Origin of the sequence: Streptomyces kronopolitis (assembly GCF_014646275.1) — a bacterium.
Classification (GTDB): domain Bacteria; phylum Actinomycetota; class Actinomycetes; order Streptomycetales; family Streptomycetaceae; genus Streptomyces; species Streptomyces kronopolitis.
This window is the reverse complement of sequence record NZ_BMND01000007.1, coordinates 1-56,342: the sequence shown is the minus strand read 5'-3', so window position 1 is coordinate 56,342 and position 56,342 is coordinate 1. Positions and strand designations below refer to the sequence as shown.

At 71.9% G+C, this 56,342-nt stretch carries 51 protein-coding genes and 1 pseudogene (1 of these 52 running past the window's edge); 23 read left to right on the top strand and 29 right to left on the bottom strand.

Features of this window, described 5'->3' with window-relative positions; translation table 11 throughout:
• A protein-coding gene (locus tag IEY78_RS10815; RefSeq protein ID WP_189097439.1) for an NlpC/P60 family protein crosses the window boundary here: on the top strand, nt 1-644 show its 3' portion. It extends 418 nt beyond the left edge of the window; only the last 644 of its 1,062 coding nucleotides appear in the window; its start codon lies beyond the left edge, outside the window; its stop codon occupies nt 642-644.
• Nucleotides 645-745: 101 nt separating this feature from the next.
• Nucleotides 746-1,357, top strand: coding sequence for a hypothetical protein (locus IEY78_RS10810; protein ID WP_189097438.1), 612 nt, complete (start codon nt 746-748; stop codon nt 1,355-1,357).
• Between the two features lie 85 nt (nt 1,358-1,442).
• On the opposite strand, the gene IEY78_RS10805 is transcribed toward IEY78_RS10810, so the two are convergent.
• From IEY78_RS10805 to IEY78_RS10795, 3 genes are all read right to left on the bottom strand, one after another.
• Complete coding sequence (locus IEY78_RS10805) at nt 1,443-2,261, bottom strand: isoprenyl transferase (RefSeq protein ID WP_189097437.1); 819 nt, start codon at nt 2,259-2,261, stop codon at nt 1,443-1,445.
• Nucleotides 2,262-2,368: 107 nt separating this feature from the next.
• Nucleotides 2,369-3,115: a DNA repair protein RecO gene (gene recO, locus IEY78_RS10800; RefSeq protein WP_189097436.1), complete on the bottom strand. Its 747-nt coding sequence runs from the start codon at nt 3,113-3,115 to the stop codon at nt 2,369-2,371.
• Between the two features lie 62 nt (nt 3,116-3,177).
• A complete protein-coding gene (locus tag IEY78_RS10795) occupies nt 3,178-3,390 on the bottom strand; it encodes a hypothetical protein (RefSeq protein WP_189097586.1) in 213 nt (70 codons plus the stop codon).
• Between the two features lie 119 nt (nt 3,391-3,509).
• Between IEY78_RS10795 and IEY78_RS10790 the strand changes: the two genes are divergently transcribed.
• The 8 genes from IEY78_RS10790 (at nt 3,510) to IEY78_RS10755 (ending at nt 10,228) form a co-directional block, all read left to right on the top strand.
• Nucleotides 3,510-4,343 carry a helix-turn-helix domain-containing protein gene (locus IEY78_RS10790; RefSeq protein WP_189097435.1) on the top strand — a complete coding sequence of 278 codons (834 nt, stop codon included), beginning with the start codon at nt 3,510-3,512 and terminating at the stop codon, nt 4,341-4,343.
• A complete protein-coding gene (locus IEY78_RS10785; RefSeq protein WP_189097434.1) occupies nt 4,325-4,615 on the top strand; it encodes a DUF397 domain-containing protein in 291 nt (96 codons plus the stop codon). Before IEY78_RS10790 ends, IEY78_RS10785 begins: the two co-directional genes overlap by 19 nt.
• Nucleotides 4,616-4,849: 234 nt before the next feature.
• Nucleotides 4,850-6,307 carry an ATP-binding protein gene (locus IEY78_RS10780; RefSeq protein ID WP_189097433.1) on the top strand — a complete coding sequence of 486 codons (1,458 nt, stop codon included), beginning with the start codon at nt 4,850-4,852 and terminating at the stop codon, nt 6,305-6,307.
• Nucleotides 6,304-6,732, top strand: a complete 429-nt coding sequence (locus tag IEY78_RS10775) for a roadblock/LC7 domain-containing protein (RefSeq protein ID WP_189097432.1) — start codon at nt 6,304-6,306, stop codon at nt 6,730-6,732. Before IEY78_RS10780 ends, IEY78_RS10775 begins: the two co-directional genes overlap by 4 nt.
• Nucleotides 6,729-7,091 (top strand): DUF742 domain-containing protein, encoded by a 363-nt coding sequence (locus IEY78_RS10770; protein ID WP_189097431.1) that lies wholly within the window; start codon nt 6,729-6,731, stop codon nt 7,089-7,091. The genes IEY78_RS10775 and IEY78_RS10770 overlap by 4 nt, the downstream gene beginning before the upstream one ends.
• A 28-nt stretch (nt 7,092-7,119) precedes the next feature.
• Nucleotides 7,120-7,698: a GTP-binding protein gene (locus IEY78_RS10765; RefSeq protein WP_189097585.1), complete on the top strand. Its 579-nt coding sequence runs from the start codon at nt 7,120-7,122 to the stop codon at nt 7,696-7,698.
• Nucleotides 7,695-9,077, top strand: a complete 1,383-nt coding sequence (locus IEY78_RS10760) for a cytochrome P450 family protein (protein WP_189097430.1) — start codon at nt 7,695-7,697, stop codon at nt 9,075-9,077. Before IEY78_RS10765 ends, IEY78_RS10760 begins: the two co-directional genes overlap by 4 nt.
• A complete protein-coding gene (locus IEY78_RS10755) occupies nt 8,993-10,228 on the top strand; it encodes a cytochrome P450 family protein (RefSeq protein ID WP_189097429.1) in 1,236 nt (411 codons plus the stop codon). Before IEY78_RS10760 ends, IEY78_RS10755 begins: the two co-directional genes overlap by 85 nt.
• A gap of 153 nt (nt 10,229-10,381) precedes the next feature.
• Here the strand turns inward: IEY78_RS10755 and IEY78_RS10750 are convergent, their stop codons facing one another.
• The 3 genes from IEY78_RS10750 to leuA all read right to left on the bottom strand — a co-directional run bounded on the left by IEY78_RS10750 (nt 10,382) and on the right by leuA (nt 14,421).
• The gene (locus tag IEY78_RS10750) at nt 10,382-11,089 is read right to left on the bottom strand and encodes a TerB family tellurite resistance protein (RefSeq protein ID WP_189097584.1); all 708 of its coding nucleotides are present in this window, start codon (nt 11,087-11,089) and stop codon (nt 10,382-10,384) included.
• A gap of 294 nt (nt 11,090-11,383) precedes the next feature.
• Entirely contained in the window at nt 11,384-12,427 is a 1,044-nt protein-coding gene (locus tag IEY78_RS10745; protein WP_229699848.1) for an SGNH/GDSL hydrolase family protein, read from the bottom strand.
• A gap of 215 nt (nt 12,428-12,642) precedes the next feature.
• Nucleotides 12,643-14,421 (bottom strand): 2-isopropylmalate synthase, encoded by a 1,779-nt coding sequence (gene leuA / locus IEY78_RS10740; RefSeq protein ID WP_189097428.1) that lies wholly within the window; start codon nt 14,419-14,421, stop codon nt 12,643-12,645.
• 324 nt (nt 14,422-14,745) lie between these two features.
• On the opposite strand from leuA, the gene IEY78_RS10735 reads away from it, so the two are divergent.
• From IEY78_RS10735 to IEY78_RS10720, 4 genes are all read left to right on the top strand, one after another.
• A complete protein-coding gene (locus IEY78_RS10735) occupies nt 14,746-15,831 on the top strand; it encodes a M4 family metallopeptidase (RefSeq protein WP_189097427.1) in 1,086 nt (361 codons plus the stop codon).
• Nucleotides 15,832-15,944: 113 nt separating this feature from the next.
• Complete coding sequence (locus IEY78_RS10730; protein ID WP_189097426.1) at nt 15,945-16,211, top strand: protealysin inhibitor emfourin; 267 nt, start codon at nt 15,945-15,947, stop codon at nt 16,209-16,211.
• 189 nt (nt 16,212-16,400) lie between these two features.
• Nucleotides 16,401-17,768: a GH1 family beta-glucosidase gene (locus IEY78_RS10725; RefSeq protein WP_189097582.1), complete on the top strand. Its 1,368-nt coding sequence runs from the start codon at nt 16,401-16,403 to the stop codon at nt 17,766-17,768.
• 180 nt (nt 17,769-17,948) lie between these two features.
• A complete protein-coding gene (locus IEY78_RS10720; protein WP_189097425.1) occupies nt 17,949-18,653 on the top strand; it encodes a hypothetical protein in 705 nt (234 codons plus the stop codon).
• 108 nt (nt 18,654-18,761) lie between these two features.
• Here IEY78_RS10720 and era read toward each other — a convergent pair whose 3' ends face one another.
• The 6 genes from era to IEY78_RS10690 form a co-directional block, all read right to left on the bottom strand.
• A complete protein-coding gene (era, locus tag IEY78_RS10715) occupies nt 18,762-19,709 on the bottom strand; it encodes a GTPase Era (protein WP_373294109.1) in 948 nt (315 codons plus the stop codon).
• A gap of 107 nt (nt 19,710-19,816) precedes the next feature.
• On the bottom strand, nt 19,817-20,182 hold the full coding sequence (locus tag IEY78_RS10710; RefSeq protein WP_189097423.1) for a cytidine deaminase-like protein: 366 nt from the start codon (nt 20,180-20,182) through the stop codon (nt 19,817-19,819).
• Between the two features lie 534 nt (nt 20,183-20,716).
• Nucleotides 20,717-22,060, bottom strand: a complete 1,344-nt coding sequence (locus IEY78_RS10705; RefSeq protein WP_189097422.1) for a hemolysin family protein — start codon at nt 22,058-22,060, stop codon at nt 20,717-20,719.
• An 11-nt stretch (nt 22,061-22,071) separates the two neighbouring features.
• Nucleotides 22,072-22,569, bottom strand: coding sequence for an rRNA maturation RNase YbeY (gene ybeY, locus IEY78_RS10700; RefSeq protein ID WP_189097421.1), 498 nt, complete (start codon nt 22,567-22,569; stop codon nt 22,072-22,074).
• Nucleotides 22,570-22,655: 86 nt separating this feature from the next.
• Complete coding sequence (locus tag IEY78_RS10695) at nt 22,656-24,740, bottom strand: PhoH family protein (protein ID WP_189097420.1); 2,085 nt, start codon at nt 24,738-24,740, stop codon at nt 22,656-22,658.
• A gap of 188 nt (nt 24,741-24,928) precedes the next feature.
• Nucleotides 24,929-26,083 carry a carbohydrate kinase family protein gene (locus tag IEY78_RS10690; RefSeq protein ID WP_189097419.1) on the bottom strand — a complete coding sequence of 385 codons (1,155 nt, stop codon included), beginning with the start codon at nt 26,081-26,083 and terminating at the stop codon, nt 24,929-24,931.
• A 66-nt stretch (nt 26,084-26,149) separates the two neighbouring features.
• On the opposite strand from IEY78_RS10690, the gene IEY78_RS10685 reads away from it, so the two are divergent.
• The gene (locus tag IEY78_RS10685; protein WP_189097418.1) at nt 26,150-27,490 is read left to right on the top strand and encodes a family 4 glycosyl hydrolase; all 1,341 of its coding nucleotides are present in this window, start codon (nt 26,150-26,152) and stop codon (nt 27,488-27,490) included.
• Between the two features lie 130 nt (nt 27,491-27,620).
• Entirely contained in the window at nt 27,621-28,322 is a 702-nt protein-coding gene (locus tag IEY78_RS10680; protein WP_189097417.1) for a Clp protease N-terminal domain-containing protein, read from the top strand.
• A gap of 82 nt (nt 28,323-28,404) precedes the next feature.
• Here IEY78_RS10680 and IEY78_RS10675 read toward each other — a convergent pair whose 3' ends face one another.
• Nucleotides 28,405-29,034: an MBL fold metallo-hydrolase gene (locus IEY78_RS10675; RefSeq protein ID WP_189097416.1), complete on the bottom strand. Its 630-nt coding sequence runs from the start codon at nt 29,032-29,034 to the stop codon at nt 28,405-28,407.
• Entirely contained in the window at nt 29,034-30,119 is a 1,086-nt protein-coding gene (locus IEY78_RS10670) for an S-(hydroxymethyl)mycothiol dehydrogenase (protein WP_189097415.1), read from the bottom strand. The genes IEY78_RS10675 and IEY78_RS10670 overlap by 1 nt, the downstream gene beginning before the upstream one ends.
• Before the next feature lie 335 nt (nt 30,120-30,454).
• Here IEY78_RS10670 and IEY78_RS10665 point away from each other — a divergent pair, with 335 nt between their 5' ends.
• Entirely contained in the window at nt 30,455-31,270 is an 816-nt protein-coding gene (locus IEY78_RS10665) for an HAD family acid phosphatase (protein ID WP_189097414.1), read from the top strand.
• Nucleotides 31,271-31,327: 57 nt separating this feature from the next.
• On the opposite strand, the gene IEY78_RS10660 is transcribed toward IEY78_RS10665, so the two are convergent.
• Together IEY78_RS10660 and IEY78_RS10655 are read right to left on the bottom strand one after the other, a co-directional pair.
• Entirely contained in the window at nt 31,328-32,233 is a 906-nt protein-coding gene (locus tag IEY78_RS10660) for a ribonuclease Z (protein ID WP_189097413.1), read from the bottom strand.
• 10 nt (nt 32,234-32,243) lie between these two features.
• On the bottom strand, nt 32,244-32,600 hold the full coding sequence (locus IEY78_RS10655) for a histidine triad nucleotide-binding protein (protein WP_189097412.1): 357 nt from the start codon (nt 32,598-32,600) through the stop codon (nt 32,244-32,246).
• 221 nt (nt 32,601-32,821) lie between these two features.
• Here IEY78_RS10655 and IEY78_RS10650 point away from each other — a divergent pair, with 221 nt between their 5' ends.
• Entirely contained in the window at nt 32,822-33,250 is a 429-nt protein-coding gene (locus IEY78_RS10650; RefSeq protein ID WP_189097411.1) for an OsmC family protein, read from the top strand.
• 114 nt (nt 33,251-33,364) lie between these two features.
• On the opposite strand, the gene IEY78_RS10645 is transcribed toward IEY78_RS10650, so the two are convergent.
• From IEY78_RS10645 to hrcA, 4 genes are all read right to left on the bottom strand, one after another.
• Complete coding sequence (locus IEY78_RS10645) at nt 33,365-34,108, bottom strand: 16S rRNA (uracil(1498)-N(3))-methyltransferase (RefSeq protein ID WP_189097410.1); 744 nt, start codon at nt 34,106-34,108, stop codon at nt 33,365-33,367.
• On the bottom strand, nt 34,105-35,187 hold the full coding sequence (locus IEY78_RS10640; protein WP_189097409.1) for a nitronate monooxygenase: 1,083 nt from the start codon (nt 35,185-35,187) through the stop codon (nt 34,105-34,107). Before IEY78_RS10640 ends, IEY78_RS10645 begins: the two co-directional genes overlap by 4 nt.
• A gap of 95 nt (nt 35,188-35,282) precedes the next feature.
• A complete protein-coding gene (gene dnaJ, locus IEY78_RS10635) occupies nt 35,283-36,419 on the bottom strand; it encodes a molecular chaperone DnaJ (RefSeq protein ID WP_189097408.1) in 1,137 nt (378 codons plus the stop codon).
• On the bottom strand, nt 36,420-37,436 hold the full coding sequence (gene hrcA / locus IEY78_RS10630; protein ID WP_189097407.1) for a heat-inducible transcriptional repressor HrcA: 1,017 nt from the start codon (nt 37,434-37,436) through the stop codon (nt 36,420-36,422).
• A 195-nt stretch (nt 37,437-37,631) separates the two neighbouring features.
• Here hrcA and IEY78_RS10625 point away from each other — a divergent pair, with 195 nt between their 5' ends.
• Both IEY78_RS10625 and IEY78_RS10620 read left to right on the top strand, forming a co-directional pair.
• The gene (locus tag IEY78_RS10625) at nt 37,632-38,369 is read left to right on the top strand and encodes an MBL fold metallo-hydrolase (protein ID WP_189097406.1); all 738 of its coding nucleotides are present in this window, start codon (nt 37,632-37,634) and stop codon (nt 38,367-38,369) included.
• A 56-nt stretch (nt 38,370-38,425) separates the two neighbouring features.
• Nucleotides 38,426-39,259 (top strand): DUF3097 domain-containing protein, encoded by an 834-nt coding sequence (locus IEY78_RS10620; protein WP_189097405.1) that lies wholly within the window; start codon nt 38,426-38,428, stop codon nt 39,257-39,259.
• On the opposite strand, the pseudogene IEY78_RS10615 reads toward IEY78_RS10620, so the two are convergent.
• The 5 genes and pseudogenes from IEY78_RS10615 to lepA all read right to left on the bottom strand — a co-directional run bounded on the left by IEY78_RS10615 (nt 39,237) and on the right by lepA (nt 47,532).
• Nucleotides 39,237-39,546: pseudogene (locus IEY78_RS10615) on the bottom strand (hypothetical protein). The gene IEY78_RS10620 and the pseudogene IEY78_RS10615 sit on opposite strands and share 23 nt — an antisense overlap.
• A 101-nt stretch (nt 39,547-39,647) precedes the next feature.
• On the bottom strand, nt 39,648-40,880 hold the full coding sequence (hemW, locus tag IEY78_RS10610) for a radical SAM family heme chaperone HemW (RefSeq protein WP_189097404.1): 1,233 nt from the start codon (nt 40,878-40,880) through the stop codon (nt 39,648-39,650).
• Between the two features lie 44 nt (nt 40,881-40,924).
• Nucleotides 40,925-43,021 carry a SpoIIE family protein phosphatase gene (locus IEY78_RS10605; protein ID WP_189097403.1) on the bottom strand — a complete coding sequence of 699 codons (2,097 nt, stop codon included), beginning with the start codon at nt 43,019-43,021 and terminating at the stop codon, nt 40,925-40,927.
• A gap of 375 nt (nt 43,022-43,396) precedes the next feature.
• The gene (locus IEY78_RS10600; RefSeq protein WP_189097402.1) at nt 43,397-45,286 is read right to left on the bottom strand and encodes an AMP-dependent synthetase/ligase; all 1,890 of its coding nucleotides are present in this window, start codon (nt 45,284-45,286) and stop codon (nt 43,397-43,399) included.
• 371 nt (nt 45,287-45,657) lie between these two features.
• Nucleotides 45,658-47,532, bottom strand: coding sequence for a translation elongation factor 4 (gene lepA / locus IEY78_RS10595; protein ID WP_189097401.1), 1,875 nt, complete (start codon nt 47,530-47,532; stop codon nt 45,658-45,660).
• Nucleotides 47,533-48,053: 521 nt separating this feature from the next.
• Between lepA and rpsT the strand changes: the two genes are divergently transcribed.
• Entirely contained in the window at nt 48,054-48,320 is a 267-nt protein-coding gene (rpsT, locus tag IEY78_RS10590; RefSeq protein ID WP_006605677.1) for a 30S ribosomal protein S20, read from the top strand.
• Between the two features lie 691 nt (nt 48,321-49,011).
• Complete coding sequence (locus IEY78_RS10585; RefSeq protein WP_229699847.1) at nt 49,012-49,905, top strand: hypothetical protein; 894 nt, start codon at nt 49,012-49,014, stop codon at nt 49,903-49,905.
• 153 nt (nt 49,906-50,058) lie between these two features.
• On the opposite strand, the gene holA is transcribed toward IEY78_RS10585, so the two are convergent.
• The gene (holA, locus tag IEY78_RS10580) at nt 50,059-51,042 is read right to left on the bottom strand and encodes a DNA polymerase III subunit delta (protein WP_189097400.1); all 984 of its coding nucleotides are present in this window, start codon (nt 51,040-51,042) and stop codon (nt 50,059-50,061) included.
• A 185-nt stretch (nt 51,043-51,227) separates the two neighbouring features.
• Here holA and IEY78_RS10575 point away from each other — a divergent pair, with 185 nt between their 5' ends.
• On the top strand, nt 51,228-51,455 hold the full coding sequence (locus IEY78_RS10575) for a hypothetical protein (RefSeq protein ID WP_189097399.1): 228 nt from the start codon (nt 51,228-51,230) through the stop codon (nt 51,453-51,455).
• Nucleotides 51,456-51,655: 200 nt separating this feature from the next.
• Here IEY78_RS10575 and IEY78_RS10570 read toward each other — a convergent pair whose 3' ends face one another.
• From IEY78_RS10570 to IEY78_RS10560, 3 genes are all read right to left on the bottom strand, one after another.
• Complete coding sequence (locus tag IEY78_RS10570) at nt 51,656-52,453, bottom strand: arylamine N-acetyltransferase family protein (protein ID WP_189097398.1); 798 nt, start codon at nt 52,451-52,453, stop codon at nt 51,656-51,658.
• 110 nt (nt 52,454-52,563) lie between these two features.
• Nucleotides 52,564-55,155, bottom strand: coding sequence for a ComEC/Rec2 family competence protein (locus IEY78_RS10565; RefSeq protein ID WP_229699863.1), 2,592 nt, complete (start codon nt 55,153-55,155; stop codon nt 52,564-52,566).
• A gap of 500 nt (nt 55,156-55,655) precedes the next feature.
• A complete protein-coding gene (locus IEY78_RS10560) occupies nt 55,656-56,288 on the bottom strand; it encodes a ComEA family DNA-binding protein (RefSeq protein WP_189097397.1) in 633 nt (210 codons plus the stop codon).
• Between the last annotated feature and the right edge of the window lie 54 nt (nt 56,289-56,342).

Below are 56,342 nucleotides of genomic sequence, written 5' to 3'. Positions count from 1 at the left end.
GTGGCAGCACCGGCGGAGGCGGCGGTGGCAGCACCGGCGGAGGCGGCGGTAACGGCGGAGGCGGCACCGGCGGTGGCGGCGGAAGCACCGGCGCCGGCGGCCCGGCCCCCGCCCAGGGCCACGGCGACGGCAAGTGGGACACCCAGGGAAACTGGGACGCCTGGTCGCCCGGCAAGCACCACACCACGACGGGCGCGGGCGTCGAGACCGCCCCCGACACCTCCGGGCTGCCCGGTGAGCGCAAGGACATCATCGACCGCGCCCTGGAGCGGGTGAACCACCGCATCGGCTACAGCCAGTCGGCGACCACCAACGGCTACCGCGACGACTGCTCGGGCTTCGTCTCCGCCGCCTGGGGCCTGGAGCCGCCGGGCCTGAACACCTACGGCCTGATGGGCGGCAACACCGCCCACGAGATCACCAAGGACGATCTCCAGCCGGGCGACGCCCTGATCGCCGGCGACCACACCGTCCTGTTCGGCGGCTGGGCCGACAAGGAGCACACCAAGTACATCGCCCTGGAGGACAACGGCTCCCAGGGCACCGTCTCCCACATCATCCCGTACCCGTACTACTCGGGCGACGCCGCACACGAGAGGTCGATCGGCAAGCCGTACGTCCCCTACCGCCGCAACGGCCTCTGACCGTACGGCGCCCGGCCGTACGGCATTGGGCCGTACGGCCGCCGGCCCGCGCGGCCCCGCTCCGCACGGCCTCCGATCCGCACACGAGAGAGAACGCCTGCATGTTCACCCGCCGTCTGCTCACCGCGGCCGTCCTTGCCGCGTCGCTGGCCACGCTCACGTCCTGCAAGGGCGAGGACACCTCCGCCGCCCCGGACGCGCACGCGTCCGCCGCCTCGTCACCGGCGTCCACACCGACCGACGCGCCCAGCGACGCATCGACCGGGGCGCCGACCGACGCGCCGGGCGGCGACCCGTCCGCCTCGGCCTCCGCCTCCGGGCAGAAGGACCTGCCGATCGACCCGGAGCCGTCGTTCGACTGCACCCCGGCCAAGCTGGCCAAGGGGCACCGGATGGTGCAGGTCACCGGCGCACCGGCCGGCGGCGTACTGGCCGTCCGGCAGGCGCAGTTCGCCTGCGACCCCAACGGCGGCGGCTACGCGGGGACGGGGAAGGCCGGCCGGTACCGGCTGGCCCCGGGTGCCACGGCCGAGCTGACCACCGGCGCGACCGGTCACCGCGCGGTGTCCCTCGCCGCGCTCGGCGGGCACCTCACCGCCTGCATCGAGCACGACCAGGTCAAGGCGCCCCTCGCCTGCTCGGGCGACATCTACGAACTCACCCTGAACGGCTCCGGCACCGTCTCGCACCTCCGCGAGATCTGGCACTCCTGACGGGTCCGGGTACGGCGAAGGGGGCGGTGGGGCGTTCGTGCGAACGCCGCACCGCCCCCTTTCCCATGGCCCGTTCGCGCCGGACCTACGTCGCGGACTCGCCCTCCGCCACCGGCGCCGCCCCGAACCGGCGGTCCCGCTGCGCGTACTCCAGGCATGCCTGCCACAGGTTCCGCCGGTCGAAATCCGGCCAGAGGATGTCCTGGAAGACCATCTCGGCGTAAGCGCTCTGCCAGATCAGATAGTTCGAGGTCCGCTGCTCGCCCGACGGCCGCACGAAGAGGTCCACATCCGGCATGTCCGGGTAGTACATGTACTTCGCGACGGTCTTTTCGTTCACCTTCGACGGGTCCAGCTTTCCGGCCCGCACGTCCGCCGCGATGGCCGCCGCCGCATCCGCGATCTCCGCCCGCCCGCCGTAATTCACGCAGAAATACAGCGTCATCGCGTCATTGTTCTTGGTCTGCTCCTGGGCCACCTGGAGCTCCTGCACCACGGACTTCCACAGCTTCGGCATCCGCCCGACCCAGCGGATACGAATACCCAGCGCGTCCATCTCGTCACGGCGCCGGCGGATCACATCGCGGTTGAAGTTCATCAGGAACTTCACCTCGTCGGGCGACCGCTTCCAGTTCTCCGTCGAGAAGGCGTACAGCGAAAGGTTCTTCACGCCCATTTCGATGCAGCCCTTGAGCACGTCCATGACGACGCCCTCGCCGACCTTGTGGCCCTCGGTGCGCGGCAGCCCGCGCTCCTTCGCCCAGCGGCCGTTGCCGTCCATGACGACCGCCACATGGTTCGGGACGAGCTCGCCGGGGATCTTCGGCGGCCGCGCACCGGAAGGGTGCGGCTCGGGCGTCACGTACTCACGTCGATTACGGCCCAGAATCCCGCGTCGTGCCATGCGGCCCACGTCTCCTATGTGTCTTGTGCGGTCGAGCTGTCTTGAGGTTCGGGGGTGTCTTGAGGGTCGGGGGGTGTGTCGAGGTTCGGGGGGTGTGTCGCTGTGCGTTATTTCTCTACGTACCGGAGGGAACGCAGGCCCCGCTCCAGATGCCAGTGCAAATACGCCGTGACCAGTCCGCTGCCCTCGCGGGCATGGCGGGCCTCGCAGGCGTCCGCGGTCTCCCAGTCGCCGGTCAGCAGCGCGCTCAGGAGCCCAATGGCCTCAGAGGAGGGTACGACGCTCCCCGCCACCCGGCAGTCACCGCAGGTCACACCGCCCGACGCAACCGAGAAGAACCGGTTCGGACCGGGCATTCCGCACCGTGCGCAGCGGTCGAAACTCGGCGCATAACCGTTCACCGCGAGCGAGCGCAGCAGGAAGGCGTCCAGGACGAGATGCGGCGCGTGCTCGCCATTGGCCAGCGTCCGCAGCCCGCCGACCAGCAGCAGATACTGCTGCACGGCGGGCTCGCCCTCGTGGTCGGTGAACCGCTCGGCGGTCTCCAGCATCGCGGTGCCGGCCGTGTAGCGGCCGTAGTCGGTGACGATGCCGCCGCCGTACGCCGCGATCGTCTCGCTCTGCGTGCACAGCGGCAGCCCGCGCCCGATCAGCTCGCTGCCGCGCGCGTAGAACTGCACGTCGACGTGCGAAAACGGCTCCAGCCGCGCCCCGAACTTCGACTTCGTCCGCCGCACCCCCCGGGCCACGGCACGGACCCGTCCGTGGCCTCGGGTGAGCAGCGTGATGATCCGGTCCGCCTCGCCCAGCTTCTGGGTGCGCAGCACGATGCCGTCGTCGCGGAACAGACTCATGGCGTCATTCTCGCGCATCGGCGCGGCCGGATGTCCCTCAGCCCGGCCTCAGCAGCCCGGCCTCAGCCCCGGTCGCCCCGGGAGGGCTCGGCCAGCGCGGCGGTGAGCTTCCGGGCCACGTCCATCGAGCATCGCCCCAGCTCGACGAGGGGCGGGATGTACCGGTGGGCGATCGACACGGGGTCGGGACGCAGCGACGGCAGCACCACCCCGGCGCGGGCCAGCGCCTCCCGCAGCTCCGTCGTCACGTCTTCCACTTCCTTGAACTGCTGCATGAGCATCCGCACTTTCCGTGAGGGGATTTCACTGTTCGCATTCAGAGAGTGACGCTACGGAACTAGCCTGGGCAAGGGGGCCGACCCTGCAACGGGCGCGCAGAGAAGGGATGTATGTCATGGCCAACGCTTCACGCCAGGCCGCGTGGGAGTTCTGGGGCACGGAGCTCAAGCGCCGACGGGAGGACGCGGGATTGACCCAGGAGGGGCTGGGCGCCAAGGTCTTCGTCTCCGGCGGCTACATCGGCCAGTTCGAGCAGGCGATCCGCAAGCCGCAGCTGGATGTGGCAAAGCGGATCGACGAGGTCCTGCAAACCGATGGCTTTTTCGAGCGGATGTGGCGAAAGCTGATCGATGATCAGCGGTACGCCGATTACTTCGCGGCAGCGGCGGAGCTGGAGCGGCTGGCGACGAGGATCTGCGACTGTGAGCCGATGATCGTGCCTGGACTGCTGCAGACGGCGACGTACTCAAAGGCACTCATGCTCGCGGGCAACCCATACTCCCCGGACGAATGCATCGCGGAGAAGGTCCGTGCGCGCCTGGAACGGGCCATCATCCTCAAAGACGGTGCACGCCCCAGGTACTGGGCGGTACTGCACGAGGCCGTCCTGCGGGTTGCCGTAGGTGGCCCGGCCATCATGGCCGAGCAGTTGGAGCACATCACTCGGCTCGCGCGTGACCGGAAGATCCTGATGCAAGTGCTCCCGTTCGCTGCGGGCGCCTACCCGCTCATGGGAAAAATGCTGACGCTCATGGAGTTCGACGACGCCCCGCCAACCGTCTATACAGAAGGCGTGTATTCGGGGAATCTGCTGGACAATCCGGCCGTAGTGAAGCGCGTACAGGAGGGTTACGATCTCCTCAGGGCCGCCGCGCTGTCGCCGGAGGCGTCCCTGGCCCTGATCGAGTCGGCGGCGGAGGACTACAGACGATGCGCGAGTTCGAGCTGAGCACCGCCCAGTGGCGCAAGAGCAGCTACAGCGACCAGAACGGCGGTAGTTGCCTCGAAGTCGCCCACGACTTCCCCGGCGCAGCCGCCTGGCGCAAGAGCAGCTATAGCAGCGGCGCCTCCGACAACTGCCTCGAAGTCTCCGACGCCCACCCCGGCGTCGTCCCCGTCCGCGACAGCAAGTCCCCCCAGGGCCCGGCCCTGATCTTCCCGGCCGACGGCTGGACCACCTTCGTCGACGCGGTCAAAGACAGGCATTTCACGGCCGCCTGACCGGCTTTCACGAGGCGTCCACACGAGTGACACAAAGGCCCCGCCATCCCACTGGATGACGGGGCCACATCACGTTATGGTCCGGGTCATCATGGGCGGAAGGCGACCTTCCGCGCTTCTCAGTCCCCCGCGGGAAGGGCCCCTCACGGCACGTCAACTCCCCGGTAGCATCCCGTGATGATCGGCACGACGCCGTGCGGGCCGACCCCGTCAGTACCCCAATTGAGGATCTCGATGACATCCATACCGGAGGCGCTGTTGTGGTGCCTCAGCGCAGGTACGGCCGCCGCCGTGGTCCTGGCGGCGCTCTCGATCCGGGCGCGCGGACAGCGCGCGGGCCTGCGATCGCGCCTCTCCGCCGCTGAGGAACAGAACAGCGCCACGCTCCACAGCAATACGGAGCTGACGGCCCGGCTGCGCGCCACCGAGGCCGAGATCCGGCACCTGGCCGAAACCCGGCTCCCCGACCTGACGCTGGCGCTGGCGCACCCGCACGTGCCGGTGCCCGGCCTGATGGACGCCCGGTTCGCCGGGACGGACGCCGACCGGGCGCTGAGCGCCGTATTGGAGCAGGTCAGCGACGCCATCACCAAGGAGCGGGCACGGGTCGACGCCGCGGCTCAGTCGACGCTGCGCGGGGCGACCACCACCATCCAGGCGCTGCTGTACCAGCTCCAGACGGCGCTGCAGGAGATGCAGCACCGCTATGACGACCCGAGCGTCGCCCAGGACCTGCTGAACGCCGACTTCCTCAACGAGCAGGCGCTGCGGCGCGTGCAGGCCACCGGCGTCGTGTGCGGCGCCTGGCCGGGGCTGACCCGTGAGGACTCCTACCTCGCCGAACTGGTCGTCGGCGCCACCTCCCGGCTGCGCGGCTACGACCGCGTGCAGGTCAGCAACCAGCTGCGCGACCCGGTCGCCGTCGTCGCGCGGGCCGTCGAGCCGGTCGCGATCGTCGTCACCGAGCTGCTGGCGAACGCGCTGCACCACTCGCATCGTGAACTTCCGGTCACCATCACCCTTCAGCAGGGCAACCGCGGTGCGTCGGTGATCGTCGACGACTACGGCGTCGGCATGCACGACGACGAGATCAAGGCCGCGATGGAGCTGCTGGCGGGCGACGACGACCTGCTGCTGACCCAGCTCGGCGACCCGCCGCGGTCCGGCTTCGCCGCCGCCGGCCAGCTGGTGCGCCAGTACGGCTTCGGTGTGCACGTCGAGCCGTCGCCGTACGGCGGCGTGCGCGCGGTCGTGTACATCCCGGGTGACCCCCTCCTCACCGTCCTCGACGAGAGCACCCAGCCCATGTCCGTGATGGCTCCGCTGCCGCACCGTTCGGGGGTGCCGGACCGGTCCGCGTCCGTCCTGCCGACCGGCACCGCAGCTCCCGCCGCCGCGCCCGCCGCGGCCGCCCCTGCCGCGCCGGCGGCTCCGGCTCCGCAGCCGGGCGAGCGGTTCGAGGCCGCGCCGCCCGCGCAGCAGGAGGGCGAACTCCCGCGCCGGCGGCGCCGTCAGCCCGTGTCCGAAAGCGCCGCCGGCGAAGAGAGCGCCGAGCGCACCGCCTCACTCCCCCCGCGCTCCCCGGAGGAGACCGGGTCCCGCTGGGCCGCACTCCAGCGCGGCACCGAATCCGGCCGGGCAGCCGTCCAGTCAGATCCCCCTCGCAGTCCCGAAGGGAACGCACAGTCATGAACAGCCCCACCCGCCGCCGTGTCGCCGAGGACAAGTCCTGGGTGCTCACGCCCCTCCTGGAGTTGCCGCATGTTATCCACGCCGCCGTCATCTCCGGCGACGGCTTCATCGAGGGCTCGTCGCCCGGGCTGAAGCGGGACTCCGCCGAGGGTGTCGCCGCGATGATGTCCGCGCTGCAGGGCGCGGGACGTGCCGTCACCGCGGCCTTCGCCGAGAAGGACGACACCCGGCTGCGGCAGACCGTCATCGAGTCCGACGAAGGCTTCGTCTTCGCGATACCGGCCGGCGAGAACACCTGCCTGGCCGTCTTCGCAGGTCCGGAGGTGAACATGGGCGTCGTCGCCCACCACATGCAGATCCAGGTCACGACGCTGGGCAACAAGGTCATGAACAGCCCGGCCCGGGACCTCGGTAACCCGGCATGACGCCGCGCCAGAGCAGCGGCAGGCGCCTCGTACCGGCCTATCTGGCGACCGGCGGACGCGCCCGGCCGAGCCGCAACACCCTCGACCGGCTCACCCTGCTGCACGGCGTGGACATGCCGATCACCAGTGAGGTACGCCCGGAGGAGCACCGCATCCTGGAGCTGCTGCAGCCCGGGGCGCTGTCTCTGGCGGAGGTCGCCGCCCACCTTCACCTCCCCGTGAGCGTGGTGAAGGTGCTGGTGGCCGATCTCGTCGACGCCGGGCGGCTGCACGCCCGGCCCCCCATTCCCGAAGCCGAGCAATTCGACCGACAGATCCTGGAGAGGGTTCTCGATGGACTCCGCTCTCTCAAGTGCTAGCGCCGACACGGCTGCGGGCACCGGCAACATGTACCTCTCCGGCGAGCACCAGACCCTGGTCAAACTGCTGATCGCGGGGCCGTTCGGGGTCGGCAAGACCACGCTCATCCGGGCCTTGTCCGAGACCCCGCCGCTGCACACCGAGGAGGTCATGACCCAGACCGGCGTAGGGGTCGACAGCCTCGCCGGCGTCCGGGAGAAGACGACCACCACCGTCGCCATCGACTTCGGACGGCTGACGCTGCCCGGGGATCTGGTGCTGTACCTCTTCGGCACCCCCGGGCAGAAACGTTTCCGCCCGTTGTGGCAGGACATCGCCCGCGGCGCGCTGGGCGCCCTGGTCCTCGCGGACACCCGCCGGCTGGCGGACTCCTTCGAGGTGATGGACATCGTCGAGGAGGCCGGGCTGCGCTACGCGGTCGCGGTCAACACCTTCCCCGACGCGCCCCAGTACAGCCCCGAGAAGCTCCGCGAGGCCCTCGACCTGCACCCCGAGACGCCGCTGGTGATGTGCGACGCCCGCGACCGGGAACAGTCCGTCGACGCGCTGATCGCGCTCGTCGGGCACGTCCTGGCCCACACCCCCGAGGAGAACCCGAACCCGTGACTTCCCCGCACCAGCCGGGAGCCGCACCGCCACCGGGCTGCCCCGCGCACGCCGCCCCACCGCAGCAGTACGCGCCGGCGCAGCCCGACGCCCAGACGCCGGTGAAGCTCTACGGACCGGACTTCGCCGCCGACCCGCACCGCATCTACGCCCATCTGCGGCAGTACGGCGCGCTGGCACCGGTCGAGATCGCACCGGAGGTGACCGCGATGCTGGTCACCGACTACCGGGCGGCGCTCGATCTGCTGCACGACGACGCCACCTGGTCCAAGGACTCCCGGGAGTGGATGACGACCGTCCCGCCGGACTCCCCCGTCATGCCGATGCTGATGTGGCGGCCCAACATCTTCTACGCCGACGGGCCGGCGCACGTGCGCTACCGGGACGTCGTCGTCGACAGCTTCAAGCTCGTCGAGCCGCACGAGCTGCGGGCCCGGGTCCAGCGCGCCACGGACTCCCTGATCCAGCGGTTCGGCGCGCACGGCGAGGTCGATCTGATCGCCGACTACGCGCGGCTGATCCCGCTGCTGATGTTTAACAACCTCTTCGGGCTGCCGGATTCGTACAGCGACCGGCTGATCTCGGCCATCGGCGGCATGCTGGACGGCAACTCCCCCGAGGAGGCCGCCGCCGCCAACGAGGCGTACACCGGCTACATCATGGAGCTGGTGGGCGCGAAGAAGGCCCAGCGCGGACCGGACCTGACCTCCTGGTTCATGGACCACCCCCACGCGCTGAACGACGAGGAACTGATCCACAACGTCATCCTCACGATGGGCGCGGGCAACGAGCCGCTCGCCAACCTCATCGGCAACGCGCTGGCGCGGATGCTGTCCGACGACCGCTACTACAACACCCTGTCCGGCGGCGCGCTCACCGCGCACGACGCGATCAACGAGGTGCTGTGGAACGACCCGCCGCTGACCAACTACTCCGCCCACTACCCGGTCCGTGATGTGTTCTTCCACGGCACCTGGGTGCGCAAGGGGCAGCTGGTGATGGTGTCGTACGCGGCCGCCAACAGCCAGTTCGACACCACCGCGCGGACCGGTCCCGGCTCCGGGGGCGGCTCGCACCTGTCGTGGGCGGCCGGTCCGCACGCCTGCCCCGTGAAGCGGCACGCCCTGCTGATCGCCACCACGGCGATCGAGCGGCTGACCGCCTGGCTCTCCGACATCGAACTCGCCGTGGACCCCGCCACGCTGCAGTGGCGCAACGGCGCCTTCCACCGGGCCCTGGTGGCACTGCCGGCCCGCTTCACCCCCATCACTCCCGACCAGGCAGGAGCAACTCCGTGGCACAACAGGGACAGCGCCCCTACGTCATCGACCCGGTCGGCAGCGACATCCACGGGGAGGCAGCCCGCCTCCGCGCGCTAGGCCCGGTGGTCCGCACCGAGCTGCCGGGCGGCATCCAGGCCTGGACGGTCACCGGCCACACCCTGCTCAAGCAGCTGCTGACCGACGACCGGGTCTCCAAGAACCCCCGGGACCACTGGCCGGAATGGCAGCGCGAGGAGGTCCGCAACAGCTGGCTGCAGTCGTGGATCGGCGTCACCAACATGTTCACCGCGTACGGCGCGGACCACCGGCGGCTGCGCAAGCTGATCGCCCCGGCGTTCACCGCCCGCCGCACCGAGGCCATCCTCCCGCGGGTGGAGGCCATCACGCAGGGCTTACTGGCCGATCTCGCCGCCCACCCGGCGGGCGAGCCGCTGGACCTGCGGGCGCGCTTCAACCACCCGCTGCCCATGCAGGTCATCTGCGAGCTGTTCGGCTTCCCCGAGGGCGCGCCGCGCGCCGAACTCGCGCGGCTCGTCGAGGCCATCATGGACACCACGGCCACCCCGGAGCAGGCCGGCGCCACCGCCGCGGCGGTCTACGCGCTGCTCGGTGAACTGGTCGCGGCCAAGCGGGAGAACCCGGCCGACGACCTGACCAGCCTGCTGGTCTCCGCCCGGGACGACGACGGCCGGCGGATGACCGAGCGGGAGCTGCTCGACACCCTGCTGCTGGTCATCGGCGCCGGTCACGAGACCACCGTCGACCTGCTGGGCAATGCCGTCCACGCGCTGCTCACCCACCCCGAGCAGCTCGCGCTGGTGCTCTCGGGCCAGGTCTCCTGGAAGGACGTCATCGAGGAGACCCTGCGCTGGGCGCCCAGCATCGCCAGCCTGCCGCTGCGGTTCGCCGTCGAGGACATCGACATCCCGGACGGTCCCACCATCCGCAAGGGCGAGGCGATCCTCCCCGGATACGCCGCGGCCGGCCGCGATCCCGCCTTCCACGGGGAGACGGCCGCCGAGTTCGACATCCGGCGCACCGACCCCGAGCACCTCGCCTTCGGCCACGGCGTCCACCACTGCCTGGGCGCTCCGCTGGCCCGGATGGAGGCCCGGATCGCCCTGCCGGCCCTCTTCGCCCGCTTCCCCGACCTCCAGCTGGCCGTGCCGGCCGAGGAGTTGGCGGCGACGGGCGGCTTCATCTCGGGCGGCCTGCGCGCTCTGCCGGTCCGGCTGACCAAGGACTGAGCCGCCGCGGTCCGCACCGGCGGCGCGCCCACCGGTGCCCGCGAGGTGCCTACCGGGTGCCTGCCGCGCGACCCCGTCATCCGCTTCCGGGTGGCGGGGTCGTCGTGTGCACCGGCTGACGGGCAACGGCCGCCGGGCGGCTTCCGGGCGGGCTCAGGAGGGCGTGCGGGCCGCCGCGAGCAGGCGGTGGGTGTCGGCGGGGCGGAGCATCAGCGCGCTGCCGACCGTGCTGAGCACCTCGCGCTCCGCGGGCGTGTAGGCGCCGTCGGCGAGCGCGATGCGGGCGCCCTGGAGGAGCAGCGCCTCGCGGCCCGCCGGGGCGAGGTGCGGGGCCAGCGGCTCCAGCGACTCATGGAGCTCTATGGCCAGTGCGGTGCCGCACGGGTCCATGCCCTGGTGGGCGCAGTGGCCGGCCGCCGCCCCCTCGTAACTGCCGGTCACCCGGCCGGTGTCGGCGGCGAGCGCGGCGAGCAGGGTCAGCAGCTGTTCCTCGGAGCAGTCCGCGAAGCCGGCCGCCCGGACCGTGCTGACGGCGGTGTCGCGGACCGCGCGCGAGGAGGTGCCGCCCGCGGCCAGCAGCGCCAGGGTGAGCGTGTGGACGGCGTCCCTGAGCATCGCGGAGAAGCGGACGGTGGTGGGGTGGTCGAGGGCGTCCGGGCCGAAGTGGCCGCGGCAGGCGGAGCACTCCAGGACGGGTCCGGCGGCGCCGCGGGAGAGCAGCGGGACGCCGAGGAGGGTGAGGCGGCGGCGGCCGGTCCGGCGGAGGTAGTTGCGGTCCCCGCCGCAGTCCGGACAGAAGAACTCGCCGTCGGCGACGGTACGCCAGGACGTGCGCACGCCCATCACACACATCTTGTGCATCACGTCTGCCCTCCGTAACTCTCCCGTGGCCCTGCGGGCACGGGAGGTGACCCCATCGCCCTGTCGCCACATTGGACGTGATGTTAGCCACATGTGTGATGCGGCGTCAGCACCTCGTATCGGACAACTGGCCGGTTGCCGAAGGCGAACGACGGGCCCCGCCCCTGGAGGAGGGGGCGGGACGGGGCCCGTCGACGCCCCGTGGGGGCCCGGCCGCCGCCCGTCGGCCGAGGTCGGCGGGCGTGCGGGGTCAGCGGCGGTCCCGCGGCATCAGCCTTGCGGGGCCGTCAACAGTCAGGGCTGCGTACTCCTGGCGTGATGCAGGACCTTGGCCACTTCCCGGGCCTGGTTGTCCAGTCCGCGGGCGTTGGGGTGCACCAGGGTGCAGGCCTCGCCGGTGCCGGGGATGTCGTTGCACAGCTCCGTCGGCGGATCCGTCTGGTCGCCGTCACCGGTGAGGTTGTCCCGGATGCCGTACATCCACTTCGCCTCCCCGCTCTGGCAGACGCCGTGGCCCACGCTCGGCCCGTAGGTGTCGACATAGGCCGCGTTCTGGTGGCCGGCGTGGCGGTGCAGCAGCTCGTTCAGGCGCTTCTCCAGTCCGTCCAGCCAGGGCATGTCGCCCTTCTTGACGCTGCCGAGCTGGTTCCAGTGCAGGAAGCTGCAGCCGGAGTTGTCGGGGACGATGGCGGGGTAGCCGACGATCGCGACCTTGGCGTGCGGTGCGGCCGTGTGGATCGCCGTCATCATGCGGCCGAAGTCGGCGTCCAGCCGCGCGAAGCTGTCGGCCAGCCAGCCGGCCCCGGCGCCGTTGCCGGTGTAGTGGTCGGTGCAGGGCTTGGTCTTCAGGGGCTGGGTGAGGCCGAGTTCGAGGCACTTGGCCAGGATGGTGCCGAAGCCGAGGGAGTTGCCGCCGATGCCGACGCTGACGAAGTCGGTGTCCGGGGACAGCGCCTCCAGCTGCGCGGGCAGTTCGGGCCAGCCGCCCTCCGGTGGGACGGTCGGCGGGCCGAGGATCTTGTCGGACGGCTGGGGCTCCAGGATCCCGTCTACGACTTCGGCCGCTCCGCAGGTCACGTCCCGCAGCTGGTAGCCGAACCGCTCCGCCACCTGGTGGGGGTAGTTGCGGTACGAGCGGCCGCAGCCGTCGCTGTCGTCCCAGGGGCGGACGAACACGCCGGCGCTGTAGGAGTCGCCCAGCGCGACATACTCCGGGCGGTCGGCCGCCGCGGCCCGTGCTCCGGTCGCCGCCGGGGTGAGGGCCGAGGCCACGACGGCGAGCGCGGCGGCACCCGCCAGCGCCAGCCGGGAGAGTGCGGGCATGCGAAATCTGGTCATCTGCACGTCCTTGGTGTGCGCGCCGCGGCCTGTCCGACCGGCGCTCATCACCAAAAGTACCAACTCAATTACGCAGAGTTACCCTTGCGGATTTCAAACCCCACCTTCAGGTGGCGGTGCCGCACAACGGCGCGCCCCCGCGGCCCGGTCGGGGCTGCGGGGGCGCGGTGCGCAACTCGGCGATCGTGTCCGTGAGTTGAGGCCGTTGGTGCAGGTCAGCGCGAGGCGCGGTTGACCGCCGAGGCGACCGCCTTGATCGAGGCGCGGACGATGTTGGCGTCGATCCCGACGCCCCACAGCACCTTGTCGCCGATGGCGCACTCGACATACGCGGCGGCCTGGGCGCCGGCGCCCTCACTCATGGTGTGCTCGACGTAGTCCAGCACCCGCACGTCCGTGTCGATCGCGGCCAGCGAGTCGATGAACGCCGCCAGCGGGCCGTTGCCGCTACCGGTCAGCACGGTGTCCGCGCCGTTGACGACCGCCTCGACGGTCAGCGCGTCGGTGCCCTCACTCGTGGTCGAGGTCTGGGCGGAGCGCAGCGCGATCCGGCCCCAGGCGTTCTCCGGCGTGGGCAGGTACTCGTCCTGGAAGGCGGACCAGATCGCGGCGGGCGTGACCTCGCCGCCCTCGGCGTCGGTCTTCTCCTGGATGATCCGGGAGAACTCGATCTGCATCCGGCGCGGCAGGTCCAGCTTGTGGTCGTTCTTCAGGACGTAGGCGATACCGCCCTTGCCGGACTGCGAGTTGACGCGGATGACGGCCTCGTAGGAGCGGCCGACGTCCTTGGGGTCGATGGGCAGGTAGGGCACCGCCCACTCGATGTCGTCCACGGTCTTGCCGGCGGCGGTGGCCGCGGCCTCCATGGCGTCGAAGCCCTTCTTGATGGCGTCCTGGTGGGAGCCGGAGAAGGCGGTGTAGACCAGATCGCCCGCGTAGGGGTGGCGCGGGTGGATCTCCATCTGGTTGCAGTACTCGCTGGTGCGACGGATCTCGTCGATCTGCGAGAAGTCGATCTGCGGGTCGACGCCCTGGGAGAACAGGTTCATGCCCAGCGTCACCAGGTCGACATTGCCGGTACGCTCGCCCTGCCCGAACAGGCAGCCCTCGATGCGGTCCGCGCCCGCCATGATCGCCAGCTCGGCGGCGGCGACGGCGGTGCCCCGGTCGTTGTGCGGGTGGACCGACAGGCATACGTGCGCGCGCCGGGACAGGTGGCGCGACATCCACTCGAAGCGGTCGGCGTGCGTGGACGGCGTGGAACGCTCGACGGTGGCCGGCAGGTTCAGGATGATCTCGCGGCCCTCTTCGGGCTGCCAGACGTCGCAGACCGCCTCGCAGACCTCCAGCGCGAAGTCCAGCTCGGTGTCGGTGAAGATCTCCGGGCTGTACTGGTAGCCGAAGATCGTCTCGTCGCCCAGGATCTTGTCGGCGTACTCCATGACCAGCCGGGTGCCGTCCACGGCGATCTGCTTGACCTGCTCCTTCGAGCCGCGGAAGACGACCCGGCGGAAGGTGGGCGCGGTGGCGTTGTACAGGTGCACCGTGGCGCGGTGGGCGCCGCGCAGCGACTCGACGGTGCGCTCGATCAGCTCCTCGCGGGCCTGCGTCAGGACGGAGATCGTCACGTCCTCGGGGATCGCGCCCTCTTCGATGATGGAGCGGACGAAGGCGAAGTCGGTCTCGCCGGAGGACGGGAAGCCGACCTCGATCTCCTTGTAGCCCATGCGCACCAGCAGATCGAACATCTCGCGCTTGCGGGCCGGCGACATCGGGTCGATCAGCGCCTGGTTGCCGTCGCGCAGATCGGTCGACAGCCAGCGGGGCGCGGTGGTGATGCGGTTGTCCGGCCAGGTGCGGTCCGGGATGTCGACCGCTTCGTAGCCGCCGTACTTGTGGACCGGCATACCGGAGGGCCGCTGCAGCTGCGTCGCGTTCGTCACCGGGGTGCGGCGGCCGACGGCATGGTCTGCGGGGCTCGACGGGTTCGACATGGTGCGTGGGGCTCCTCGTGTTCCGCTGGTGTCCCCCTGCTCGTCAGGAGCCAGGAGGGGGCCGACGGGGCGAAAGATCGCAACACCGAACTCCGCGGGGAGGGGGTCGGCCTACGACTACAGGCCCTCGCCGCGGCAGCTAAGGAGAAGCAGCCCGAAACGCATGATGCACAGCACCCTAGCCGAGGTACGCCCGGTGTGGCGGTGGTGTATCAGTATGCGGGACGGGGCGGGCCAGATGGCTTAAATGCGACTAACCACACTTTTCCGGGAATTTCAGCCGCAGGCAGTGACAGCCGCATTACAGAGTGCCACCGTTTGCGTATGGACCTCAATGACGCGACGCCAGAACCGGCCGGCAGCGGCACTCCCGTCTTCTGCACGATCATCCCGCCGCACATCCTCGACAACCTGGCCCGGTCCGACGACCCGGACCGGCACGAGCCCGCCCGCCGCACCCTGGAGCACGACCACGCACGGCGCACCCAGCGCCGCGAGATCGCTGCCCGCGACCTCACCCCGGGTGACCCCGAAGCCGCCGCTGACAAGCCCAAGCGCACCATCTACGACGCCCGCCACCAGGAGACCCTGCCGGGCCACAAGGTGCACGCCGAGACGGACGGCCCCTCCAAGGACGCCTCCGTCAACCGCGCGCACGCCGGCCTCGGCGCCACCTTCGAGCTCTACCTCAAGGTCTACGGCCGCAAGTCCATCGACGGCGCCGGCCTGCCGCTGAACGCCACGGTCCACTACGGCCAGAAGTACGACAACGCCTTCTGGGACGGCGAGCGGATGGTGTTCGGCGACGGCGACAACGACCTGTTCAAGGACTTCACCATCCCCGTCGACGTCATCGGCCACGAGCTGACTCACGGCGTCACGCAGTACACCGCCAACCTCGACTACGAGGGCCAGCCCGGCGCCCTCAACGAGTCCGTCTCCGATGTCTTCGGCGTGCTGATCAAGCAGTACGCGCTGGGCCAGACCGCCGACAAGGCCGACTGGCTGATCGGCGCCGAGCTGCTCGGCCCGAACGTCACCGGCACGGCCCTGCGCTCGATGAAGGCCCCCGGCACCGCGTACGACGACGACGTCCTCGGCAAGGACCCGCAGCCCGCCACGATGAAGGGCTACGTCCGCACCACCGACGACAACGGCGGGGTGCACATCAACTCCGGCATCCCCAACCACGCCTTCTACCTGGCCGCCACCGCGCTCGGCGGCAAGGCCTGGGAGCGCGCCGGGCAGGTCTGGTACGACGTCCTGACCGGCGGCAAACTCACCAAGAACGCGCAGTTCGCCGACTTCGCCGCGCTCACCATCAAGGCGGCGCAGGCCCGCTTCGGCGCCGGCGCGGAACACGACGCCATGGTCAAGGCCTGGACCCAGGTCGGCGTCACCCCCAAGTAGCACGGCGCGGAACGAGGTCCGCGGGGCGGGGCGCTCGGCAGCGCCCCGCCCCGCGCACGCATACCGTGCCCCGGTGGGGTACAAGTCCGTCGTAGACGACAAAGGAGCCCGTTATGCGCATCCACGTCCATCGCACCGGCGGATTCAGCGGCATCGACCGCCGCGCCGAGATCGACACCGCTGGCCGCGACGACGCCGACGACCTGCGGTCCCTGGCCGACAAGGCCGTCGCCACCGCCCGCTCCGAGCCCCCCACCGGGGTCCCGGACGGCTTCAGCTACCGGATCACCGTCGACGGCCGCACGGTGTACTGCGCCGATCCCCGGCTCACGGACGAACAGCGGACGCTGATCAGCAAGGTCCTGAAGGAAGGCTCGTAGCGTCCGCGGGTGATCCCTGGGCCGGGCGGGTCCTGATCCGGTTGGGCCCCGTGCCACCTCGCGCGCTTCCCTGCCCCTGGCGAGCGGCGCCCGCCGCCCCCGGTTTCGCCGGGGCACCTCCCTCAACTCCCCTTCCCTGCCGCCCCCTTGACACCCTTACCGGCGGTTACCAGGATCCCGTCCATGACGATGGCGCCGGATCCTCCCCGTTCCCTGCCCCGCTTCCCCCGTGACTTCGTCTGGGGGGTCTCGACGTCCGCCGCGCAGATCGAGGGGGCGGTGGCGGAGGACGGGCGGGGGCGGTCCGCGTGGGACGCGTTCGCGGCGGAGCCCGGGCGGATCAAGGACGGGTCCGATCCGCGGGTGGCCACCGATCACTACCACCGCTACCGCGAGGACGTGGCGCTGCTCCGGGAACTCGGGGTCGGGGCGTATCGGTTCTCCGTGGCGTGGCCGCGGGTAATGCCGGACGGGAGCGGGGCGGTCAACGCGGCGGGGCTGGACTTCTACGACCGGCTGGTGGACGAGCTGCTGGCGGCGGGGATCGCGCCCGTGCCGACGCTGTTCCACTGGGACACCCCGCAGGCGCTGGAGGAGGGCGGCGGCTGGCTCGTACGGGAGACGGCCGATCGTTTCGCGGCGTACGCGGAGGTGGTGGCGGGGCGGCTCGGGGACCGGGTGGCGCGCTGGATCACCCTCAACGAGCCGGCCGAACTGACCCTGCTGGGTTACGGGTTGGGCCAGCACGCACCGGGCCGGCAGCTGCTGTTCGAGGCGCTGCCGGCGGCGCACCACCAGCTGCTGGGGCACGGGCTGGCGGTCCAGGCGCTGCGGGCCCAGAGGGCGGGGAACATCGGGATCGCCAATTCGCACGGGCCGACCTGGCCGGCGAGCCCCGCGGAGGCCGACACCGCGGCCGCCGACCTCTACGACCTGCTGCTCAACCGGCTGTTCGCGGAACCGGTGCTGCTCGGGCGGTATCCGGACGAGGTGGCCGGGCTGCTGCCGGGCCCGGTCGCCGAGGATCTGCGGATCATCTCGGAGCCGCTGGACTGGTACGGGATCAACTACTACCAGCCGACGCTGGTGGGGGCCCCGGCGGCGGAGGGGTCCGGACCGACCGCCTTCGGCGGGATCCAGCTGCCGCCCGAGCTGCCCTTCGCGCCCCGTGAGATCGAGGGGTACCCGCGGACCGACTTCGGATGGCCGGTGGTCCCGGAGGCGCTGACCGAGCTGCTGGTGTCGTTCCGGGAGCGGTACGGGGACCGGCTGCCGCCCGTCGTGATCACCGAGAACGGGTGCGCGTACGAGGGGACCGGCGACACCGAGCGGATCACGTTCCTGGACGGGCACCTGCGGGCGCTGCACGCGGCCATGGAGGCCGGGGTGGAGGTCCGCGGGTACTTCGTCTGGTCGCTGCTGGACAACTTCGAGTGGGCGGAGGGCTACGCCCGGCGGTTCGGCCTGGTGCACGTGGACTACGCGACCCTGGAGCGGACGCCCAAGGCCTCGTACCACTGGCTGCGGGACGCCCTGCGGGAGCAGGCCCGGGGATGAGTTTGTGCCGGGGTGGCCGGGTCAACGTCCCGGGGGATCAGCCAAGTTGACCCGCTTGGGCCGGAACGCTCACGATACGTTGAGAAAGCACTTAGAGGTAATAAATGTCCGTATATTTGGCTTTCCTTGTGGGTGCCGCCGAGACCCCTCGGCGGTGAAACCAGCAAGGGAGACATGTTCATGTACGGGAAGCACATCGCAACGGGCGTAGCGATAGCCGCGATCGGCGCGCTCGGCACCGCGGGATCCGCCCAGGCCGCAACGCACCAGGGACCGGCGAAGACCGACAGCGGAGCCACGGCGACGAAGACCGGCGGTACGACGGCGGCGGGCAAGGCCACCACGGCCAAGGGCGGCACCACCGCCATCACGTCGGCCAAGAGCGGCACCACCGCCTCTCCGGCCAAGGCGGGCCACGCGGTCACGCCGACCAAGTCCGCCCACACCGTCAGGGCGACCAAGTCCGGCACCACGCCGACCACGTCCGGCCATGCGACCAAGCCGACCAAGACGGGCACCACCACCAAGCCGACTCACACCGGCGGCACCACCACCGTCCCGACCCACTCCGGCCATGCCGTCAAGCCGACCGAGACCGGCACCACCACGGCAACCAAGGCGGGCACCACCGTCAAGCCGACCCACTCCGGCCATGCGACGAAGCCGACCAAGACCGGCACCGTCACCATCCCGACCCACTCCGGCCACGCCACCAAGCCGACCAAGACCGGCCATGCGGCGAAGCCGACCAAGACCGGCACCACCACGCCGACCAAGGCGGGCACCACCACCAAGCCGACCCACAGCGGCACGACCACCACGGCCGCCCCGACCAGCACCGGGGGCGCCACCGCCGTCCACACGGGCGTCAAGCAAGCCGGCTAGATCCGCTCGCTGCGTACGGTCCGCCGGGTGGGCACGGCCGACCGTACCGCGGCGCCGGGGCGCGGAAGGTGTGGAGGCCCGGAGGCCGAGGGGCGGCGGCCGAGCGGCTCAGAAGCCCAGCTTGCGCAGCTGCTTGGGGTCGCGCTGCCAGTCCTTGGCCACCTTGACGTGCAGATCGAGGAAGACCGGCGTGCCCAGCAGCGCCTCGATGTGCTTGCGGGACTTGGTGCCGACCTCCTTCAGGCGCTTGCCCTTGGGACCGATGATGATCCCCTTCTGGCTGGGGCGCTCGATGTAGACGTTGGCGTGGATGTCGAGGAGCGGCTTGTCGGCCGGGCGGTCCTCGCGCGGCAGCATCTCCTCGACGACGACGGCGATGGAGTGCGGCAGCTCGTCACGCACGCCCTCCAGCGCGGCCTCGCGGATCAGCTCGGCGACCATGACCTGCTCGGGCTCGTCGGTGAGGTCGCCCTCGGGGTAGAGCGGCGGGCTCTCGGGCAGCATCGGGACGAGCAGGTCCGCGAGGAGCGACACCTGGGTGTCCCCCACGGCGGAGACCGGGATGATCTCTGCCCATTCGATGCCCAGTTCCGTGCCGAGCTGGTCGATGGCGATCAGCTGGGCGGCCAGCGCCTTGGAGTCGACCAGGTCGGTCTTGGTGACGATGGCGACCTTGGGGGTCTTCTTGATGCCGGCCAGCTCGGCGGCGATATAGCGGTCACCGGGGCCGAGCTTCTGGTCGGCGGGCAGGCAGAAGCCGATCACATCGACCTCGGACCAGGTGGTGCGGACCACGTCGTTCAGCCGCTCGCCGAGCAGGGTGCGCGGCTTGTGCAGCCCCGGGGTGTCGACGAGGACCAGCTGGGCCTCGGGACGGTGCACGATGCCGCGCACCGTGTGCCGGGTGGTCTGCGGGCGGTTGGAGGTGATGGCCACCTTCGTGCCGACGAGAGCGTTCGTCAGGGTGGACTTGCCCGCGTTGGGGCGGCCGACGAAGCAGGCGAAGCCCGCGCGGTGCGCGGCGGAGGACTCTGTACGAACGCTCATGGCGCCCATTCTCCCCGATCCCGGGCCCGGCTCCGACCATCCGGCCCCGGGCACCGGGCGGGGCGGCCCTCCGCTGCCGGCGGACCGCCCGCCGCGGTCGCGTCCGCTCCGGCGGCTCAGGCCTGCGGCTCGCCCGCCGGGACCGTGCCGCGCAGGGTGCCGTCGGGGCCGGCGACCAGGACGGGCGTCGCGGGGCCGCCGAGGTCCCGTACGGCCGCGCGGTCCGCGTCGGCGGCGTGCTCGGCGTCGGTGACCACGGCCGCGGCCTCCAGCGACGTGGCGCCGCTGGCGACGGCCATGGCGACGGCCGTCTGCAGCGCGCTGAGCCGCAGCGACTCCAGGGCGACGGTGCCGGCGACGTAGGTGCGGCCGGTCTCGTCGCGGACGGCCGCGCCCTCGGGCACGCCGTTGCGGGCCCGCGCCGAGCGCGCGAGCGTAATGATCTTGCGGTCTTCGGGGTCCAGGGCTGCGGCATCGCTCATACCGGCGAGCATATGCGGGGCGGCGGACAGCGGGCGGCGCGGGCCCTTCCCTACTACGGTGCCCCGGCGCCGCTCAGCCGGCGGTGGAGGACATGCCCACGATCAGGGCGCTGATCTTCCAACTGCCGGCCCGCGCACGGTGGACGGGTCCATGACCGCCGCGCTGCCGGTCACCGCCGGACTGCGGACGGCCCGTGCGCCGCGTCGCGGCTGACGGAAAGGGTGGTTGCCCCGGTCCCCCGTGGCCGGGGCAACCCACTTGGCAAGATTTCTCTTACGCAATACCCAAGGCGGCACGTTCCGCGGCCGCTTGAAGATCCTTCCACGGCGCGGCACACGGAATCCAGTGTCCGGGGACATGGCTTGCAGAACATCTGCGGTGCACTGGAGATAAGGAACCGACGGGAGTCCGGCGGCGGAAATTGTTTCCGCCGCCGGAAGGAAAGGCGCCGCGGAAAGCCACCGGGGAGAAGTCCACCACGGGGACGTTCACCAGGGAGAAATCCGCCCCAGGAAGGAACACTCCCCATCCGTTCAGCCGGCGGTCCGGCCGCCCGTCCACGACTCCGGGGAGGCGCTCGCCCCTTCCGGCCGCACCGGCTCGCACAGCACCGTGATGATCTTGTTGCGCCGCCCGGAGGGCGCCTCGGCGGTCAGCCGGAGCGCCTTGAGGCCGGGGTCGGAGGCGTCGTCGGAGAGGTCGACCTCGACGGTGGCACCCGCGATCGGGACCCGGCCCAGGAGCTTGGCGAGCAGCCCGCCGACCGTCTCGACGTCCTCGTCGTCCAGTTCGGCCAGGCCGTACAGCTCGCCGAGGTCGCCGATGTCCAGCCGGGAGGTGACGCGGTAGCGGGCGTCGCCGAGTTCCTCGACGGGCGGCAGCTCACGATCGTACTCATCGGTGATCTCGCCGACGATCTCCTCGAGAATGTCCTCGATGGTGACGATGCCGGCCGTGCCGCCGTATTCGTCGATGACCACCGCGACGTGATTGCGGTCCTGCTGCATTTCGCGCAGCAGATCACCGGCGTTCTTGGTGTCGGGGACGAATACGGCGGGGCGCATGGCCGTGGAGACCAGCTCGTTCTCGGCGTCGCGGCTGATGTGGACCTTGCGGGCGAGGTCCTTGAGGTAGACGACGCCGACGATGTCGTCCTCGTTCTCGCCGGTCACCGGGATCCGCGAGAAGCCGGAGCGCAGGGCGAGGGTGAGCGCCTGGCGGATGGTCTTGAAGCGCTCGACGGCGATCAGATCCGTCCGCGGCACCATCACCTCGCGGACGAGGGTGTCGCCGAGCTGGAAGACCGAGTGCACCATCCGGCGCTCCTCGTCCTCGATCAGCGACTCCTTCTCGGCGAGGTCGACCAGCGAGCGCAGCTCGGCCTCGGAGGCGAACGGCCCCTTGCGGAAGCCCTTGCCGGGGGTGAGGGCGTTGCCGAGGAGGATCAGCAGCTGCGGGATCGGGCCCATGACGCGGGCCAGCGGCAGCAGGGCGTACGCGGCGGCGGTGGCGGTGTTCAGCGGGTGCTGGCGGCCGATGGTCCGCGGGGAGACCCCGACGGCGACATAGGAGACCAGCACCATCACGCCGATGGCGACGGCCAGCGCCTGCCAGGTCTCGTCGAAGGAGCGCAGGCAGGCGTAGGTGACCAGCACGCCCGCGGCCATCTCGCAGCCGACGCGGACCAGCAGCGCGACGTTGAGGTAGCGGGTGGGGTCGGCGGCGACGGCGGCGAGCTTGGCGCTGCCGCGGCGGCCGGAGCGGACGGCCTCCTCGGCGCGGAAGCTGGTCGTCCGGGCCAGGCCGGCCTCCGCGCAGGCGGCGAGCCAGGCGATCACGACGAGCAGGACCGCGACCGCGATCAGCTGGGTGGTCATCGGGTGTCCCGTCAGGTCACGGTGGGGGCCGGCGAGGGGCCGGTGAGGCCCTGCTCGGCGCGCCAGGCGTCGATGATCGCCGCCTGGAGGCCGAACATCTCGGCCTTCTCGTCCGGCTCCTCGTGATCGTAGCCGAGGAGGTGGAGCACGCCGTGGACGGTGAGCAGTTGGAGCTCCTCGTCCATGCTGTGCCCCGTGGGGGCCTCCTCGCCCTGCTTCTTGGCGACCTCCGGGCACAGCACGATGTCACCGAGGAGTCCCTGCGGGGGCTCCTCGTCGTCCTTGGCCGGCGGACGCAGCTCGTCCATCGGGAAGGACATCACGTCGGTGGGCCCGGGGAGGTCCATCCACTGGAGGTGGAGCTGTTCCATGGCCTCGGCGTCCACGACGATGACGGACAGCTCGGAGAGCGGGTGGATGCGCATCCTGGCGACGGCGAAGCGGGCGACGTCCAGGATGGCCTGCTCGTCGATGTCGGTGCCGGACTCGTTGTTGACGTCGATGGACATGAGGGTGGTGCTTCTCGCTTCTCGGTGCGTGCCCGGTGGTGGGTCGGTGGGGCGCGGCGCCGGCCGGGGTCACCCGGCCGGCGGGCTCACTGGCCGTTGCGGCTGTCGTACTTCTCGTAGGCGTCGACGATACGGCCGACCAGCTTGTGCCGGACCACGTCCTTACTGGTGAGCAGGGAGAAGTGCACGTCGTCGACGCCGTCCAGGATCTCCCGGACCTGGCGCAGACCGCTCTTCGTGCCGCCCGGGAGGTCGACCTGGGTGACATCGCCGGTGATGACGATCTTCGATTCGAAGCCGAGGCGGGTGAGGAACATCTTCATCTGCTCGGGGTTCGTGTTCTGCGCCTCGTCGAGGATGATGAACGCGTCGTTGAGCGTGTTGTGCGTGAGCAGATAGTCCTGGGTGACGTACAGCGAGTCCTCCGCCGCCACCTGAATGCACACCGCCTCCTCGCGACCGGCCGGCTCGATGCTGTCGATGAAGCGCATCGGACGTCCGCCGCCGCCTGCTGCGTGGTACTTCTCCCGCTTTCGAGCCAGGCGGAAAGGTTCAAGCCCTTCGGGAAGCCAGATGTCGACGATGTGGGCGTCGCGGCGGTGTTCGACCGAGCGGCCCCTCGCCCGGCCGGGAGCCCGGCCGGCCGCCACCCTGCGTCGGGTGTAGGCGACACCGCCGAGGGACTGGACCAGCGAGATGACATCGTCGCGGAGCAGGATCGACGTGGTCGAGTACTGGACTCGGCAGGTGCGGGAATCTTGCGCCACCGGGCCGCCATCGGCGTCGAGGAGCCCCTGGAGCAACGCGAGCCGGACCTCGGCGGAGTTGTGCAGGTATGCGCCGGGCACGCACTTGGTGTGCGAGCGACTGCCCAGCAGATCCAGTTCGCGCAGGACACGCGTCACCGGGTTCTCGATGGTGGCGACGTCACCCTGCTCCTTGATCCGGTTCAGGACGTGGTCGGGACCTCCCTTCCAGCGCGCATGGACACCTGGCAGCGCGGTCGTCAGCGCTTGGACGAGCTCAGGGTCTTCGCTGGAGAACGACGGGGTGGTGGAGCCCGTCAGACACCCGTCGCCGAGCAGCAGTCCCAACGCGTACGGGTCCATCGGAACCTCGCGCTCCGGGAAGCAGACCGGGGCAGTGAGGAGCGGCAGCTCATAGCGGCGGGCGTGCGCGGCGCGGAGGTTGCCGATCATCTCCTTCGTCTCCAGGACCCGCCACGGCTTGTTGCGGCGCTTGTCCGAAGCCGTCCGTACGGTCCACAGGTGTTCACCGCAGCACAGGGTCCAGGAGCCGTCCTGGGCGGTGACGCGGTAGATGTCCTTCTCGCCCTGCGGGTAGACGCCGAGAACTGGGGTCGGCTCGCCGTTGGAGCCGATCACCAGGTCGCCGACCTGGAGGTCGCCGATGGGCCGCCAGCCATCCGGCGTCAGCACATTCGTAAAGGTCGGCTGCGCCCGGCCGCGCATGTATGCCAGCGGGGCGACCTCGATCGTGCCGGCGGCCATCAGGCGCGGGATGGAGTCGGGGTCGAGCATGTCGTGCAGCGCGTCGTAGAGCGGGCGCAGATACGGGTCGATCTTCTCGTAGAGGGTGCCCGGCAGGAAGCCGAGCCGCTCGCCGGCCTCGACCGCGGGGCGGGTCAGGATGATCCGGTTGACCTGCTTGGCCTGGAGCGCCTGCACGGCCTTGGCCATGGCGAGGTAGGTCTTGCCGGTGCCGGCCGGGCCGATGCCGAAGACGACGGTGTGCGCGTCGATGGCGTCGACATACCGCTTCTGGTTCAGGGTCTTGGGGCGGATCGTGCGGCCCCGGTTGGAGAGGATGTTCTGGGTGAGCACCTCGGCGGGCGTCTCGCTGTCGGCGCCCTCGCCGTCCTCGGCCGCCCGCAGCATGGCGATGGAGCGCTCCACCGCGTCCTCCGTCATGGGCTGGCCGGTGCGGAGCACCAGCATCATCTCGTCGAAGAGGCGCTGGACGAGGGCGACCTCCCGGGCGTCACCGACCGCGCTGACCTCGTTGCCCCGGACGTGGATGTCGGTCGCCGGGAAGGCTTCTTCGATCACGCGCAGAAGAGAGTCTCCGGAGCCCAGGACCGTGACCATGGGGTGCTTGGCCGGGACGGTGAACTGGGCGTGCGCCTGCGGTTGTGTGGGTGTCTGAGTCATAAGGCGGCCCGGTGGCCTGCTCAACCCCCATCCTTTGCTCGTAAGAGGTGCCTGCCGGCACCGGCTCCTTGGGATACAAGAGTACGACGGGGCACCGACAGCCCCGAGGGCTTTTCCCGCCGGACGGAGCAGCGGGGCCCGCCGCGGGGGCGGTGCCGGGGGCGCCCGGGGCCCGCCGCGGCGGCGGGTCAGGCCGGGCGGCGGAAGCCCAGGGTCGGCAGGGCGCGGGCCAGCGGGGCGGGCCGGTAGGCCGCGGGCAGCACCTCGTCCAGGAAGGCGTACTGGCGGCACAGCACGCCCGGGGTGCCCGCGGCGCTCGCCCCGTACCCCCGCACCTGCTGCCACCAGGCGGCGATCTCGGCCCAGCCCGGCGCGGACAGCGAGCCGCCGAACTCCTGCACCGACAGCGCGGCGCTCAGCCCCGCGAAGGCGAGCCGGTCGGTGAGCGGCCAGTCGGCGAGCGTGCCGGTGACGAAGCCGGCGACGAAGACGTCCCCGGCGCCGGTCGGGTCCAGCGCCTCCACGGCGATGGCGGGGACCTCGGCGGTCTCGCCGGTCCGCCCGTCCACCGCGTAGGCGCCCTCCGCGCCCAGGGTGACCACCGCGAGCGGGACCAGGTCGGCGAGCTTGCGGGCGGCGGCGCGCGGGCAGTCCGTGCGGGTGTAGCGCATCGCCTCCTCGGCGTTGGGCAGGAACGCCTCGCAGTGTTCGAGGTCGGCGAGGTCGGCGGGGTCCCAGCGGCCGCTGTCGTCCCAGCCCACGTCAGCGAAGATGCGGCTGCCGCGGCCCGCCGCGCAGCCCAGCCAGGGCTCCCGGCGGCCCGGCACCAGCGAGGCGACGCAGGCCCGGGTCGGCGGCGGGCAGCCCGGGGCGTGCTTGCCGTCGAAGGCGAAGTCGGGCGGCGGTGCCTCGTGGCCGTGCGAGACCATCGTGCGCTCGCCCTCGTACGCCATGGAGACGGTCACCGGGGAGTGCCAGCCGGGGACCGTGCGGGACAGCGCCAGGTCGATGCCCTCGCCCTGTTCGAGCGCCTCCCAGCAGTACTCGCCGTAGTGGTCGTCGCCGAACGCCGCGGCGAGGGAGGTGCGCAGTCCGAGCCGGGCCAGCGCGGTGGCCATGTTGGCGACGCCCCCGGGGCTGGAGCCCATGCCGCGCGCCCAGGACTCGGTGCCGCGGACGGGGGCGGAATCCAGGCCGGTGAAGATGATGTCCAGGAAGACCGTGCCGGTGAGGTAGACATCGGTGTGCGGGTCGCCGTCGGCGCGCACACCGGCCAGCGGATCGAGGCTCGGTGGCACCGCGGCCGGTTCCGCGGGCGGAAGGTCATCGCGTCGGCTGCTCACCGTGCTCTCCCCTCTCGTATCTGCACGTGCCGCCAGTGTGCCTGATGCTGCGGTACGTTCCGCCCCATGAGGCTGACGATTCTCGGCGGGGGCGGCTTCCGGGTGCCGCTGGTCTACCGCGCACTGCTGGACGACCCGGCACCCGCCGTCTCCGAGGTGGTGCTGCACGACACCGACCCGCACCGGGTGGGGGTGATCGCCCAGGTGCTGGCGCGGCTGGCGCAAGGGCATCCGGCGCCGGTTCCGGTACGGGTCGCGGAGAGTCTGGACGAGGCACTGGCCGGCGCCGGCTTCGTCTTCTCGGCGATCCGGGTGGGCGGCACGGCGGGGCGGATACGGGACGAGCGGATCCCGCTGTCCGAGGGGGTGCTCGGCCAGGAGACGGTGGGCGCGGGCGGTGTCCTCTACGGGCTGCGGACGGTCCCGGTGGCGCTGCACATCGCCGAGCGGGTGGCGGCGCTCGCCCCGGGGGCGTGGGTCATCAACTTCACCAACCCCGCGGGCACGGTCACCGAGGCGATGTCCCAGGTGCTGGGCGACCGCGTCATCGGGATCTGCGATTCGCCGGTGGGACTGGTGCGCCGGGCGGCGCGGGCGGCCGGCGCGGACCCGTCGGCCCTCGCGGACCCGGCGCGGACCGGCTACGACTACGTGGGCCTCAACCACCTAGGCTGGCTGCGGTCGTTGACGCTGGACGGCGCCGAGCTGCTGCCGGGGCTGCTGGCCGACGACGCCGCGCTGGCGTCCTTCGAGGAGGGCCGGCTGTTCGGCGGGGGGTGGCTGCGGACCCTGGGCTCGCTGCCCAACGAGTATCTGCACTACTACTACTTCCGCCGCGAGACCCTCGACTCCGTACGGGACACCCAGGAGACCCGGGGCGAGTTCCTCGACCAGCAGCAGGGCGGGTTCTTCACCCGGGCCGCGGCGGCCGGCGGCCCCGACGAGGCCTACCGGCTGTGGGAGCGGACCCGGCTGGAGCGCGAGGAGACGTACATGGCGCACAGCCGGGAGGCGTCCGGTGGCTGGCAGCGCGACAGCCACGACCTGGAGGGCGGCGGCTACGACCGGGTGGCGCTGGCGCTGATGCACGCCATCCTCGGCGACAGCGGCACCCGGCTGATCCTCAACGTCCGCAACGGGACGACGGTGCCGCAGCTGGCACCGGACGCGATCGTGGAGACGGTGTGCGAGGTGACCGCGAAGGGCCCCCGGCCACTGCCCGCCGCGCCGCTGCGCGAGGACCAACTGGGGCTGATGCTCCAGCTCAAGGCGGTGGAGCGGGCGACCGTGGAGGCGGCCACCTTCAAGGACCGCGGCGCCGCGCTGCGGGCGCTGGCGCTGCATCCGCTGGTCGACTCCCCCGCGGTGGCCGCCCGCATCCTCCAGCGGGCGGCCGCGGAGGGGTGAGCAGGGCGGCGGGGTGAGCAGGGGGCGGAGTGCGCAAGGGGGCCGGGCGTCGGGACATCGGGCGGCGGGCGCGGGAGAGGATCGTCAATTTCATCTTGACGATCCCCGACCGTCAACTTATTCTTGACGCATGAGTCCACTCGACATCAGCCTCGCCGACCTGATCGCCCGGCTCGACGAGGATCTCCCCGGCGCCGGCGAACTCGCCCGCGTCACCGAAGCGCGGCTGCGCGCCCAGACCCTGTCCGACCTCGGTGACCAGCTCATCGACCACTACGTCAGCCAGGCCAAGCGGAGCGGCGCGTCCTGGACCGAGATCGGCGACGCCATCGGGGTGTCCAAGCAGGCCGCCCAGCAGCGCCACGCCCCCGGCCCCTTCGAGCGGTACACCCAACGAAACCGGCACAGCATCGTGCTGGCGCAGGAGGCCGCCCGCACGCACAAGCACGACTCCATCGGCACCGAACACCTGCTGCTCGGCCTGCTCGGCGAACCGCGCGGGGTGGCATACGGGGTGCTCGCGAAGACCGCGTCGGAGCGGCGCATACGCGACGCGATCGAGGAGGCGCTGCCGCCGGCCGGGGAGAAGGCCCTGCGGGGCCACATCGCCTTCCGGCCGGAGAGCAAGGAGGCCATCGAGCAGGCACGCCGCGCGTCCGCCGACCTCGGCCACGACTGGGTCGGCACCGAACACACCCTGCTGGGCCTGCTCCGCACCGAGGAGAGCCCGGCCGCGCGGATCCTGCGCGACCTCGGCTTCACGCCGGACGAGCTGCGCGAGACGATCCGGACCGAGATCGCCGAACGGGCCGCCGCGGGCGACGAGCGGTAGCGGAGCGCCCGTCGCCACGGCGGACCGGGGCGGCACGGGTGCGAGGCAGCCACACATGGCTGCCTCGCACCGAAACCGCTGGTCAGTGCCCCCGCTTGAGCCACTCCTCCAGGTGCGGGGCCTCGTCGCCGATCGTCGTCGGGTCGCCGTGCCCGGTGCGCACCTGCGTCCCCGGGGGCAGGGTCAGCAGCCGGTCGCGGATCGAGGCGACGATGGTCGGGAAGTCGGAGAAGGACCGGCCGGTGGCGCCGGGGCCGCCCTGGAAGAGGGTGTCTCCGGTGAAGACGGTGCCCAGCTCGGGCGCGTGGAGGCAGACCGCGCCGGGCGCGTGCCCCGGGGTGTGCAGCACGGTCAGGTCCGTCCCGGCGATGGTCAGCACCTGCCCGTCCGCCAGCTCCGCGTCCGGTGCGGTGTCCGGGTGGGCCATCTTCCACAACGGCAGATCGGCGGGGTGCAGATGGATCCGGGCGCCGGTGCGGGAGGCCAGGGCCGGGGCGGCGTCGATGTGGTCGTTGTGCCCGTGGGTGCAGATGATCGCGCGCAGCGTCCGCCCGCCGAGGGCCCGGAAGATGGCGTCGGCGTCGTGCGCCGCGTCGATGACGATCGCCTCCTCGTCGTCGCCGACGATCCAGACGTTGTTGTCGACGTCCCAGGTGCCGCCGTCGAGCGAGAAAGTGCCGGAGGTGACCAGGTGGTCGATGCGGGCCGCCATCAGAGCGCCACCACCGAACGCAGCACGTCGCCCGCCTGCATCCGCGTGAAGGCCTGCTCGACGTCCTCGATGCCGATCGTCTCGCTGACGAAGGCGCCGAGGTCGATCCGGCCCTGCTGGTGGAGGTCGATCAGCATCGGGAAGTCCCGGGAGGGCAGGCAGTCGCCGTACCAGGACGACTTGAGGGCGCCGCCACGGCCGAAGACGTCCAGCAGCGGGAGCTCCAGGGTCATGTCCGGGGTGGGGACGCCGACCAGGACGACGGTTCCGGCCAGGTCGCGGGCGTAGAAGGCCTGCCGGTAGGTCTCGGGGCGGCCCACCGCGTCGATGACGACGTCCGCGCCGAAGCCGCCGGTCAGTCCGCGGACCGCCTCGACGGGGTCGTGGGTGCGGGAGTTGACGGTGTGGGTGGCGCCCATGGAGCGCGCCGTCTCCAGCTTGCGGTCGTCGATGTCCACCGCGATGATCCGGGCCGCGCCGGCCAGCCGCGCGCCCACCACGGCCGCGTCGCCGACGCCGCCGCAGCCGATGACCGCGACCGAGTCGCCGCGCCCGACGTTTCCGGTGTTGATGGCCGCGCCGATGCCCGCCATCACCCCGCAGCCCAGCAGCCCCGCCACGGCGGGCGCGGCCTCGGGGTCGACCTTGGTGCACTGCCCCGCGGCGACCAGGGTCTTGTCGGCGAACGCGCCGATGCCCAGCGCCGGGCTCAGCTCCGTGCCGTCCTTGAGGGTCATCTTCTGCCGGGCGTTGTGGGTGTCGAAGCAGTACTGGGGGCGGCCGCGCTTGCAGGCCCGGCACTGGCCGCACACCGCCCGCCAGTTGAGGACGACGAAGTCGCCGGGCGCCACGTCGGTGACCCCGTCGCCGACCGACTCCACCACGCCGGACGCCTCGTGCCCGAGCAGGAACGGGAAGTCGTCGTTGATGCCGCCCTGCTTGTAGTGCAGATCGGTGTGGCACACCCCGCACGCCTGGATCTTCACCACGGCCTCGCCGGGGCCCGGGTCCGGGACCAGGATCGTCTCCAGCCGGACCGGCTCGTTCTTCCCCGGCGCGATCACACCGCGCACTTCCTGTGCCATCGGGACAGCCCCTTTCAAAGATCACGTACGGGACCACTGTGGCGCACCGCCACCGATCCGTGCCTCACCGTACGCGCGGCGGGCCCTCGCGCACAGGACCTCGGCCGGGTCCGTGATCAGCCGCCGACCGGGCCCTTCGCCGGCGGCGCCGCCCCCTCCGTACGCCGCGTCGCGATCCCGCCGCCCCCGGGACACCCCGCCGCCCTCAACTCCCGTTGCACTCCCAGCCTTTACCAACCGTTGAATCTTCGCGCGTAGATACCGATGTGAGGCTCTGTTAGACCTACTGGGGCCCGACCCATGGGTCCGCTCATGACAACTCTGAGGAGCCGCGCATGCCCCGCCCCACCCGTTTCCGCACCGCCCTGACCCGCAGGGCCCGCCTCGGTGCCGCGACGGTCGCCGCCCTGGTCGCCGGCACCGCCGCGTTCGGCATCGGCCAGGCCTCCGCCGAGCACTCCGTGCCGCGCACCGACAAGGAGATCCCCAACCTCACGCAGGTGCAGGACAAGATCAAGGCGTACTACGGCGACACGGTGACGGCGGACGGGCAGCACTACGCCTCCCCGCACAGCAACTACGCACGGCAGGTCCACGGCATCGAGGCCAAGGCCCGCACGTACCTCGCCAAGGCCCTCGACCGCCACGGGCGCACCGGCGGCAAGGCGAAGCCGGCCATCGTGCTCGACATCGACGACACGACCCTGCTCACCTACAACTACGAGCTGCAGGTCGGCTTCCACTTCACCCCGGAGAGCCAGGACAAGTACCTCGCGAGCACCGACATGGCCCCGGTCTTCGGGATGGACCGGCTGGTCAACTGGGCGCACGACAAGGGCGCCGAGGTCTTCTTCCTCACCGGCCGCAAGGAGGCGCAGCGCGACTGGAGCGTGCGCAACCTGAAGAACGTCGGCTACGGGGTGGCGCTGGACCGCCGGCACGTCTATCTGAAGGACACCGAGCACCCGCCGGCCTATCTGCCGTGCGGCGCCACCTGCACGACCGTCGAGTACAAGTCGGGCACCCGCAAGCACATCGAGTCCCTCGGCTACCGCATCGTGGCCAACTTCGGCGACCAGTACAGCGATCTGAACGGCGGCGCCGGGGAGCGCACCTTCAAGCTGCCGAACCCGATGTACTTCCTGCCGTGACCGGGCCTCCGGCCCGCCCGGGCGGGGCGGGCCGGAGCACCCATGGAGTCAGCGCGGTCAGCGGCGCTTGGGCAGCGGTACCCGCAAGAGGTCCTTGGCGATGGTCAGTTCGCCGGTGAAGCCCGCCGCCCGGGCCTGCCGCTCGAACTCCGCGGGGTCGGAGTAGCGCTGCGAGAAATGCGTCAGCACCAGATGCCGCACCCCGGCCCGCGCCGCCACCCCCGCGGCCTGCCCGGCGGTCAGATGGCCGTGCTCCACCGCCAGCTCGGTGTCCTCGTCGAGGAACGTCGACTCGATGACCAGCATGTCGGCCCCCTCGGCGAGCACATCGACGCCCTCGCACAGCCGGGTGTCCATGACGAAGGCGAACCGCTGCCCGCGCCGCCGCTCGCTCACTTCGTCGAGGGTGACGCCGTTCAGCTCTCCGCGCCGCAGCAGCAGCCCGACGTCCGGGCCGGCGATCCCGTGGGCCGCCAGCCGCTCCGGCAGCATCCGGCGGACGTCCGGCTCCACGAGGCGGTAGCCGTAGGACTCGACCGGATGCGAGAGGCGGTGCGCCTCCAGGACGTAGGACGGCGTGCGGTCCAGCTCGCCGTCGGCGCTCACCGGCCGCTGCTCCAGCCGGACCGTCTCCCGGTAGGCGGTGGCGTACCGCAGCCGGTCGAAGAAGCGCTCTCCGCTGGCCGGGTAGTGGGCGGTGACCGGATGCGGCACCCGGTCGAGGTTGATCCGCTGGATCACCCCGGCCAGGCCCAGTGAGTGGTCGCCGTGGAAGTGCGTGACACAGATCCGGTTCAGGTTATGGGCGGCGACCCCGGCGCGCAGCATCTGCCGCTGGGTGCCCTCCCCGGGGTCGAAGAGCAGCCCCTGACCGTCCCACCGCAGCAGATAGCCGTTGTGGTTGCGGTGCCGGGTGGGGACCTGGCTGGCGGTCCCCAGGACGACCAGTTCGCGTACGGACAAGTCGGCCCCGTCAGACCAGGCGCTGGAGGTCGCGGCCGCCCAGCAGGTGCGCGTGGGCGTGGAAGACGGTCTGGCCGGCGCCGGGGCCGGTGTTGAAGACGATGCGGTAGCCGGTCTCGTCGACCTTCTCCGCGGCGGCCACCAGGCCCGCCTGGTGCAGCACGTCGCCGGCGATGGCCGGTTCCGCGGCGGACAGCTCCAGGGCGTTCGCGTAGTGCACCTTGGGGATCACCAGGATGTGCGTCGGGGCCTGGGGGTTGATGTCGCGGAACGCGACGGTGGTCTCGGTCTCCGAGACGATGGTCGCCGGCACCTCCCCCGCCACGATCTTGCAGAACAGGCAATCGGCCTGCGGTTCTCCCGCCACCGGTGGCTCCTCCCAGCTCGTCCCCGTACACGCGGTGCGTACGGGCCTCGGATGCTACCGGGCGGCGCCCATGCGGCGCGGCAAGGGCCGGGGCCGAGGGGAGCGGGGGCGGTCCGCGCGGCACCGGAGGGCGGCGTTCCGGGCCCTCCGCGGCGCCCGGCGCGCGGCTCACTAAGCTGGGCCGGGACATCGCTTTCGCCCACAACCGGGAGTTTTGCACCATGGCAACCACGCGCACCGCCAAGACCCACTGGGAAGGCAACCTCCTGGAGGGCAAGGGCACCGTCGCCCTGGAGTCCTCCAAGGTCGGTACGTACGACGTGAACTGGCCCGCCCGCGCGGAGCAGCCGGGCGGCGTCACCAGCCCCGAGGAGCTGATCGCGGCGGCCCACTCCTCCTGCTACTCCATGGCCTTCTCGCACGGCCTGGCGGGCAAGGGCTACACCGTCGCGGCCCTCGACACCCAGGCCGACGTCACCTTCCAGCCCGGCGAGGGCATCACCGCCATCGCCCTGACCGTCAAGGCCAGCGTCCCCGGCCTGTCGGAGGAGGAGTTCCAGGCCGCGGCGCAGGACGCCAAGGCCAACTGCCCGGTGAGCCAGGCGCTGGCGGGCGTCAAGAACATCACGCTCTCGGCCGAGCTGGTCTGACCGGGTGCCGGCCGGTCCGGCACCCTTGAGGTGAACGGCGGTGCGCCGGCGGACTCATGAGGTCCGCCGGCGCACCGCTGCGCGTTCACGCCACCGGGGCCCGACGGGCCGCGATCAGCTCCAGCGCCCCGTGCGCCCCAGCAGCAGCGCCGTCGCCGCCGTGCCCGCTGTGGACGTCCGCAGCACGGTCGTGCCCAGGCGGTAGGGCCGGGCGCCGGCCTCGGCAAAGGCGGCCAGCTCCTCCGGGGAGACCCCGCCCTCCGGCCCGACGACGAGCACGATCGAGCCCCGGTCGGGGAGTTCGGCGGTGGCCAGCGGGGCGCTGCCCTCCTCGTGGAGCACGGCCGCGAAGTCCGCGTCGGCGAGCAGGGCGGCCACCTGCTTGGTGGTCAGCGGGTCGGCGACCCGGGGAAAGGTCAGCCGGCGCGACTGCTTGCCCGCCTCCCGGGCCGTGGCGCGCCACTTGCCCAGCGCCTTGGCGGCCCGCTCGCCCTTCCACTGGGTGACGCAACGGGCCGCCGGCCAGGGCACGATGGCGTCCACGCCGGTCTCGGTCATCGTCTCGACGGCCAGCTCGCCGCGGTCGCCCTTGGGGAGCGCCTGGACGACGGTGATCGTGGGCTGCGGCGCCTCCTCGGCGCGCAGCGCGGTGACCGCGACGGTGAGCCGGTCCTTGCCCTCGACGGCGGCGACCGTGCCGTGCGCGCCGGTGCCCCGGCCGTCGGTCAGGACGACCTCCTCGCCGGTCCGCAGCCGGCGCACCGACACCGCGTGCCGGCCCTCGGGGCCGTCCAGGAGCAGCGTGCCGCCGGCCCGGACGTCGGCGAGCGAGCCGACGAGGAAGACGGGCGCGGTCATGCGGCGCCACCGCCGAGGGCCAACGCCGCGCGCGCCGCGTCCAGTTCGGCGACCAGGGTCTCCACGAGGCGCCCGGCGGGCAGCTCCCGGGCCAGCCGGTGGCCCTGCCCCGCCCACAGGTTCATCCCCTGGGCGTCGCCCGCCTTGGCGGCGGCCTTGCGGACGGTGGAGGTCAGGTAGTGGACGGCCGGGTAGGCGGCCGGTGCGTACGGGCCGTGCTCGCGCATGAAGCGGTTCACCAGCCCGCGGGCCGGGCGCCCGGAGAACGCCCGGGTCAACTCGGTATGGGTGAACAGGGGGTTGGTCAGCGCCTGCTTGTGCAGCGGGTTGGCGCCCGACTCGGGGGTGGCGAGGAAGGCGGTGCCCAGCTGCGCCATGCTCGCCCCGGCGGCCAGCACCGCGGCGATCTGCGCGCCGCGCATCAGCCCGCCCGCGGCGATCACCGGGATCTGCACGGCCTCGCGGACCTGGCCGAGCAGCGACAGCAGGCCCAGCCCCGCGCCGGTCCCGTCCGCGTGCGGGTCGTCCCGGTGGGTGCCCTGGTGCCCGCCGGCCTCCACGCCCTGCACACACACCGCGTCGGCGCCGGACCACTGGGCGGCCTGCGCCTCGGCGGCGGTGGTGACCGTGACGACGGTGTACGTGCCGACCTGCGCGAAGGAGTCGAGGACGGTGCGCGAGGGGCAGCCGAAGGTGAAGGACACCACCGGCACCGGGTCCTCCCGCAGGATCGCCAGCTTGGCCTCGTAGCCGTCGTCGCTGGGGCCCTCGGTGTCGCCGAGTTCGGTCTCGTACCAGGCGGCCTCGCCCGCGAGTTGCTCGCGGTAGACCTCGACGACGGAGCCGTCGGCCAGCGACGGCTGCGGCATGAAGAGGTTGACGCCGAAGGGCCGGTCGGTCAGCGACCGCAGCTGTTTGATCTCCTGGTACATCCCGTCGGCGGTCTTGTAACCGGCGGCGAGGAAGCCGAGGCCGCCGGCGCCGCAGACGGCGGCGGCCAGTTCGGGCCCGGATCCGCCGCCCGCCATGGGGGCCTGCACGATCGGGTGGCGGCAGAGATCGGTGAGCGCGGTGGGCATGACCTCATCGTGTCACGCCCACCGCCTCGCCCCGCATCGGGGCCACGCTGTGGCGGCTGCCGGCGAACGGCCCGTCGGACCCCGGCTCACCTGGGCTATCGCCCGTTGAAGGCGTCCTTCAGACGCGAGAACAGCCCCTGCTGCCCGGGCTGAAACTGCCCCGTGGGGCGCTCCTCACCACGCAGCTTGGCGAGCCGCCGCAGCAGCTCCTCCTGCTCGGGGTCGAGCTTGGACGGCGTCTGCACCTCGACGTGGACGATGAGGTCGCCCCGGCCGCCGCCGCGCAGATGGGTCACCCCGCGCTGGTGCAGCGGGATGGACTGGCCGGACTGGGTGCCGGGCCGGACGTCGATCTCCTCGACCCCGTCCAGCGTCTCCAGCGGGCATTTGGTGCCCAGCGACGCCGCCGTCATCGGGATGGTGACCGTGCAGTGCAGATCGTCGCCGCGCCGCTGGAAGACCGCGTGCGGCAGCTCGTGGATCTCCACGTAGAGGTCGCCGGCGGGGCCGCCGCCGGGGCCGACCTCGCCCTCCCCCGCGAGCTGGATGCGGGTGCCGTTGTCGACACCGGCGGGGATCTTGACGGTCAGGGTGCGGCGGGAGCGGATCCGCCCGTCGCCGGCGCACTCGGGGCACGGCGTCGGCACGACGGTCCCGAAGCCCTGGCACTGCGGGCACGGCCGGGAGGTCATGACCTGGCCCAGGAAGGACCGGGTGACCTGCGAGACCTCACCGCGGCCGCGGCACATGTCACAGGTCTGCGCGGAGGTGCCCGGCGCTGCGCCCTCGCCGGTGCACGTCGTGCAGACGATGGCGGTGTCGACCTGGATGTCCTTGGTCGTGCCGAAGGCGGCCTCGTTCAGCTCGACATCGAGGCGGATCATGGCGTCCTGGCCCCGGCGGGTGCGCGAGCGCGGGCCGCGCTGCGACGCGGTGCCGAAGAACGCGTCCATGATGTCGGAGAAGTTGCCGAAGCCCGCGCCGAAGCCGCCCGCGCCCTGGCCGCCGCCGGCCTGCGAGAGCGGGTCGCCGCCGAGGTCGTAGACCTGCTTCTTCTGCGGATCCGACAGGACCTCGTAAGCGGCGTTGATCTCCTTGAACCGCTCCTGGGTCTTCGGGTCCGGATTCACATCCGGGTGCAGCTCGCGCGCCAGCCGACGGAAGGCCTTCTTGATCTGGTCCTGCGAGGCGTCGCGGCCGACGCCGAGGACCGAGTAATAATCCGTGGCCACTTACGACTCCGCGAGGATTTGTCCGACGTAACGTGCCACTGCGCGTACCGCTCCCATCGTTCCGGGGTAGTCCATGCGGGTCGGTCCGACCACGCCGAGTTTGGCGACTGCCTCGTCGCCCGAACCGTAGCCGACCGTGACGACCGATGTGGACGCCAGGCCTTCGTGGGCATTCTCATGCCCGATACGTACGGTCATGCCCGAGTCCTTGGCCTCCCCGAGCAGCTTGAGCATCACCACATGCTCCTCAAGGGCCTCCAGCACCGGCCGGATGGTCAGTGGAAAATCGTGCCCGAAGCGCGTGAGATTGGCGGTACCGCCGATCATCAGCCGCTCTTCGGTCTCTTCCACCAAAGTCTCCAGCAACACCGACAGCACTGTCGAGACCGTGCCGCGGTCGTCCTGCTCGAAGGACTCCGGGAGATCCTGCACCAACGGCGGCACATCCGCGAACCTGCGGCCCACGACCCGGCTGTTGAGCCGCGCCCGCAGATCCGCCAGGGACGTCTCACCGAACGGCGCCTGGCAGTCGATGAGCCGCTGCTCGACCCGCCCGGTGTCCGTGATCAGTACGAGCATCAGGCGGGCCGGGGCCAGCGCCAGCAGCTCGACGTGCCGGACCGTGGAGCGGGTCAGGGAGGGGTACTGCACGACGGCGACCTGCCGGGTCAGCTGGGCCAGCAGCCGGACCGTGCGGCCGACGACGTCGTCGAGGTCGACGGCACCGTCCAGGAAATTCTGGATCGCCCGCCGCTCCGGGCTGGACAGCGGCTTGACGCCGGCCAGCTTGTCGACGAACAGGCGATAGCCCTTGTCGGTCGGGATCCGCCCGGCACTCGTGTGCGGCTGGGCGATGAACCCCTCGTCCTCCAGGGCCGCCATGTCGTTGCGGATCGTCGCCGGGGAGACCCCGAGCTGATGGCGCTCCGTGAGTGCCTTGGAGCCGACCGGCTCCTCCGTCCCGACATAGTCCTGGACGATGGCGCGCAGCACTTCGAGCCTGCGTTCACTGAGCATTCCGCGCACCTCCAGTCCGGCCGTCCCGGCGTCTCGATCCTCCTGGCACTCACACGGGCAGAGTGCCAGACCCGGAGCCAGTGTACGGCCGGGTAGCACGGCCACGGCAAGGGCGGCCGCGCGGAGCATCCGCCCGATGACCGTGTTCGGCCGATCTGCCGGGCAACGCTATCGCGAGGGCGCTAGCGTCTCGGTATGCACACCGCATGGGAAGAGGCAGGCTGGGAACGGCTCGGCGACGGCGTCGCCAGGCGCCGGATGCCGGGGTGGGACGAGACGATCGGGGTGATCGCGGGGACCACCGGAGTCATGATCGTCGATACCGGCGCGACCCTGCGCGACGGCGCACAGCTGCGCCGGACGATCCGCGGGGTACTGGGCCGGAACGTGACGCATGTCGCGCTCACCCACCCGCACTTCGATCATGTGCTGGGCACCGCCGCCTTCGCCGGCGTCGAGGTGTTCGGCGCGGCCGGCCTCGGTGATCTGCTGCGCCGCGGCAAGGACGAGCTGCGGCGGGACGCGGTACGGCAGGGCGTCGACCCGGACGCCGCCGCGGAGGCCGCCGATCTGCTGGTCGCCCCGCACCACCACGTCCACGGCCAGCTGACCGTCGAGCTGGGCGAGCGCCAGGTGCTGCTCGCCAACGTCGGCCCCGGGCACACCGCCCACGATCTCGCGGTGCTGGTCCCGGGCCGTCAGGGCTCCCCCGAGATCGTCTTCTGCGGCGACCTGGTCGAGGAGTCCGGCGAGCCGCAGGCGGGCCCGGACGCGCTGCCGCAGCAGTGGCCCGGCGCGCTGGACCGGCTGCTGGCCCTCGGCGGCGAGGACGCGGTCTACGTCCCCGGCCACGGCGCCGTGGTGGACGCCGCCTTCGTGCACGCCCAGCGCGACGCCCTGGCGGCCCGCTTCGGCGTCGCCCCCGCCCCCTGACTCCGTCCCGACCGCCCGTCCCCGCTTCGCGCCCCTCTCCCGAACAGAACAGGCCCATGCAGAGCAAGCGATACAGCCCCGATCTGACCCCGTCCTGGAAGAAGCAGCGCCCCGCCCCCGAGGTACCGGCCGACCCGGATCTGGTCGTCGAGGAGGTCATCACGGGCTTCTGCGGCGCGGTGATCCGCTGCGAGAAGACGGCCGAGGGCCCGACGGTCACCCTGGAGGACCGCTTCGGCAAGCACCGTGTCTTTCCGATGACCCCGCGCGGCTTCCTCCTGGAGGGCAAGGTCGTCACCCTCGTACGCCCCCAGGGCCGCCCGGCGCCGAGCACCCCGGCCCGTACGGCCTCCGGCTCGCTCGCCGTCCCCGGCGCCCGCGCCCGGGTCGCCCGCGCCGGGCGCATCTACGTGGAGGGCCGGCACGACGCCGAACTCGTCGAGCGGGTCTGGGGCGACGATCTGCGCATCGAGGGCGTCGTCGTGGAGTACCTGGAGGGCATCGACGACCTCCCGGCGATCGTCCGCGCCTTCTCCCCCGGGCCGGACGCCCGTCTCGGCGTCCTCGTCGACCACCTCGTGCCCGGCTCGAAGGAGTCCCGGATCGCGGCCGGGGTGACCGGCGCCGACGCCCTGGTCGTGGGCCACCCGTACATCGACGTGTGGGAGGCGGTGAAGCCGTCGTCCGTGGGGATCCCGGCCTGGCCCACCGTGCCGCGCGGGCAGGACTGGAAGACGGGCGTGTGCCGCGCACTGGGCTGGCTGGAGAACACCGGCGCGGCCTGGCAGCGCATCCTGTCGTGCGTGCGCTCCTACAAGGACCTGGAGCCGGCGCTGCTGGGACGGGTCGAGGAACTGATCGACTTCGTCACGGGTGGCGGTGGGGCCTGACGTCCTTGAGAGTGCCGAATGCGCTGGTGTCCAGGTCGATGCCGAGCAGTGTCAGGGGCACGGGGTCGCCGAACTTCGTGAGGCGCTGCACGCGGTAGTCAGCCTCCTCACCGGTGCCACTTCTCACGCGGAATCTGGTCGAAGACCGCCTCGACGATCGGGTTGTGGACCAGATCCGGTCCCGCCATCAGCACAATTTCCCCCCGGAGGAGCTCCACCTTGACGCCCTCGGGAACCTCAAGGTTCTCGAAGAGCTCCGTCATCCGGCGTTCATCCACAGTGGTCATCTCCGTGGCCTCCGTTTCCTGTTCGCCGTGTCTACGGCACAGGCCAGGAACAGCCTGGGCGGCCCCGCAGGCCCGCCACATCGGTTCACTCGTCCGAGGAATCAGTCCACCAGATCCCGCACCACCGCGTCAGCCAGCAGCCGTCCCCGGAGTGTCAGGACGGCCCGGCCGGCCTCGTACGGGGCCCGCTCCAGGAGTCCGTCGGCCAAGGCGCGGGCCGCCGCCCGTGCGCCCGCCGGGGCGAGCAGGTCCAGCGGGCAGCCGTCCGCGAGCCGCAGCTCCAGGAGGATGCGTTCGACGCGGCGGTCCTCGGCGGCCAGCACCTCGCGGCCGGCGCCCGGGGAGCGGCCCTCGGTCAGGGCCTGGGCGTAGCCGCCCGGGTGCTTGGCGTTCCACCAGCGGACGCCGCCGACGTGGCTGTGCGCGCCGGGGCCCGCGCCCCACCAGTCGGCGCCGGTCCAGTACAGCTCGTTGTGGCGGCAGCGGGCGGCCTCGGTGGTGGCCCAGTTGGAGACCTCGTACCAGCGGAACCCGGCGGCGGTCAGGGCCTCTTCCGCGAGGAGGTAGCGGTCGGCGTGCACGTCGTCGTCGGTCATCGGGACCTCGCCGCGGCGGATCCGGCGGGCCAGCTGGGTGCCCTCCTCGACGATCAGGGCGTAGGCGGAGACGTGGTCGGGGCCGGCGCCGAGCGCGGCGTCGAGGGACGCGCGCCAGTCGTCGTCGGTCTCGCCCGGGGTGCCGTAGATCAGGTCGAGGTTGACGTGCTCGAACCCGGCGGCGCGGGCCTCGGCGACGCAGGCCTCCGGGCGTCCGGGGGTGTGCGTGCGGTCGAGGATCTTCAGGACGTGCTGCCGGGCGCTCTGCATGCCGAAGGAGACCCGGTTGAAGCCGCCCGCGCGCAGTTCGGCGAGGTAGCGGGGGTCGACGGACTCCGGGTTGGCCTCGGTGGTGATCTCCGCGCCGGGCGCCAGGCCGAACTCCTCGCGGATCGCCGCCAGCATCCGGGAGAGATCGGCGGCGGGCAGCAGGGTCGGGGTGCCGCCGCCGACGAAGACCGTCTCGACCGGGCGGGGGTCGTCGCCGAGCACCTTGCGGGCCAGCCGGATCTCCGCCACGACGGTGTCGGCGTAGTTGTCGCGGGAGGCCAGGGCGCCGCCGGAGCCGCGCAGCTCGCTCGCGGTGTAGGTGTTGAAGTCGCAGTAGCCGCAGCGGGTGGCGCAGTACGGCACGTGCAGGTAGAAGCCGAGGGGCCGGCCGGCCGCCCCCGCCAGCGCATGACCGGGCAGCGCCCCGTCCTCGGGCATGGGCTCACCATCAGGCAGTGCGGAAGGCATGGCATCCATTGTCCGTCATGCCGCGGCCGGCCCCGCGCCCGCGGTTACGACGGGCTCCCCGCCGCCTGGAGGACCAGCAGGGCCAGGTCGTCGTCCGGCGGGGTGGGGCCGAAGGCGTGGACGGTGGTGCGGATGTGCTCGGCGAGGGCGGTGGCGTCCAGGCCCGCGCCGGCCTGGAGGGTGAGGGCCAGGCCGTCCTCGTCGTCGAACAGCCGGCGGCCCGAGCGCCGCTCGGTCACCCCGTCGGTGACGCACAGCAGGGTCTCGCCGGGGCGCAGGTCGAAGGACTCGCTGACGTACGAGGCGTCCTCGACCACCCCCAGCAGCATCTGCGGCGCCGCGACGCAGCGGACCGCGCCGTCGGTGCCCAGCACCAGCGGCAGCGGATGGCCGGCGCTGGCGAGGGTGCAGCGGGCACCACGGGAGCCGCGGGAGTCGCCGGGGTAGGGAACGATCTCCCCGTAGAGCAGTGACAGGAAGCGGGCCTGCTCGCCCTCCTCGCGGATCTCGACGGGCGCCTCGGCCCCGGCACCGGCCGCCGCCACCGCGGCCGCGACCGCCGCGACCGAGTCCGCGGCCTCGCGCGCCATGGTCTTGTTGAGCCGGTCGAGCACTGCCGCGACCCCGAAGCCGTCGCGGGCCAGCAGCCGCAGCACCGGCCGGGCCAGCCCGGTCACCGCGGCCGCCTCGGGGCCGCTGCCGCAGACGTCGCCGAGGGCGAAGCACCAGCGGCCGTCCCCGGCGTCGAACAGGTCCCAGAAGTCGCCGCCCGCCCAGGCGCCCTCGCGCGGCTCGTAGACCACGGCCGACTCCACACCGGGCACCCGGGCCCGGCCGCGGGGCAGCAGCCGGCGCTGCAGGACCTGGCTGATGCGCTCCTGGCGGCTGTAGGCGCGGGCGGTGGCGACGGCGCGGGCGACCCGGCGGGCGAGGTCCTCGATCAGTGCGACCACGGCACCGGGGAAGCCCAGCAGCCCGCCGCGGCCCAGCAGCAGGGTGCCCAGCCGGCGGCCGCCGGCGACCAGGGGGCAGGCCAGCGCGGCGCCGCCGGGTCCGTCGTGCCCGTCGTCGGGGCCGCCCGGTCCCTGCGGCCACGGCCAGGCGGCCGGGACGGGTGCGCTGCCGGACGGGCCGCTGCCCGGAAGGTCCGGCGGCTGCTTCTCCAGCGCGGTGCGCAGCGGGTCGATACGGCTCTCGCAGGTGTGCCAGACGCCGGCGAGGCGCTGCTCCTCGCCGGCCGCTGCGATGCCCCGGCCGGGCGCCCCGCCGTCGCCGTCGTAGAGCCACACGGCGCACCACTCGGCGAGCCGCGGCACGATCAACTGGGCGGCGAGCGCGGCGACCTGGTCCGCGTCGAGCTGGCCGGAGAGCAGGTCGGAGGCCTCGGCGAGGAAGGACAGGGCGCCGTTGTCGGCCCCGCCCGCCTCGCGCTCGGGCCGGACGGCCCGGCGCGGCGCCGGGGCCAGGAGCTCGGCCGCCCGCAGCTCGTGCTGGAGCAGCCGGTCGTCGAAGGTGCCCTCGGGCTCCAGTCGCCCGGCGTCGTCCGGGGCTCCCATGGGCAGCCGGAACCAGACGGTCTTCATGGCCCGGCGGTAGGTGATGCCCCAGGATTCGGCGACGGCGCTGATCAACTGGAGGCCGTGGCCACTGGTTTCCGAGGCGCTGGTGTCGTCGCGGGCGCGGATCGGCTGCGTGGGGTGGTGATCGGAGACCTCGATGAGGACGCCGGGCCCGGAGGCGCTGTCGGGGCCCGCGCCCGGGATGCCCTCCGCGTACGGCGTCGCGTACGGCTCGCCGTTGCGGCCGCCGTACGGCTCCGTGCCCGGCCGCGGGGCGCCCTGCGGCTCCAGCCGGCAGCGCAGCTCGACGGCGGTGCCGGCATGCACCACCGCGTTCGTCACCAGCTCGCTGACCAGCAGCTCCGCCTCGTCCGCGAGCCGGCCGGTCAGCCGGTGGGCGCCCGGGACCTCCTGGCCCGCCCATTCGGCGAACGCGGACCGCACCAGCCGCCGGGCGGCGGCAGCGGCCCGCGGATCACCGGGCAGGCTGGCCCGCAGGGAACGGGCCGCGGGGGCGCCGGACATCATCGTGCGCGCCGCCGTGACGTCGTCGTCCCGTGGAGACGAAGTGGTCGTCCTCATTGAGCAACTCCCGAGCAGCTCCGCTACAGCGCCGGATGCGCTAACAACAGAGTGACAGAACGAGCGCAGTCATAAGCACTGAGTCACACAACTGGGTGGTCCGAGGGGTCAATTCGGCTGACGCGCCGAGGGAGTTGGCCGACGCGCGCGGCGGCGCCCGAAAGGCCGGTCCGGAGGGGCCACCGCACCCTTGGTTCCGGCCGCGCCACGCCTTCGGATACGGCCCTGCCACACCCTTGGTTCCGGTCCCGTCGCACCCTCGGTCACGGCCCCGTGCCCGCCTCCGCCCGGGAGTGCGGGCCGGAGACGGCGACCGTCCCCGGGGGTACGGGCGGAGACGGCTGGGCCGCCCCCGTGGGCGGCCCGGCCGTGCGGCTACGCCTCGCGCGAGCCGGCGTACATCTCGTCGAGCAGGTCCTTGAACGCCCGCTCCACCACCGGCCGCTTGATCTTGAGGCTGGGGGTCACCTCGCCGTGCTCGATGTCCAGGTCGCGCGGCAGCAGCCGGAACTTGCGGATCTGCTGCCAGCGCTGGAGCCCCTCGTTGACCCGCTCGACATAGCCGTCGACCAGTTCGCGGACCTGGTCGGTGGCGACGACCTCGGCATAGCTCTTGCCGGCCAGACCGTGCTCCGCGGCCCAGGTCATGATCGTCGGCTCGTCGAGGGCGATCAGCGCCGTGCAGAAGTTCCGGTTGGCGCCGTGCACCAGCACGTTGGAGACGAACGGGCAGACCGCCTTGAACTGGCCCTCCACCTCGGCCGGCGCGATGTACTTGCCGCCCGAGGTCTTGATCAGGTCCTTCTTGCGGTCGGTGATCCGCAGATAGCCGTCCGGGGAGAGCTCGCCGATGTCGCCGGTGTGGAACCAGCCGTCCTCCTCCAGGACCTCGGCGGTCTTGTCCGGCAGGCCGTGGTAGCCCTGCATGATGCCGGGGCCGCGCAGCAGGATCTCGCCGTCCTCGGCGATCCGCACCTCGGTGCCGGGCAGCGGCTTGCCGACCGTGCCGGTGCGGTAGGCCTCGCCGGGGTTGATGAAGCTGGCGGCGCTGGACTCCGTCAGGCCGTAGCCCTCCAGGATGTGGATGCCGGCGCCGGAGAAGAAGTAGCCGATCTCCGGCGAGAGCGCGGCCGAGCCGGAGACCGCGGCGCGCAGCCGGCCGCCGAAGGCCTCGCGCAGCTTGGCGTAGACGAGCGCGTCGGCGACCTTGTGCTTGGCGCCGAGGGCGAAGGGCACCGAGGCGTTGCCGGTGCGGCGGAAGTTGTCCTGCGAGACCTTGGCGTATTCGCGGGCCACCTCGGCCGCCCACTGGAAGATCTTGTACTTGGCGCCGCCGCCCTGCCGGGCCTTGGCCGCGACACCGTTGTAGACCTTCTCGAAGATCCGCGGGACGGCCGCCATGTACGTCGGCCGGACCACCAGAAGGTTGTCGATGATCTTGTCGACCCGGCCGTCGACGGCGATCACCTGGCCGGTCGCGATCTGCCCGGCGGTGAGCACCTTGCCGAAGACATGCGCCAGCGGCAGCCAGAGGTACTGGACGTCGTCCTCGGCGACCAGCCCGGTGGACTGGATCGCGCGGGCCATGTACGACCAGCAGTCGTGCGGCAGCCGCACACCCTTCGGCCGGCCGGTGGTACCGGAGGTGTAGATGAGCGTGGCCAGCTGGTCGGCGCGCAGCGCGGCGATCCGCTCCTTGACGCACTCCGGGTGGCTCTCCAGCTGGGCGGTGCCGCGCTTCTCCAGCTCGGCGAGGGTGAGCACCCAGCCCTCGGGGTCCTCCGCCGCGGGCTGGACGCCCGTGTCGTCGATGACGACCACATGCGCCAGCTCGGGCAGCTCCGCCCGCCGCTCGCGGGCCTTGGCGAGCTGTCCGGCGTCCTCCGCGATCAGCACCCGGCTGCCGGAGTCGGCCAGGATGTAGGCGGTCTCCTCGGCGTTGGTGCTGGGGTAGACCGTGGTGGTGGCGGCGCCGGAGCACAGCACACCGAGGTCGGCGAGGATCCATTCGACGCGGGTGTTGGCGGCCAGCGCCACCCGCTCCTCGGGACGCACCCCGAGGGCGATAAGCCCGGCGGCGACGGCGTAGACGCGGTCGGCGGCCTGGGCCCAGCTCAGCGCCTTCCAGTCGTCCGGCCCCTGCCCCGAGGCGGACGGGACCGGATAGCGATAGGCCTCGATGTCGGGCGTGGCCGCGACCCGCTCCAGGAAGAGCTGCGCCACCGAGGGCGGCCGGTTTTCGATCAGCGTGTGGGTGTCCGTCACGGCGTCCTCCGGGGCCCGCTTCGTTGCTGGTGACTCGCGAGTAACCTTGAGCAGAGATCAGAGTAGAGCGCGCGGCGCCGACGCGTAAGGGGCTGTGGACAACGGGTTCACGATGTGACCGGCGCAATAGGTGTACGTAGCACCCGCAATGCCCGATAGTGCGTCGCGAAGGCCCCGCACCGCGCCCACCTGGCAGAACGGATCACTCCGCCCCCGCGACAGCGCTCCACAACCCTTCCACATTCCCTCCGGGATTCCTCCCGGGTTTCCCTCCGCCGTGCAGCCGCACAACCGGCAGGACGCCGGCCCCCGAGGAGACCGGCGCCCTGTCGCACCACCGCGCACGGCCGCTTCCGACCGTGCGCCGGGTGCTACTTCTTCGCCTTCGCGTCGCCGTCGGAGTCCGAGGACAGCACCGCGATGAAGGCCTCCTGCGGGACCTCCACGCTGCCGACCATCTTCATCCGCTTCTTGCCTTCCTTCTGCTTCTCCAGCAGCTTCCGCTTACGGGAGATGTCACCGCCGTAGCACTTGGCGAGGACGTCCTTGCGGATGGCGCGGACCGTCTCACGGGCGATGACCCGGCTGCCGATGGCGGCCTGGATCGGCACCTCGAAGCTCTGCCGCGGAATCAGCTCCCGCAGCTTGGCGACCAGCCGCACACCGTAGGCGTAGGCCTTGTCCTTGTGGCAGATCGCGGAGAACGCGTCGACCTTGTCGCCGTGCAGCAGGATGTCGACCTTGACCAGGTCGGCGGACTGCTCACCGGTGGGCTCGTAGTCCAGCGAGGCATAGCCGCGCGTCTTGGACTTGAGCTGGTCGAAGAAGTCGAAGACGACCTCGGCGAGCGGGAGGGTGTAGCGGATCTCGACCCGGTCCTCGGAGAGGTAGTCCATGCCGAGGAGGTTGCCGCGGCGGGTCTGGCACAGCTCCATGATCGCGCCGATGAACTCGCTCGGCGCCAGGATCGTGGCCCGGACGACCGGCTCGTGCACCTTGTCGATCTTGCCCGTCGGGAACTCGCTCGGGTTGGTGACCTCGTGCTCGGTCCCGTCCTCCATGTCCACGCGGTAGACCACGTTGGGGGCGGTGGCGATCAGTTCGAGGCCGAACTCGCGCTCCAGGCGCTCGCGGATGACCTCCAGGTGCAGCAGGCCCAGGAAGCCGACGCGGAAGCCGAAGCCCAGGGCCGCGGAGGTCTCCGGTTCGTAGACCAGCGCGGCGTCGTTGAGCTGGAGCTTGTCCAGCGCGTCGCGCAGCTCGGGGTAGTCCGAGCCGTCCAGCGGATACAGCCCCGAGAACACCATCGGCTTGGGGTCCTTGTAGCCGCCCAGCGGCTCGGTGGCCCCCTTGTTGAGCTGGGTGATCGTGTCACCCACCTTGGACTGCCGGACGTCCTTCACACCGGTGATCAGATAGCCCACCTCACCGACGGACAGGCCGTCGGCGGGCTTCATCTCCGGGGAGTTGGTGCCGATCTCCAGCAGCTCGTGCGCGGCGCCGGTGGACATCATCCGGATGCGCTCGCGCTTGCCGAGCGTGCCGTCGACGACCTTCACGTACGTCACGACGCCGCGGTAGGCGTCGTAGACCGAGTCGAAGATCATCGCGCGGGCGGGGGCGTCCTTGACGCCGACCGGGGCCGGCACCTCGCGGACGACCTTGTCCAGCAGCTCGGGCACGCCGACGCCGGTCTTGGCGGAGACCTTCAGCACGTCCTCGGGGTCGCAGCCGACCAGGTTGGCCAGCTCGGCGGCGAACTTCTCGGGCTGCGCGGCCGGCAGGTCGATCTTGTTGAGGACGGGGATGATCGTGAGGTCGTGCTCCATCGCCAGGTAGAGGTTGGCGAGCGTCTGGGCCTCGATGCCCTGAGCGGCGTCGACGAGGAGGATGCAGCCCTCGCACGCGGCGAGCGAGCGGGACACCTCGTAGGTGAAGTCGACGTGGCCCGGGGTGTCGATCATGTTGAGGATGTGGGTCGTACCACTGCCCTCTTCCCCCTCGGAGGGGTCCCAGGGCAGCCGGACCGCTTGGGACTTGATCGTGATGCCGCGCTCGCGCTCGATGTCCATGCGGTCGAGGTACTGCGCGCGCATCTGCCGCTGGTCGACGACACCGGTGAGCTGGAGCATCCGGTCGGCGAGCGTCGACTTGCCGTGGTCGATGTGCGCGATGATGCAGAAGTTACGGAGGAGGGCCGGATCGGTACGGCTCGGCTCCGGCACGTTCGTAGGGGTCGCGGGCACGCAGGGTCCATTCAGTGAACGCGGGTAGGCGGGACTCGGGTATGTGACGTCTCCCCCATGGTCCCATGCGCGACGGCCTCGGTCCGGTTTGGGCGGGCCGGGGGCGATCCGGGGGTTCCGGGAGGGGGCGGCGGAGGCGGGGGCAGTGGTGTGGGGGCGGGGCGTTTCGGGGGGACGGGGTCTCTTCGGTGGGGCGGGGGGAGTGGTCTGTGCGGGGGGGGGCTCGGGTGGCTCCGGGGAGGCCGGGCGAGGCGGGGCGGGCTGCGGGGGCCGGGCCGGGTTGCTTTGGGCGGCTCGGGGGCGGGCCGGGTTGCTTGAGGGGCTCGGGGGCGGGATGTGCCGGGCCGCTTGAGGGGCTCGCTTGAGGGGCTCGGGGCGGGCCGGGTGAGGCGGGCCGGGCGGCGGGTCCGGTCCGGTTTGGGTGGCCGAAGACCCTGCTGGTAGCCTGGTCCACTGCGCTTCGTGCCCTCTCTCGTACGAGGCGCAACTCGAAACTCCAACGAACCTGAAAAGGCTCTTTCGTGGCGAACATCAAGTCCCAGATGAAGCGGATCAAGACCAACGAGAAGGCTCGTCAGCGCAACAAGGCTGTCAAGTCCACTCTGAAGACCGCGATCCGTCGCACCCGCGAGGCCGTGGAGGCCGGCGACCTGCAGAAGGCCGCCACCGCCCAGGCCGAGGCTGCCAAGAAGCTCGACAAGGCCGTCAGCAAGGGTGTCATCCACAAGAACGCCGCCGCCAACAAGAAGTCGGCGCTGGCCAAGAAGGTCGCGACCCTCAAGGGCTGACCTTCCCTTCCGGTACGAAGTCACCGGGCCGACCAGGCCTGAGCTTCCTCCACCAGCAACATCTGCAACACCCTGCCGACAGGGACCCAGCGGCCCCTCTCTCCGCTCCCTGACCGGTGCACCACCGCGCCGCACACGGCCTGCGTTCGCCACGCGGGTGCGGCCGCACCCGGCTCGCCCGGCGTTTTTCGCCGACGAAGCCGATACAGCTTGATACGAAAGCCCCGCCTTCCCTTCCCCAGGGACGAGGCGGGGCTTTTGTGATGGGAGGGAGGAGGGGCAGCGGGGTTGCGGGGTTGCGGGGAAATCGTGCGTGGGATTTCCCGTGGGGGCAGGTATGCGCGGGATTCCGTGTGCGGGGCCTGCGGGGGAATCGCGTGTGGGGGTTGGTGTGTGAGGCCGGGCGTGGGGGTTTCTGATATTGCGGCGGCCTTGTTGTGTTTTCGGGATGTCTGGTCTGTGCGGCGTATCCGATGCGTCCGTTGTTGGCGACGCGCCCGTTGCGGGCGGTGCGGCCCGTTGTTGGCGGTGCATCCCGTTGTTGGCGGTGCACGCATTGCTTCTGGTGCGCCCTTTTGCATCTGGTGCGCCGTGTGCATCTGATGCGCCTGGTTCATCTCTTGCATTCGGATATCCGGATCAGGTCTGCCTGGCCGGGTTCGTTTTCGGCGATGTCGGCTAATCTTCGGCCATGTCCATATCGGGGGAACAAAACAATCCATACGCCCAGCCGCAGGCCAACCCCTACGGCCAGGTGCCCGCGCCGCAGAATGCGGCAGTCCCACAGCAGAATCCGTACGCGCAACAGCCCCCACAGCAGGTGCCACCAGTGCCGGGCGGCGGATACGGATATCCGGCGGGCGGCATTCCTGCTCCGCCGCCCGGGCAGCCCGGCGCTCGTGAGGGGGCGGGCCATGGCAAGGGCGGCTGGCTCTGGGCGATCGGCGGTGCCGTCGCCGCCTCCGCGATCTGGGCGTCGGTACTGTTCGCCACCGGCGGCTTCTCCGACGAGTCCGAACCCGACCTCGCCGGGTACGGCTACACCGGCGATCTGTGTGCGAAAACCTCACTGACCCCGTTCGAGAACGCCCACTTCAAGATCAAGGCGAGTACATCCGCCAAGGACACCAATCCGCAGCACACCGGCGCCCAGCAGAACACCATGGACACCATGTCGTGCAACGTGTCACTGGAGCCGCAGAACGCCGGCAGCTCCGACTATTCCTCGACCTGGATGTACAGCACCGTCACGCTGCACAAGAAGACCGACCCGGCACCGGAGTTCGCCGACAGCTACCGCTCGTACGAGAAACAGGACGCGTCGACCCGCTATACGGTCGAGGCCGTGCCGGGCATCGCCGACGAGGCCTATCTCGTGACACGGCAGGACACGGGCGGCAGCAGCGACAGCTCGTATGTGATCCTCGCCGTCCGGGACGGCTGGATGACGTTTCAGTCGACGTGGTCGAGCTATGCGTCGAGCAGCAGCACGGCCGAGCAGCCGACCCCCGCCGAGGTGGCGACGATGCTGAAGACCAGCGCGACGGAGACCCTCAAGCGGCTGCAGGACACGCGGTCGCGGTAGGGATCACGTGGTGAGGCCGGGCGGGGCCACGGTCCGGCTCGGCCTGGCCTGGCTTGGCCCGGCTCAGTGATGGCGGCGGCGGCGATTCCTCGGGTGCCGCCCGTGGGGCCAGTGCCGTGTCACTCGGTCGGAACGCCTCCGCGTGATGGCGCCTCAGCGCGAGCGGGCCGCCCGGGCGATCACCACGACGGCCTTCTCCAGGGCGTACCCCGGGTCGTCCCCGCCGCCCTTGACGCCCGCATCGGCGTCCGCCACCGCGCGCAGCGCCGTGGCCACGCCGTCCGCCGACCAGCCGCGCATCTGCTGGCGCACCCGGTCGATCTTCCAGGGCGGCATGCCCAGTTCGCGGGCGAGGTCGCCGGGGCGCGCACCGCGCGGGGCGGAGGCCAGCTTGCCGATGGCCCGGACGCCCTGGGCGAGCGCGCTGGTGATCATGACGGGGGCGACGCCGGTGGAGATCGCCCAGCGCAGCGCCTCCAGCGCCTCGGCGGCCCGGCCCTCGACGGCACGGTCCGCGACGGTGAAGCTCGACGCCTCGGCCCGGCCCGTGTAGTAGCGCGCGACCACGGCATCGTCGATCGTGCCCTCGATGTCCGCAGTCAGCTGCGAGCAGGCCGAGGCCAGCTCTCGCAGATCGCTGCCGATCGCATCGACCAGAGACTGACAGGCCTCGGGCGTCGCCGAGCGGCCGACCGCGCGGAACTCGCCCCGGACGAAGGCCAGCCGGTCGGCGGGCTTGGTCATCTTGGGGCAGGCGATCTCCCGGGCACCCACCTTGCGCGCGGCGTCCAGCAGGCCCTTCCCCTTGGCACCGCCGGCGTGCAGCAGCACCAGCGTGATCTCCTCGGCGGGCGAGCCGAGATACGCCTTGACGTCCTTGATGGTGTCGGCGGACAGGTCCTGGGAGGCGCGCACCACCACGACCTTGCGCTCGGCGAACAGGGACGGGCTGGTCAGCTCGGCAAGGGTGCCGGGCTGCAGCTGATCGAGGGTGAGGTCGCGTACATCGGTGTCCGCGTCGGCCGCCCGGGCGGCCGCCACCACCTGCTGCACCGCGCGGTCGAGCAGCAGGTCTTCCTGGCCCACCGCGATCGTGACGGGGGCGAGCGGGTCGTCGTGAGCTGTCTTCCTGGCCATCGCGGTCCAGCATCCCACGCCCCGCTGACAACCGGCCCCGGACCGCCCGCCGTCCCCGCCGGAACGCCCCGCCCTCCCCCTGACGGTCCGCGCCCCCACGCCTGTCGGACAATGGCCGGGTGAACGATGCTGTCCCACACCCACCGCACGAACGGCACGACCAGCACGTACGACATGAACGGCACGTGCTGGTACTTCCCGACCGCGACGCGGCGGAGGAGGTGGCCGAAGCCCTGACGGAGCGCTTCGGCCTCGCCGAGGAACCTCAGCTCGTACGGGACGCCCTGGCCGGCGAGGACGATGCCGAGGACGCCCAATGGCTGGTGGTGGTCGAGGACCCGGACGCCGCCCACGATCCGGAGCAGCTGCACGACCTCGCGGCCGAACACGAGGGCTGGCGCGAGGCAGAGTGACTTCCGGGGGCGAGTGAGCCTCCGGGGCGAGCGCAAGGCCGAGTGACTTCCGAGAGCGAGTCAGACTCCGGGGGCGAGTGTCTCCCGGGGCCGAGTGAGTCTCCGGAGGCTGTGAGGCGCCCGGGGACACCACTTGGGCGGCCACAGCGGGCGTCTGGGGAACCACACCCGGGGAGCCCTCAGCCTCACCCGCCCGCGCCTCACCCCGCCGTGGACTCGCCGCCCACGGCCTCGCCGACCACGGGCTCCCGCTCCAGCACGATCCCGAAGTGCTCGCGGTACGCGGCGAGGACCTCGCCCTCACCCAGCTGACGCTCCTCGCGATCGCCGTCCGCCCCGGTGCGCACGAGTGTCCGGCCGGAGAGCGTGATCCGCCCGGTCTCCGTCAGCCGGGAGCACACCAGGGACTGTGTGAAGTGCGACCGGGGCGAGGTGCGGTGCCACCAGCAGCCCGCCTCGAAGTCCTTGAGCACGCGCAGGCGTTGCTCCACGCGGTACTGCGGGGAGCCGTCCCGCAGGACATCGAGATCCCCCTGGGCCGTCTCCTCGATCCGGAACACCCCGCCCGGCTCGGGCTGCTCGGCACGGCTGTCCCAGCGGAGCGGAAAGTGACAGTGCCGGCCGAAGCCGACATCGGCGAGCCACGGCCCGTCCGGGGCCACCACGCGCAACACGAGGTGGTCGTACGGGATGCCGAGCCCGTCAGGGCCGAAGACGCGGGCGGACAACAGCTCGACCTCGTAGCCGAGTGCGCCCAGCAGCATGGCGAAGGCACCGTTGAGCTCGTAGCAGAAGCCGCCACGCCGGGCTCCGACGATCTTGTCCAGCAGCGGACGTTCCGCGAGCACGACCTCCTCGCCGAGGTGGAGGGAGAGGTTCTCGAAGGGGACGGTGCGCAGATGACGCAGGTGCAGCGCCCGCAACGCCTCGGCGTCGGGGGATGCGGGGCGGGCGGCGCCTATCCGATCGAGGTAGGCATCGACTGCGGCGGTGTCCATCAGGCGTCCTCTCCAGGGCGAACCGATGACGGCTCCGGCACCGTCACGACGACTCGAACGAACCCTCGACCGGGGGGGCGGGCGTGGGCCGGTCCGCCACGATCCAGAGTCTATAGATCCCCTTTCGTCGAACTCCCTTGATCGTCCGGGTCCGCGTGCTCCGGCCCGGCCCGGGCCCTGCCTGCCTTCCTGCCTTCCTGCCTTCCTGCCTTCCTGCCTTCCTGCCTTCCTGCCTTCCTGCCACGAGGCCTACCGCCACGGGCCGGACCCGCACCGGACCTACGGGCCCCTACCGGGCCCGGACATCTCTCCCACCCGGCGGCCCGCATCGCCCCGTCCCGGCGAGCGGCCGGCGGACCCGCACGGCTTCTCCGACCGCCGGTCTGCGGTATCAGGCTGAGGTGCCCGCTCACCGTCGTGGAGAGCCTGTCGGTGGTGCCCAGGACCGCGATGGCGCCGTCGGTGTCCGTACGCAGTAACCGGACGCCCTGGGCCCGCAGGGCCGTGAGGGTGCCGAGGGCCGGATGGCCGTACGGGTTGTCGGTACCGCAGGAGATCAGCGCCAGCCGGGGCGACAGCCGGTGTATCAGCAGCGGGTCCTGATAGGCGGAGCCGTGGTGCGCCACCTTCAGGACATCGACCGCGCCCAGCTCCGGATGGGCCTCCAACAACGCTCGCTGTGCGGGCGGTTCGAGGTCGCCGAGCAGCAGGATCGTCAGCCCGTGCGTACGGACGAGCAGGGTGACGCTGGAGTCGTTCGGGCCGTCGACGGCTTCGGAACCGGCGCTGCCCTCGGGGCCGGGCGCCTGGCTGCCGGGGACACCGGGGCTACCCGGGACGCCAGGGCCGTGGGGGCCGGGGAGGTCAGGAGGAGCCGGTGGCCACAGGACTTCCCAGGTCAGTGGCCCCAGGCGGCGTCGCTCGCCCGTTGCGGCGCGGACGATCGGGACCCCGGCCGCGGCAGCCGTGCTGCGCACGAACTGCGCCTGGCCGGGCGGATCGTCCAGCGTCGTGGTCTCGATCGCGCCGACCGAGCGGCCGCGGAGCGCGCCGGGAAGCCCGTCCACATGGTCGGCGTGAAAATGTGTCAGGACGAGCAGGGGGATGCGGCGGACGCCCAGTTCGGTGAGGCAGCGGTCGATGGCGCGAGGCTCCGGACCGGTGTCCACCACCAGCGCCGTACCGTCCCCGGCGGCCAGCACCAGGCCGTCGCCCTGCCCCACGTCGCAGACCACCGCGCGCCACCCGGGCGGTGGCCAGCCGGTGATGACGCGGGTGAACGGGGCGGGGCGGCAGACCGCGAGGATCATCGCCAGCGCGCAGAGCACACACAGCCAGGGGCGGCGCGACAATCGGCGCCCCACGGGCACCAGGACCACCAGCACGACCGCCAGCATCAGCCCACCGGCCCAGCCCCCCGGCCACTCGATATCGGCCCCCGGCAGCCCCGCCCCCGTACGGGCCACGCCGGCGATCCACTCGGCGGGCCAGCCCGCGCACCAGGCAAGCGCCCGGGCGACCGGCAGCACGACGAGGGCGGCGGCGAGCGCGGCGAAGCCCAGCACCGTCGCGGGCCCCACGGCGAGTTCGGCCAGCAGATTGCAGGGCACGGCCACCAGGCCCACCCGGGCCGCCAGCACGGCGACGACGGGTGCGCAGACCGCCTGGGCAGCGGCCGCGGCGGCGATCACCTCGGCGATCCGGGGCGGGACCCGGCGCCGTCGCAGGGCGGCGCTCCAGCGCGGTGCCAGCAGCAGCAGGGCGCCGGTCGCCAGAACGGACAGCAGAAAGCCGTAGCTGCGGGCGAGCCAGGGGTCGTAGAGCACCAGCAGCAGGACCGCGGCGGCGAGCGCGGGCAGCAGGGAGCGGCGGCGGCCGGTGCCGATCGCGAGCAGTGTGATCAGCCCGCAGACGGCGGCCCGCAGCACGCTCGGATCCGGGCGGCACACCACGACGAAGGCCAGCGCGATCGCGCCTCCCACCACTGCCGTGCCGCGCAACGACAGCCCCAGGCGCGGCGCCAGCCCGCGGCGCTCGGCACGCGTCGCGAGGTGCGGCGGCCCGATCAGCAGGGCGAGCACGATCGTCAGATTGCTGCCCGATACGGCGAGTAGATGCGTCAGATCGGTGGCGCGGAAGGCATCGTCGAGATCCGGCGGCACGCGCGAGGTGTCTCCCACGACGAGCCCGGGCAGCAGCGCCCGGGCATCGGGGCTCAACCCGTCGGTGGCCTCGCGCAGTCCCGCCCGCAGGCTGCCCGCCAGCCGCTCCAGGGCGGTGGGCGCACCGACCTTGACCGGTGACGCGCCGGCGGTGACCCGCAGCACGGCTCCGACCTGATCGGCCGGGGACAGCGGCGGCGCGGCGCGCGCCACCACCCGGATGCGGGTCGAGGGCAGCAGCCCGCGCCAGGCCGACCAGGGACTCTCGCGAGCCGCGTCACGGTGCGCCGGGCCCGGCTGGTTCGAGGCTCCCCCGCCCTCCTTACCGCTCCCTCCGCGCTGCTGCACGACGACCAGGACCGGCGTGCGGACCGCGGTGACCGTGCCGTGGGGCGCCGTGACGCGCACGGCCTCGGCGGTAAACACCAGCACTGGGGGCGTGCGTTGCGAGCCCCGCACCTTGGGGCGGGTCAGCCGGGGGTCGCCGGTCACCTCCAGCTCGGCCGTGACCTGCCCGAACTGCTCCGCCAGGGCCGGCAGCGGCCCCCGCCGCACATCCGCCACGTGCAACGCCGCTGACGCGGCCCCCGCCCCGGCACACAACAGCAGCGCCGCCAGGGCCGTCAACGCCCCCGCGGACCGGATGCGGAGAGAACGGAGAGAAAACGCCCGATCTCCCCTCCCGCGGGCGGCAACCACGCCTCGCCCACCGCCATCCGCCGATCCCGGCCCCTCGGTATCGGCCTCTCCCGCCCCCTCGCAGTCGGCCCGCGTCGGGCCCTCGTCCTCCCCGTCCGCCTCTGTGCCCCGCCCCGCCCCGAACCGCACCACGGCCACCCACCACACGCCCGCCGCGAGCAGCACGGCCACGCCCACCGCCACCACCGCTCCCCCACCGGGCATGCCCAGGCCGATCGCCGCGGCCGCCCAGGCCGCCAGCGCGGGCGCGACAAGCCGCAGATCGACCGGGCCCTCCTCGTGCGGGTCCGAGGAGCCGTGCCGCGAGACCGCCCGGGCGTGCACGGTGGCGCGGGGAGCGGTCACGGCTCCACCAAGGGGCGCAGATCGGCGAACCGGCGATCACCGATGCCGGTCACCTGGCGGAGCTGTTCCACCGAGGTGAATCCGCCGTGCTGGGTGCGGAATTCGATGATGTGGCGGGCCAGCACGGGCCCCACCCCGGGGAGGGAGTCGAGCTGCTGCTCGGTCGCCGAACTCAGGCTGACCGGACCTCCGGGACCGCCTCCGCCACCGGGTCCCCCACCGCCGCTTCCCGAACCCCCGGCCCCCTCGTCGGCGGCACCCGGCCCGCCGCCGGCACCGGCCCCACCACCGGGCGCACCGACCACGATCTGCTCGCCGTCGGTCAGCCGCCGGGCCCGGTTGAGCCCACGGAGGTTCGCCCCGCGCAACACTCCGCCGGCGGCCTGCAGCGCGTCGATCACCCGCGATCCCGGCGGCATCCGGTGAATTCCGGGGTGCCGGACCTTGCCCGTCACATCGACGACCAGCTGCCGCCCGGCCCCGCCCGGCGGGCCGTTCGTCGCCGCGGCGGCGGACGAGGACGAGGCCGGCTGCGACGAGGAGCGCGGGGCGGGGTCAAAGGCGCCCACGGACCGTTCGGCCGCCGGTATCGGCAGGTTCGGATATTCACTGGTGCGGAATAGGGTCATGATCGACTGGCCACCTCGGCTGCGTAGGCGGTCCTGACAGCCCCGGCCGACCAG

Bases quoted from the DNA above. Each gene is read 5' to 3' on its own strand.
- IEY78_RS10640 (WP_189097409.1), bottom strand. From the start codon at position 35,187: ATGCCCACCGCGCTCACCGATCTCTGCCGCCACCCGATCGTGCAGGCC.
- IEY78_RS10705 (WP_189097422.1), bottom strand. From the start codon at position 22,060: ATGACCACCCAGCTGATCGCGGTCGCGGTCCTGCTCGTCGTGATCGCC.
- hrcA (WP_189097407.1), bottom strand. From the start codon at position 37,436: ATGCTCAGTGAACGCAGGCTCGAAGTGCTGCGCGCCATCGTCCAGGAC.
- leuA (WP_189097428.1), bottom strand. From the start codon at position 14,421: ATGTCGAACCCGTCGAGCCCCGCAGACCATGCCGTCGGCCGCCGCACC.
- IEY78_RS10605 (WP_189097403.1), bottom strand. From the start codon at position 43,021: ATGAGGACGACCACTTCGTCTCCACGGGACGACGACGTCACGGCGGCG.
- IEY78_RS10750 (WP_189097584.1), bottom strand. From the start codon at position 11,089: ATGCACAAGATGTGTGTGATGGGCGTGCGCACGTCCTGGCGTACCGTC.
- IEY78_RS10785 (WP_189097434.1), top strand. From the start codon at position 4,325: ATGCGCGAGTTCGAGCTGAGCACCGCCCAGTGGCGCAAGAGCAGCTAC.
- holA (WP_189097400.1), bottom strand. From the start codon at position 51,042: ATGGCCAGGAAGACAGCTCACGACGACCCGCTCGCCCCCGTCACGATC.
- IEY78_RS10730 (WP_189097426.1), top strand. From the start codon at position 15,945: ATGCGCATCCACGTCCATCGCACCGGCGGATTCAGCGGCATCGACCGC.
- IEY78_RS10670 (WP_189097415.1), bottom strand. From the start codon at position 30,119: ATGGCACAGGAAGTGCGCGGTGTGATCGCGCCGGGGAAGAACGAGCCG.
- IEY78_RS10735 (WP_189097427.1), top strand. From the start codon at position 14,746: ATGGACCTCAATGACGCGACGCCAGAACCGGCCGGCAGCGGCACTCCC.
- IEY78_RS10805 (WP_189097437.1), bottom strand. From the start codon at position 2,261: ATGGCACGACGCGGGATTCTGGGCCGTAATCGACGTGAGTACGTGACG.
- IEY78_RS10710 (WP_189097423.1), bottom strand. From the start codon at position 20,182: ATGAGCGATGCCGCAGCCCTGGACCCCGAAGACCGCAAGATCATTACG.
- IEY78_RS10745 (WP_229699848.1), bottom strand. From the start codon at position 12,427: ATGACCAGATTTCGCATGCCCGCACTCTCCCGGCTGGCGCTGGCGGGT.
- IEY78_RS10650 (WP_189097411.1), top strand. From the start codon at position 32,822: ATGGCAACCACGCGCACCGCCAAGACCCACTGGGAAGGCAACCTCCTG.
- IEY78_RS10570 (WP_189097398.1), bottom strand. From the start codon at position 52,453: ATGGACACCGCCGCAGTCGATGCCTACCTCGATCGGATAGGCGCCGCC.
- IEY78_RS10695 (WP_189097420.1), bottom strand. From the start codon at position 24,740: ATGACTCAGACACCCACACAACCGCAGGCGCACGCCCAGTTCACCGTC.
- IEY78_RS10720 (WP_189097425.1), top strand. From the start codon at position 17,949: ATGTACGGGAAGCACATCGCAACGGGCGTAGCGATAGCCGCGATCGGC.
- IEY78_RS10770 (WP_189097431.1), top strand. From the start codon at position 6,729: ATGACGCCGCGCCAGAGCAGCGGCAGGCGCCTCGTACCGGCCTATCTG.
- ybeY (WP_189097421.1), bottom strand. From the start codon at position 22,569: ATGTCCATCGACGTCAACAACGAGTCCGGCACCGACATCGACGAGCAG.
- IEY78_RS10560 (WP_189097397.1), bottom strand. From the start codon at position 56,288: ATGACCCTATTCCGCACCAGTGAATATCCGAACCTGCCGATACCGGCG.
- IEY78_RS10680 (WP_189097417.1), top strand. From the start codon at position 27,621: ATGAGTCCACTCGACATCAGCCTCGCCGACCTGATCGCCCGGCTCGAC.
- recO (WP_189097436.1), bottom strand. From the start codon at position 3,115: ATGAGTCTGTTCCGCGACGACGGCATCGTGCTGCGCACCCAGAAGCTG.
- IEY78_RS10685 (WP_189097418.1), top strand. From the start codon at position 26,150: ATGAGGCTGACGATTCTCGGCGGGGGCGGCTTCCGGGTGCCGCTGGTC.
- IEY78_RS10645 (WP_189097410.1), bottom strand. From the start codon at position 34,108: ATGACCGCGCCCGTCTTCCTCGTCGGCTCGCTCGCCGACGTCCGGGCC.
- IEY78_RS10665 (WP_189097414.1), top strand. From the start codon at position 30,455: ATGCCCCGCCCCACCCGTTTCCGCACCGCCCTGACCCGCAGGGCCCGC.
- IEY78_RS10675 (WP_189097416.1), bottom strand. From the start codon at position 29,034: ATGGCGGCCCGCATCGACCACCTGGTCACCTCCGGCACTTTCTCGCTC.
- IEY78_RS10625 (WP_189097406.1), top strand. From the start codon at position 37,632: ATGCACACCGCATGGGAAGAGGCAGGCTGGGAACGGCTCGGCGACGGC.
- IEY78_RS10620 (WP_189097405.1), top strand. From the start codon at position 38,426: ATGCAGAGCAAGCGATACAGCCCCGATCTGACCCCGTCCTGGAAGAAG.
- IEY78_RS10725 (WP_189097582.1), top strand. From the start codon at position 16,401: ATGGCGCCGGATCCTCCCCGTTCCCTGCCCCGCTTCCCCCGTGACTTC.
- hemW (WP_189097404.1), bottom strand. From the start codon at position 40,880: ATGCCTTCCGCACTGCCTGATGGTGAGCCCATGCCCGAGGACGGGGCG.
- IEY78_RS10780 (WP_189097433.1), top strand. From the start codon at position 4,850: ATGACATCCATACCGGAGGCGCTGTTGTGGTGCCTCAGCGCAGGTACG.
- IEY78_RS10585 (WP_229699847.1), top strand. From the start codon at position 49,012: ATGTCCATATCGGGGGAACAAAACAATCCATACGCCCAGCCGCAGGCC.
- IEY78_RS10790 (WP_189097435.1), top strand. From the start codon at position 3,510: ATGGCCAACGCTTCACGCCAGGCCGCGTGGGAGTTCTGGGGCACGGAG.
- IEY78_RS10810 (WP_189097438.1), top strand. From the start codon at position 746: ATGTTCACCCGCCGTCTGCTCACCGCGGCCGTCCTTGCCGCGTCGCTG.
- IEY78_RS10795 (WP_189097586.1), bottom strand. From the start codon at position 3,390: ATGCAGCAGTTCAAGGAAGTGGAAGACGTGACGACGGAGCTGCGGGAG.
- IEY78_RS10765 (WP_189097585.1), top strand. From the start codon at position 7,120: ATGTACCTCTCCGGCGAGCACCAGACCCTGGTCAAACTGCTGATCGCG.
- era (WP_373294109.1), bottom strand. From the start codon at position 19,709: ATGGGCGCCATGAGCGTTCGTACAGAGTCCTCCGCCGCGCACCGCGCG.
- IEY78_RS10775 (WP_189097432.1), top strand. From the start codon at position 6,304: ATGAACAGCCCCACCCGCCGCCGTGTCGCCGAGGACAAGTCCTGGGTG.